The sequence below is a fragment of the Ruminococcus flavefaciens 007c genome (assembly GCF_000571935.1).
Lineage (GTDB): Bacteria > Bacillota > Clostridia > Oscillospirales > Ruminococcaceae > Ruminococcus > Ruminococcus flavefaciens_F.
Genome location: NZ_ATAX01000028.1, coordinates 465,508 through 523,178, shown reverse-complemented (window position 1 = coordinate 523,178; position 57,671 = coordinate 465,508). Strand labels below are relative to the sequence as shown.

The following is a 57,671-nucleotide window of genomic DNA, read 5'->3' as shown; positions in this document are numbered from 1 at the left end:
TATGGGTGATATACTGCCTGATACGTTCCTTCATGCCGAAAAAGACCGATTCATACCTTCTGGCGCTGGGGATACTGGCATTTTCATTCGTAGTGGAGTTCCTCCAGAAGATACACATAGTGGACATTCTCGGCATCAGCAACAAACTGCTGCGCATAATCATCGGAAACGGCTTTGCTGTGGAGGACTTATGGTGCTACGCCGCGGGAACTCTCGTGACCATGGCACAGATATGGATATTCCGCAGGATAAAAAGCCGCAGTACATCTTAGCATAAATCCTTCTTTCCGCATATAATGAAAAGGAGCTGCATAAACTCCGGCATACAGGCAATAATACTATCGTCAGCTGATCTTTATCATATATCGGGAGAAGAAATTATGTCAGTACGAAGAGGAGAGATATACTACGCCGACCTGAGTCCCGTTGTGGGCTCCGAACAGGGCGGGGTAAGGCCTGTACTTATTGTCCAGAACGATGTGGGGAACAAACACAGCCCCACGGTCATAGCAGCGGCTATAACCAGTCAGAGAGACAAGAACAGGCTACCTACCCATATCGAGGTACAGGCGGATAAATGCGGACTCGCAAAGGACAGCATCGTCCTGCTGGAACAGATCCGCACCATAGACAAACAGCGTCTCAGGGACAAGATGGGTGAGCTCGACCTTAATTCCATGAACAAGGTTGACACGGCTCTGTCCATAAGCTTCGGACTTGAGATATGACAGACAGAAAAGGGAAAGCCTTGCAGGAAGGCCTTCCCCTTTTTTTGCGTCCTCAGCCGAACAGGGCGCTGAGCAGAGGTGCTGCGGCGCTGAAGCCCAGTGCTGTCAGGAGCTGCGCTGTATCGGGAACTGCGGTGCCGAATACCGTTCTCAGCTGAGGTACCGTCACCGCCGCCGCAAGTACCGCCGCGGATATGAGGACGGCTCCCACCAGCTTCATATTGCCGAAGGGAGACATACGGAAAATGCTGCGGCGCTCGGAACGGCACTCGAAAACGTGTATCAGCTGTGAGGCAACAAGGGTTATGAGAGCAGCAGTGCGGCAAGACTCCTCGGGAGCTCCCGTGCGCATTACCGCCGTGAAGCTGGCAAGAGTGGAAATGCCTATGAGTATGCCTCGTATGACTATCCGCCACATAAGACCTCCCGCAAAAAAGCCCTCATCGGAACGTCTCGGCGGCGCGTTCATTATTTCCTTCTCGGGAGGCTCCATGCCAAGTGCTACTGCGGGAAGACCGTCGGTGACAAGGTTCACCAGCAATATCTGTACGGGCAGCAGAACTATGGGCATACCCATGACTATACCGAGGAACATGGTCAGCACCTCACCTATGTTGCAGGCCAGAAGATAGCGTACAAACTTCCTTATATTCGCATAAACGCACCGCCCCTGCTCCACGGCTCCCACCAGTGTGGCAAGGTCGTCGTCCAGAAGTATGACGTCCGCTGCCTGTTTTGTTACGTCGGTGCCCGTAATGCCCATAGCTACGCCTACATCGGCTTCCTTTACGGCAGGAGCGTCGTTTACTCCGTCGCCTGTCATGGTAACTATCTCACCGCGGCGCCTGAAGCTGCGTACTATGCGGAGCTTATGAACGGGCTCCACCCTTGCGAATACCGTATACTTATCTATGACTCGGTCAAGCTCCTCATCGGACATACGATCCAGCTCCGCCCCTGTCATAGCTCTGCCGCCTCTCAGCAGACCTGCTTTTTTTGCAACTGCCACGGCGGTATTCTTATGATCGCCTGTTATCATCACGGTCTTAACAGAGGCGGCCGCGCATTTGCGCACAGCAGTCTTTGCCTCCTCACGGGGAGGATCCGTCATGCCTGCAAAGCCCAGAAATATCAGATCGCCCCGTCCGGGCTCCAGGCTTTCCGCAGGACAGAACGCCAGCGCTAGGACTCTCAGTGCCCTTTCGGCCATTTCTGCCGACTTTTCCGAAAGCCTCCGCCTTATCGCAGGCGTCATGGGGGCTGTCTCGCCCTTTTCGTCCATATACCGCGAGCAGCGGGGCAGAATGACCTCCTCTGCGCCCTTGAGATACATGAGCTTTTCTCCGCCGCATACACAGTGTACCGCCATGAACCGCGTCTCGCTGTCAAAGGGATATTCCTCCGTAACGCGGCAGCTGCTGCGGAGAGACTCCTTCGTTATGCCTGCCTTGGCCGCAGCTATAAGAAGGGCTGCTTCCGTGGGATCTCCCGTGACCTGCCATTCCCGCTGTCCCCTGTGCTTCTCTCTTCCCCCGCTTATCTCCGCAGTAGAGCACAGCACTCCGCAGCGCATGGCCTCGGTGAGCAACTTTTCCGCAGAAGGTATAAGAGCTCTGCCGCCGCTGCCTGTGACAGCTCCTCCCATACGGTAGCCCGTGCCGCTGAAAGCATAGTCCTCACAGGCAGCGGAAAGCTCCGTGACCGTCATTTTATTCTCGGTTATGGTGCCTGTCTTGTCGGAGCATATCACCGAGGTACAGCCCAGAGTCTCAACGCTGTGGAGCCTGTTCACCAGCGCCCTCTGCTTCAGCATACGGCTTACAGCCAGTGCAAGGGCTATGGTCACCGTGGCGGGCAGCCCCTCGGGTATGGCAGCTATGGCTATGGTTATGCCCGTCATGAGCATATGGAACACCTTCTCACCACGCAGGACTCCTGCTGCGAACACTGCCAAGCACACCGCAAGACATATTACCGCTACGGCCTTTCCCAGCTCCGCCAGACGCTTTTGCAGGGGAGTCGCCTCTCTTTCCGTATCCGAGAGCATCTCCGATATCCTGCCCATCTGGGTGCGGACTCCCGTAGCTATGACCTTTCCGCGGCAGGTACCCTTTACCGCCGAGGCTCCGCAATAGACTATATTCGGCCTGTTCAGGGAATTGTCCGTATCATCTCCGGCTCCTGCGGTCTTGCCCACAGCCACCGACTCTCCCGTGAGTACCGACTCATCGGTGAAGAAGCCCGATGCGCTCAGCACCGCGCAGTCCGCGGGTATCCTGTCCCCTGCCTCCAGCTCTATGACGTCTCCCCTTACAAGACGGGCAGCATCTATCTCCGTGAGCCTGCCGTCACGCCAGCATTTCGCCGTGGGAGAGGTCATGGTCCTCAGCGCTTCGAGAGTATGCTCAGTGCGGTACTCCTGTATGAACCCCAGCACCGCATTCAGCAGCACTATTATGATTATGGTGACAGCGTCGGTGAACTCACCCAGCAGTACGGATATGACTGTGGCGCCCAGCAGTATCATCACCATAACGTCCCTGAACTGTCCCATGAATATCCTCAGCGGACCTGTCTTCCTGCCCTCGCTGAGAACATTTTCCCCCTCTGCCTCAAGCCTTTCTGCGGCTTCCTTTTCTGTAAGTCCCATATCTTCACCCTTTCACAGACTTTGTCCTTAAAGGATATGACGTGCAAGGGTAAGTTATGACAGCAATCCTCACTGCCGTATTGTCTTTTCTGCCGCAATGTGGTATAATATATCAGATTTTTAAAACAGGTCGTGATATTCTTTGTTTCTGAAAAACCTGATATTCAGCCTCAATGCCACCGTACCCGTGTTCCTGATGATGGTATTCGGCTGGTTCGTGCATAAAATAAAGCTCCTTGACGACAACGCCACGTCCCAGATAAACAGGTTCGTGTTCCGCACCATGCTGCCAGCACTGCTGTTCATGGATCTCTCCACCGCAGACTTCCGCTCGGTATGGGACGGGAAATTCGTACTCTTTTGTATGTGCGCCACCCTCATAAGCGTGGGCATCGCCGTGCTGTACTCCATGCTGTGCAGAGACAGGTCGGAAAGGGGCGAGGTCATACAGGCCGCCTACCGCAGCAGCGCCGCTGTTCTCGGTATAGCCTTCGTCAACAATATCTACGGTCATTCCACCATGGCCGCACTTATGATAGTGGGAACGGTACCGCTGTATAATATCATCGCCGTGACCACTCTTGCAGTTACCTCGCCACAGAAGGAAAAGGGCGGCAGCAGGGGCAGTCTGGCACTCAGCACCCTGAAGAGCATTGCCACAAACCCCATTATCCTCGGTATAATCATGGGTATAGGCTGGTCGCTGCTGAAGATACCTCAGCCCGTGATACTTTCAAAATCCGTATCCTATCTTGGAAATATGGCAACTCCTCTTTCCCTCATAGCTCTGGGAGCTTCATTCAGATTCGGCGACGCCAAAGGGAAGCTTCCCCTGACCATAGGAATAGCCTGCATAAAGCTGCTGCTTTTCTGCTCCATATTCCTGCCCATAGCCATAAAGCTGGGCTTCCGCGGCGAAAAACTCATAGCTATACTGGTCATGCTGGGAAGCGCCACTACGGGAAGCTGCTTCGTAATGGCGAAAAACCTCGGACACAAGGGCACAGTCACTGCCTTTGCAGTCATGCTCACCACACTTCTCAGCGCCTTTACCCTGACGGGCTGGCTCTTCGTGCTTAAGTCCATGGGCTATATATGAGCCGCGGGAGCTTGATTTTTTCCGCGGAATAGTGTATAATAATCAAAACTTTATTTAAGGAGTGACATATATGCCATTTTGTACCCAATGCGGCAGACCTCTCGCAGAAGGCGAGACCTGCGAATGCAGATCGGCCAATGCTCAGGCAGCTCCCGACGCAGCGCCTCAGCAGCCATATAATCCCCCGAACAGCTATCCTCCTCCGCAGGCTCCCTACGGCGGACAGCCCTATCCTGCCTACGGACAGATGCCTCCTCAGAAAAAGAGCAATGCCTGGATACTTGCCATAATCATACCCGCAATATGCGTTGTCCTGCTCCTCATGCTGGCCATATTACTTCCTGCTTCCATGGGCTATGTCAAAAGGTCAAATCAGGTCTCACATAATTCCTACGCAAACACGATGTGCAAGGCTGCCAATACAGCTATGGTTGAACTGGATGAACAGGGCGAAAAGCTCAAGGGACAGTATATAATAAGCTCGGACAGCGACAAAAACCTTGCCGTACCCTTCAATATCGGCAAATTCAATACCGCCATGGAAAAATACCTGACAGATAAGCCCGATTATGAATACTTCATGGTGATAAAGGACGGCACGGTCCAGTATATCGCCATATCCGAAAGCTGGGACAGCAAGAAGGATATAAAGGCCACCTGCCCCTCTGCAAGATCAGGTCCCAGATATTACGATCAATACGGATCGGGTGATGAAGCGAAAAGCACCGTCACCCTCACGGAGCTGTACAGATATGCTCTCAAAAAGGCCTACACATAACAAAATAATATCATAACACGGACGGAGCATTTCTGTCCGTGTTTTTTGCAAGCCATGTATATTTCAGCATTTCCGCCGCATAATATCTCCGAAAGGCAGGTATCATCATGGCAGAATTTCTATCAAAGGGAGTCTTCCGCATGAGTGCTCCAGTTTATATCAACGCTTACGCCTCAGTTGCAGGCGAAAAGGAAGGTCAGGGACCTCTCGGCTCCTGCTTCGACAGAGTGGTCACCGACAGCCACTTCGGCAGAGACACATGGGAACAGGCAGAAACTCAGCTCCAGCTGGACACCCTGTCCCTGGCTCTCGGAAAGGCGGGGCTCTCTGCTGAGGATATTGACCTTGCCTGCGCAGGGGACCTTGAGAACCAGTGCATAGCCTCGGCTTACTCCATGCGGGAAACAGGCTGCCCCTTCCTCGGACTTTACGGAGCCTGCTCCACTATGGCAGAGGGACTCATCACAGCTGCCCTTATGACAGAGGCAGGCATTGCAGAACATTCCCTCGCTCTTACCTCATCTCACTTCTCCGCTGCGGAAAGACAGTTCCGATTTCCCCTTTCCTACGGCGGCCAGCGTACTCCCACAGCTCAGTGGACCTGTACCGCCGCAGGAGCTGTTATACTCTCTCGCAGCAGCTGCGGCATAAGGGTGAAGGGAGGCTGCATAGGTACCGTCGCCGACCTGGGTATCACCGATATAAACAATATGGGCAGCGCTATGGCTCCTGCCGCTGCGGACACCATCCTCCGCTATCTCTCCGCTACGGGAACGGCTCCCGAGGATTACGACTTCATCGTCACGGGAGACCTGGGCATTGTGGGCAGCAGTCTCCTCAATGACATACTCCTGAAGCAGGGAACGGATATTTCCTCCGTACACCGCGACTGCGGCATGATGATATTCGACGGCAGCAGTCAGGACACCCACTGCGGCGGCTCGGGCTGCGGCTGCGGTGCAAGCGTGCTCTGCGGATACTTCCTCCCTGCACTTGAACGGGGAGACGCAGGGAATATCCTCTTTGCCGCCACGGGAGCTCTCATGTCTCCCCTCTCGGTACAGCAGGGCAGCTCAATACCCGCCATATCCCACCTCATACACCTCGGAAAGGACTGATACTATGTTCATGGATATACTCAAGGCCTTCATCATCGGCGGCGCTGTCTGTGCCGCAGGACAACTCCTCATCGACTTTACGGGACTTACTCCCGCAAGGATACTCACGGGCTTCGTTACGGCGGGAGTCCTGCTTTCAGCTGCGGGCATATACGGCCCCTTTGCGGACTTCGCAGGTGCAGGAGCTTCCGTTCCGCTGACAGGCTTCGGACACCTTCTCGCTCAGGGCATAAGAAAAGCCGTTGCAGCCGACGGCCTGCTGGGTATCTTCACAGGCGGCCTTACCGCAGCGGCAGGAGGCATAACCGCAGCTCTGCTATTCGGTCTTATTGCCTCACTCATATTCAGACAAAAGGACAGATCATAAATACAGAACCCGCGGGAAGCTTCACACTATTTTCACTAATTGTCCCCCTCTTTTATCTCGTGGTTTTGTACGTGTCAACGAATTTCAGAGATTATTTCTCCCTTTACTTGACTTTTCTTCCTTTTTGTACTATAATAATTTAGTCGCAGGTGACGCCTGCCTAATTATGGCGGCATAGCTCAGTTGGCTAGAGTACTCGGTTCATACCCGATTGGTCGTTGGTTCGAATCCTACTGCCGCTACCATTATGGCCCGTTGGTCAAGAGGTTAAGACATCGCCCTTTCACGGCGGAATCATGGGTTCAATTCCCGTACGGGTCACTTAACTAAAAATTCGCAAATGACGGTATATCGCCATTTGCGAATTTCTTTTTATCCGTAAAAATGCATTTTGTTCTTTGTTTGTTCTTTATTTCAAAAAAACGTCGTTTTCAGAGCCGGAGGTTATTCACCTCCCGGCTCCTTTTTATTGCCTGAAAAATCAAGTGCTGCACTGACTGCTTCTGAGACTTTCGCCTGTGCTTCTTCCAACATATGACAGTAGATATTACTTGTTGTAGAAACTGTCGAGTGTCCTAACGCTCCCGAAACAGTCACGATGTCCACGCCCTGGTTGACAAGAAGTGAAGCGAACAGATGTCGGAAACTGTGCAGACCATAAAACGGAAGATCGTGCTTCTCGCAGAATTCACCGAGCCAGAAGTAAGGCGTACCGTTTTGCATAGGCAGTCCGTTCCACTTGGTATAGAGTCTGTCGGTATCCACCCACTTGTCACCGCATTTGAGAGCCTGCATATCCTGCTCATCCTTGTACTCTCTGAGCATATCCATTATCTCCTGCGGAAACTTCAGCGTTCTTTGTGACTTCTTTGTCTTGGTGGTATCGGTGTACGTTCCCTTCTTGCATGTGTAGTTGCTTGTACGACGGACGCTGATGATGTTGTTCTCGAAGTCCACATCTTTCCACTCAAGTCCCAGCATCTCACCACGGCGGAAACCGCTGAATATCATCAGGTTGAAGAATGTGCGATACTTCAGAGGCTCATTGTTCAGCAGTGTGAGGAATTTCTGCACCTGTTCGGGCGTGTAGATCTTCTTCTCAGCCTGATAGTTCTTCGGCAACGTTACCTTTGAACACGGATTATCAGTCACTACGCCCATTTTTACGGCGTAGCTGAAAACATCGGACACAAAGCTCAGGTTATGCCTTATGGTCTTTGGTGCAAGAGGTTTTCCTGTACGTTCATTCGCTCCCTCTCTTGAAAGAGAATTGACGAATGCCTGTATCTGCCTCGGGGTTATCTTGTCCATTCTCATGTGACCCAGTGCAGGATATATCCTGCCCCTGAGCTGAAGCATACGCTCGTATGTAGTGTTTCTGAGATTCGGCTTTGCGTACTCCTCAAACCACTGCTCGGCAAACACCTCAAACTTTATCGCCTTGCTCTGATAGCCCTTGTTGCAGGCTTCCTCAAACATGACAGCCTGCCTGTTGACCTCTTTCTCGATCTGCTTCGTGGTCATACCATCTTCTGGCTTCCATGTCATGGACTGTATCATCTGTTTGCCTTTGCTGTTATAGCCACAGCTCACTCTTATGGAGTAGCTGTCGCCGCGTTTCTTAATAGTAGCCATAAAATTACCCTCCTCGGTAATATCACAGCGTACCTTTCCAATACCAATTGTAGCGCAACACATAGGCTTTGTCAAGGTACGCCGCACAAAGTGAGTTTTTCTGTATTTTTATATAATTTATTTGCCCAAAGGATATCTTCTATTTAAACACCAGTTCTATTTATAAAGAATCGATTTTTTATAGATTCCAAATTATTGTTTTTTATACTCAAATATGCTATAATGTGTAAAATGATTGCAGAATCAAGATTTTAAAAAAGGAGAAAAGGGCTATGGGTTTAAAAACAAAAGCTGCAGAGGCTGCATTGGAATTAGCAACTAATGAAAACGTGCTTGATAAAACTGTTGGTTTATTTGGAATGCTATTTCCTTATTTGGGAACGACCAAAAAGACTGTAGATACATATATGTCGGAAATACAGAATTCTGATTTATCCCCAGATGTAAAAGCTCGTTTGATGTTAAGTGCAAAGAGTGATTTGAAAAGATGGAAAAATCAAGAGTCTATTGCTGATATAGCATTTAAGTGTGCGAAAGAAGGTACTGATTTTTCTGAAAACTCAGGTGTTAATGAAGACTGGCTCGACCGATATATGGATTCAGCTAAATTTGTCAGTTCCGAAGATATGCAGTTGATATGGGGAAAAATACTTGCTAATGAATTTGAAGCCCCAGGATCAACTCCGCTAAACATGATAAGAATACTATCAGAAATTACTTCTGATTTAGCCAACGCTTTCAGAATTATTTGTAGTATGACGGTTAAAATCAAACCGTTAGATCCTAATGAAGAAATTGAAAACGACCAAGCAATGATTGTTCCTTATAATGGCAATAAGAATATTTTTGATAAAATAGGACTAAGTTTCGGAGCAATTAGCGAATTGGAAGCTTTAGGGCTCATCAAATTCGATGGAATTGTTGGATATGTAATTGATTGTCACGAAGGACTATACGAGATATGTATAAATAAGAATATTGATAAATTTCAAAGCAATGCTCCACAACTAAATGTAGGAAATGTAATGCTCACCAAAGCAGGAGAAACCTTGCAAAAAATCACAGAACCAATCGAAATAGAAGAATACTATCTCATGCTGGCAAAGTACTTGATGAATAAAGGTGTTGTATATATTTCAGAGAAACTTTTATTTAACGAAAACAACAATAACAATAGTGAAAACACAATCTTATAATTTCTTGAAGAGTTCAGAAACAGTTAAATATCTGAGCTCTTTATTCTTTCATTACATAATATGTTGAATCTTTTTAAGCTGATCAATGATGCTACGCATAGCAAGTTTCCCCGACCTGTCTGCATGGATAAACTCATCGCATAGGTACTCCGCATAATCAAGGTAATGCAGGCTGTAAACAAACCGCTCGTCCTGCACATCATCAGGTGACTTCGGTGCAAGCTCACGCCACTGACGCATTTGCCACAGGTAGTCGTGAAGTGTTTTCCACGCCTGTTTCTCCCACTGTTCATAGGCTCTCCGAGCTTCTATACGCTTATGATACTCGGACATCTCCGCAGTCGTAGGAGCTTCCCCCACGCTTATATGCAGACCATAATCATCGTTCAGCTTCCTTACTGCTTCGATAGGCTCGGCAATGCTGAACATCTTCTGCGTGAAGCCTATAACGTCCGCAGACTCACCGCAGCCGAAGCAGTAAATGTTATGGGGATAGACTTTAGCGGAGGGAGTTTTCTCCGCATGAAACGGACACAAACACATTCCAGACCTGTCTATTTGAAGTCCGTATCCCTCCGCAACTGTCCTCATATCGACTGCTTCCTTGACCTGTTCAAATACGGTCACTTCTGGAAATACGCCACAAGGTCAGCCTTGTTGACGAGTATCTTGCCACGCTTGCCCTCACCGGTACGTACCGACTTTATCTTCTCCTGTGCCACAAGCTGACGCACAGTGTGCTCAGAAAGCCCCTGAATGACCTCTGTACACTCCTTGATGGTGAGCATCTCCACAGGCTTCGGAACGCTCTCACGGTTTGTTACAGGTGCTTCTACACCGTCGTCGGTAAGCTGTATAAGCAGCTCAAGGATATCGTCCACGATTCTTTTCTTTTCAGTATTACTCATAATGTAACCCTCCACAATTATTCGTTTTCATTTTTCGGCAGTGCCCAAAACCACTGACCGTTGCGTTTGACTGACTTCACACCGAGTATCTTCTTTGCCTCATTCAGTGTGCGGCTCGATATACGGGAGTATTTCGCCTTTGCTGATATGACCTTCTGCGATACCTCTCCGTCTTTCAGCTCCTCCTGTAAAAGCTCCATAGCCTGCCTGCCCTTGGACATTGAACCAACACCGAGAAGTATCTCGTCGATGTTGCAGTCATACTCTCCCTTGAAATGAAAACCGCTGTCGGGATCAAGCTCAAAGGCAACAGTTTTCCCCTCGGGAGCGAGACTGCTTTTCGTATGGGCAACTACTCTGAAATTGGGATTCTCCTTATCCCTCGCCACAATAAGTACGCTTCTGGCGGCGGCTGTGATGTCGATAGAGCCAAGTCCACGATAGGTCGATTTCATACCCATAGCCTTGTTCATGTGACCGATAAGCACCACAGAACAGCCGTATTTCTCCGCTATGGACGCAAGGTGCGACATTACGGGACGTATCTCATTGGCACGGTGCATATCCACCTCAGACCCGATATACGCCTGCAAAGGGTCGAGTATGACCAGCTTCGCATGGGTATGTGCAATAGCTGCTTCGAGACGCTTGTCCGACATTGTGACGTTCCTCTCGCTCTCGTTTATCACGATGATACGGGAGCAGTCCGCACCTGCACTGAGCAGTCTCGGCTTTACTGTGTCCGAAAGTCCGTCCTCCGCTGTCTGATAGATGACGTTCATGGGTTCGCACTTCTCCTGCGACTGCGGAAGTATGCCCTGCGTAAGACGAGCGGCAATGTTCAGTATCAGCGTCGTCTTGCCCTCTCCCGGATCACCCTGGATGACGGTTATCTTCCCGAAGGGTATGTACGGATACCACAACCACTTCGTTTCCGTCGCCCGGATAGTGTCCATGTAGATCAGCTCACTGGTGATCTTCAGTTCTTTCAATGGCTTCACGCCCTTTCTTATTATTTGAAGGTCAATATGCACGCCTGCACAAGCTTCCTGCCCCTCTGATATTCATTACCAAAATATTAGCGGTATCGTAAAGTGTTCAAAAAAACTTTGTATAGCTTCACAATCTGAGAGCCGTATTTTTGTGAGGAATTATATAATGCTTTGCAACGTGATGTGTCATTGCATTCTGCCTTCACTTATATACCGAAGAAATGGCAGTTCGTAAAGTATGTTTTTCTGATTTCTTTTTTCACTCAAAAACGTGGTCTGACTTGTGGCAGATTCATACCCCTTCACTTATCAACCGACAAATTTGAGTTTTGGACATAGATTTCGAGAAAAGTTCACAAAATGTTTACAATTAAAGCTCTTTTAACTTGTTCTGCCATACTTTTTCTACCAACAGTATCCAGTAACTTGACTCAGCTTATAATGCCCTTCACTTATCTACCGAGAATTTTGAGCTTTTGGGGTTAAAATGGCGAAATGTTCATAAAAAGTTTACAATTAAGGCTGCTTCAACTTGTTATAACTTGCACTAACCTTCACTAAAGGGCTGAAAAGTCTTCAGATTCAATGCAAAACCATTGATTATCAGAAAACTATTTTTCAATTTTGTAAGACCGCACTGTTATCAACAGATACAGCAGTATAATTCAAACAAAAAAGCTCCTGCCCGGACACGGAACAGAAGCCTTTGAAGATTGCAAAGATATCAGACGTTTGCAATGTTGGATTCGGATTAGTAAGCAAGCTGAAACAGCGCATTATCGGTCATCGCACTTACTCATAAAGAGGAAGATTGCAAGGTTGCAAGTTTTTTTAATGTTTGCAACCTTGCAACCTTGAATTGAAACTCCCTGAATACGCAGGTTTGCACAGCAGATAAAATGCCACAATGCGCAGGTTTATGATGAACCGACTCGACAAAAGTGCTTTGCAGATGTATAATAATATCGAGTGAATATACTGATTGAAGATAGGAGGCAGATATGGACAAATATTATCCGTTTGAAATTAACAGTAAAAGAATATTACTGAGAATGAATATCAATGCTTTTTGGAAGCTTGGCGATGCATACTTTCAAATTCACGAAATGCCTGATAATTCCATAAAAGCCTATTGGCGGAAAGGCCTTCCCAACATAAAATTTGCTGAATGCGCAGGTACGATTGCACGTAAATATTTTGCAGAAAAACAGATGTCAATTCGTGAGTTGATTACTACTGATGAATATAAAAAAGAAATCGCTAAAATATCTCCCATAAATGAGATTGAATTCTTGGACAAAGAAGCAAATCAGATAATTGATTTCTGCAATATTGGTCTGCCTGATGATTATGACAAAATTAGCGGCAGAGACGGACACAGTTATGATATATGGATCAGAAACGGTAAGAGGATCAATTTATGGTGCTTTGTTCACGAAAATATCAGCTATGTTGCAGATGTTATAAATCTGCTTGTAAATAAAGCAGAACTTGATGAAGATATGTACAGTATAAGAGTACAGAAATAAAAATATAATGATAAAAGCAAAAGCTCTCGGAGTAAAAAATATTCCGAGAGCTTTTCTGTTACTTATAATGCTGAAAGTGATGATAATAATTTTCATAAGACTGCCGCACTAATTGCGCGATTACAGCGCACAAGGATTTTATAATATGATCATGGAGCAAATCGCAGGGCGTTTATGCTCCAAAAGAGAAAGAAAATACAGAGCCGAAAGGCTCAGATGTAAACACGCCACAAAGGGGAGTATTCAAGAGTAGCAAGCACGGCATCAGAGGGGGACAATAATTCTGATCCCCCTCTGATGCAACAACTTGTCAGAGGGCTTCTGCCCCTAAGACCCCGAACAAAAAATAAAGAGAGGAAATATGTAAAAATGAAAGAAGAAAAGAAGCGTACACACTGTATCAAGCTCAGAGTTTCAGAGGAAGAACTTGCTGCGTTCAAACGTAAGTTTCAGAACAGCGGAATGCAGACATTCGCAGGCTTTTTAAGAGCAATGGTTTTGGACGGTAACATCGTCCATTTTGACGAAAAGGAATTGTTTGAGATCAACCGCCTTGCTGCAAATATTTCAGCGAATATCACGCAGATCGCTTACTGTGCAAAACGTAACTGCTATGATTACGAAAAAGAGTTCTCTGAGATCAAAGAAAGCATGAATAAAATATGGGAGCCGCTCCGATTTTTCATTGGGTTAAATATGAAGGTGAAGCATTAAGTTTGTATGTGCGCCCTGTACCGGGCAATCTTTTAAAATTGCTGCGCATTTCACAAGAATTATTACAATCATTCCACATCGCTGGACTTCCGGAATTCAGGCGATTATAATGGAGTCACAAACACAGATCATTGAGGTGCTTTTATGTTTAAAGTTTCAGAGCTGGCAATGCCAAAAACACGCAGGGTAACTACTGTCTGCAACGGCAGAAAAGAAGTGTGGGAAGACCGTGAGAAAGCACAGGATTTTTTCCTCAGGCAGATGATGACTACCGAGGGCGAGGAACGTGACCGGGCAGAGTGTGTTTACATTCAGCTCATACACGGACTTGATGAGTGCAGTGACGAGGACTGAAAGGAGATAAATATGCTGAACAAAGTTATGATGACAGGCAGGCTCACTTCCGAGCCTGTCCTTACCACTGAGGACGATATGAGGTACTGCAAATTCGGCATTGCTGTCGAACAGCCGAAACGCAGGGGCATTGATACTGTCGGGACGGATAATTTCAACTGTATCGCCGTTGAAGACAATGCAAGAGCGGTGAACTATCTCTACTCCAAAGGGAAGCAGATCACTTTTGTAGGTTCTCTCAGAAAAGATGCAAATGATTCGGCAGTGATAGTTGTGGAGGAGTTGCACTTCTCGAACAAGTTTACCGTCAAGGCAGACGTTGAAACAGGGCAGATTTTCTGATGAATATCAATGTTACTGAGAAAGTATTCAAACTGTTCGAGCCGTTTTTATATAATTACAAAGGCATTCTGTTAAAATCAACAGGATGCCTTTCTTTATTTCATAATATACGCCAAAATAAGCAAAATATATTGAAAGTTGCAAGAAATTATGTTATAATATTACAAACAATTACTGCTCGTTTAACAAATTATCGGAGGTGTCCCCCTATGCTCAAACCCGGACTTTACGAACAAGTCATCAATAAAGACCTGTCCAATGAGCTTGACGAAAGTCAGCAGCTCATTGAGAAGCGAAATATCGACAAAGCCGAAGCTCCGCAGATACTCTCGGGATACCTCTCCGAGATAATCGAAAAGGGGCTTTCCTGCCTTTCAAGCGATGATATTGAGGGACAACTTGGACTTGCAAACAGGATAGTTTCGGCTGTTACCGAGCTTACAGGCGATGAGGAGTTCGACGGTATGAGCGTTGACGAGCGTGCAGAACAGCTTCTTGCTGTTGCCAATATGCAGAACAATGCTGACGCTATGAAACGCCGCATAACTATGACACGTCCCGAAACATCTCTTGCTTCAAGTTCCCTGTTCACAGGCGCAGGCCACGAACCTCAGATGATGACCGAGCTGAAAAAGGAGATAGTTTCCGCCGACAAGATTGATATGCTTGTGTCATTCATCAAGTGGAGCGGACTGGTGCTTATCATCGACGAATTGCAGGAGTTCACTGCCCGGGGCGGTCAGCTGCGTGTTATAACGACCTCCTACATGGGCGCTACCGATGTGAAAGCGGTGGAGGAGCTGAGCAAACTGCCCCATACAGAAATCAAGGTCTCCTACGACACCGAGCGTACAAGGCTTCATGCGAAGTCATATGTATTTTACCGTGACACTGGCTTCACGACTGCCTATGTGGGCTCCTCGAATATGTCCAATGCCGCCATGACAAGCGGTCTCGAATGGAATCTGAAAATAACAGCTCACGACCAGCCTCACACTATCCGCAAGATAAATGCGACCTTTGAAAATTACTGGAACAGCACCGATTTTTCGTTGTATTCTCCCGATGACAGGATGCATCTGATGCAGGCGCTGAAAGCCGAGAAGTATCATTCCACTGATGATAATTACAGCTTTGATATACGCCCATTCTCCTATCAGCAGGAGATACTGGACAAGCTGACTGCCGAGCGTGAGATACGTCATCACTGGAAGAACCTTGTTGTTGCCGCAACGGGTACGGGCAAAACAGTCATTTCCGCATTCGACTACAAGCGTTTCCGTCAGCAGAACGGACGTGCAAGACTTCTCTTTGTGGCGCACCGAAAAGAGATTCTCAGGCAGAGTATAAAATGCTTCCGCGGAGTGCTCCACGATGCGAATTTCGGTGACCTCTGCGTTGGCGGAATCGTGCCCGAAAGTCTTGAAAACCTGTTTATCTCCATTGAGTCTTTCAACTCTCAGGCTCTTGACAGGATAACCTCCCCCGACTACTACGACTTCATCATCGTGGACGAGTTCCACCACGCCGCTGCGCCTACATATCAGCGTCTGCTGGAATACTACAAACCGAAGATACTTCTCGGTCTGACGGCTACTCCCGAGCGTATGGACGGCAAGAGCATATTGCCCTATTTTGATGACCGTATCGCTGCGGAGATTCGTCTGCCCGAAGCTATAGACAGGAAGCTGCTGTGTCCTTTCCATTATTTCGGAGTGTCCGATGAGGTTGACCTTCACGATATAAAATGGTCTCGCGGAGGTTATGACAGGGCTGCGCTTTCCAATGTCTACACTGGCAACGATATACGTGTCATGCTTATCCTGAAAGAGCTTAACAAGTACGTTGCGGACATGGATAAGGTCAAGGGACTGGGCTTCTGTGTGTCGAAGGAGCACGCAGATTATATGGCTCAGCGTTTCAATCAGAACAATATCCCGTCCATCGCCCTGACCGCTGACAGCAAGAAAGATGAACGTGATTCGGCACAGCATAAGCTGGCGAATGGCGAGATAAAGTTCATTTTCACCGTTGACCTTTACAACGAGGGTGTGGATATCCCCGAGGTCAACACTGTGATGTTCCTGCGTCCTACCGAGAGTTTAACGGTGTTCCTGCAACAGCTTGGACGTGGTCTGCGTCTCAGCGACGGCAAGGACTGCCTGACGGTGCTGGATTTCATCGGTCAAGCACATATGAAGTATAATTTCGAGTCAAAGTTTGCGGCTCTTCTCGGAAACACTCAGTGCAGTGTCAGGGACGAGATAGAGAATGGCTTTCCCCTGCTGCCCAAGGGCTGTTATATCAAGCTGGAAAAGCAGGCGCAGAAGTACATTCTCGACAATATCAGACAGGCTGTGGGAAACAAGAGCGCTATTGTAAAGCGCCTTGCAAACTTCACAGAGGACAGCGGAAAGGCTCTTACTCTTGTCAATTTCCTTGGCTACTACGATCTTGATATCAGCGCGATTTACGGCACGAAAAACAGCTTTGCAAGGCTGTGTGTGCAGGCTGAGGTCAAGCCAAATTTCACCGAAGATATTGAGGAAGTTATCACTAAGGCACTGCCCCGACTTTCATACATCGACTCTCATCGCCTTATTGAACTTGTGATAGATTATCTGCCGAAGATAGGCAATTACAGCATCAATGATTTTGACGGTGTTCAGCAGAGAATGTGGCAGATGCTGCAGTTCACAATATGGCAGAAGTCCTACGAGGACTGCGGTTTCAGTGACCTGCTTGAGGGCTTCCGCAAGATAGCAAACTCGCCTGTGATGCTCAGTGAAATACTTGAGTTGATGTACTACAAATACGATAAGATAGACTTTATTGACGAGCCTGTGCAGGTGGACTATGACTGTCCGCTGGACGTGCATTGCAGTTATACGAGAGATCAGATACTTGTGGTGCTTGACTTCATGAAGCCTGATACCGTCCGTGAGGGCGTGAAGTATCTGGAGAATAAAAAGACCGACTTGCTGTTCGTAACACTCAACAAGTCGGACAAGGACTATTCGCCCACCACCATGTACAATGATTATTCCATCAACAGCGAGCTGTTCCACTGGCAGAGCCAGAGCACTACAACTCCCGAAAGCAAGACCGGTCAGCGCTACATACATCATCGTGACATGGGTACAAGCGTGATGATATTTGTTCGTGAGTATAAGAGTACAAAGCTGGGTGCTGCGCCGTATACCTTCCTCGGACTGGCGGACTATGTGAAATCTGAAGGCTCGAAGCCTATGAACGTGGTGTGGAAGCTGAGGAAGCCTATTCCTGCGAAGTATCTGAAGAAAACTAATCAGCTGACGGTGGGATGATATGAAGACTATAAAAGTTGTGGCGGCTGTGATATGCGATTCACTTCAAACAAAGACACGCATATTCGCAACCGCAAGAGGATACGGCGAATTCAAAGGTATGTGGGAATTCCCTGGCGGAAAGATAGAACCCGGCGAAACTCCACAGCAAGCGCTTGTGAGGGAGATTCGTGAGGAGCTCGATACCACAATCGGAGTCGGAGATCTTATTGAGACCATCGAGTATGATTATCCCGAGTTTCACCTATCCATGGACTGCTTCTGGTGTGAGGTCATAAAAGGTGACTTGGTTCTGCTTGAAGCTCAGGAGGCACGGTGGCTTACCAAAGATGAGCTTGATAGTGTGAAGTGGCTGCCGGCGGATTTGGAAATGGTGGAGAAGATAGGTAGGCTACTTAAATAAACATATTACAAAGAGGTAAATACAATGGATAAGATTATGAAACAGATCGAAAAAATACGAGAAATCAATAAACAACATAAACTTGTCATTTTTGTAGGTGCAGGTGTGTCACGCAATTCAGGTGTATGTTCGTGGTGGGAGTTAGTAAAGAAAATAGCTATAGAAACAAACTACAAAGACATATGTGAAAAATGCGAACTTAAACACCTAACATATACAGAAGGTGATGAGAACGCTATATCTTGTAAGTTTAATGACCGTTCATGTCAATACGAGTTCAATTTTTCAAATGATGAGTTTTTAAAAATACCTCAATATTTTTATGAAGAGAAAGGCGAAGAACAATATATCCAACTATTAAACGAAAAATTTGGAGGGAACTATACACCAAATATAATCGACGATTTAATTTTTGAAATTAAACCTGAACACATTATAACAACGAACTATGATCATTTACTTGAAGACACTAAGAATATAAATGTTTCAAAATATACCATTATAAAAAGTGATAAAGAATTGCTAACTAAGCCTGGAAAGCACTATATTATAAAAATGCACGGAGATAAGGACGATTTTGATAAGTGTAGAATTAATAATATAGTTCTCAAAGAAGATGATTATCTTAAGTATTCACACACACATGAAATAATTGAATCTTATATTAAATCACTTCTGTTTGATAAGACATTTATGTTTGTTGGCTATTCTCTAAGCGATAATAACTTAAAACTTATAATGAGCTATATAGATTATTATGCTAAGAGTCAAGGTATTAAGAATCGTAGCCCACATTATTTGATTACAAATAAAATTGACCATAAAGAACGTGATAATAAATATTGGAATAATAAAAATGTTGAAGTTGTGGATTTATCTACACTACCAAACTTTATGAAGGGAAAGACACCATGTGAGCTTAGTATATATGGTAAACCGCTATTTTCTTTTCTTACCTATATCAAAAATGATAATCTTCCGTTTTATGAAGATAAAAAAGAACAATTAAAATACACTCTATTGAAGAGCGTTAATTCTGTAGAGCCATTCAACCGCATCAGTTATACTACACTATTATCAATATGTGCTTTCTCACACGGTGTAGAATTGCAAAATGGATCATTAAATATTATTGATAAAACAGAATATAATAACTTATTGAGCATTCTTGAGCAAAATGATTTAGAGAGTGCAAAAATAAAAAACTGTTTTATTAAATCAGGCATATATTCAATTCATCATATAAGCGACCTTAAAAGTCATTTATTCTATCAGGTTGCATCAGATAAAGAAATAACCGATGAATTATTCAACTTATCAATGATATGGGCATATCCAGAGATTAATAAACGATTGTTTGTCATTGATAATGAATTGGAAAAAGCTTACTATAATTCCCTAATATATAAAACAGAAGACAATATATGCCTTGAAGTATTATCAAATATCGAATCAATTATAAACAAAAAGGATTTCAAATGCTTGACGCTTAGTGATAAGTATGAAATAGTGATACTAAAAATTAATCAAATTGCAATACGTACTTTGGATGAATACAATTATCGTGAATATCATATATTAAAAGAACTTGAAAAAGAACTAAAGAAGATTAATGATTCTGAGATAACAAAAAAAGAAGAAGAAAAAATCAAATCAAAACTTTTAGATGAATATAATAATAATTTGAACAAATTAAAAGCTGAACAATGGAATAAACTCAAAAGTTTTCTTGACATTGCTTCAAAAGAAAGCATTGCATTTGATTATATTAAAAAGATTTGTGGCGATAATGGAGAAGAAATAAACAAGTTAAGTAACCTTCTTCTAAAACATGAAGAATACTATATGCGTAAATCCACAATGACAAAATATGGTGGAACAATCTATGGAGATTTATTCAAACTTCAGGCTATTGTATATGATTATTATTTTTTCTACAAGAAGAACTATCTGATGCTTGATTGGTTTAATAATGTTTCAAAAATGTGTGAACCTTACATAAAGGCCATTCTTTGCACATATTATCCGGATGAATATCAATTTTCAAATCCTGCTTTAGGAAGAACACAGGTAAAACCATATCCATTAAATCTAACAGATATTAATCTGATAATACGTCATGTAAAGTACAAAGATTTTATTTCGTGGATATCGTATTACAAAGTATTTAGCTTATCATTAATTGATGGATTAGATATCACCGAGATATTTGAAAACTTCTGCATATCAATAAGATCCTATTGGCTTACAGAATATGCGGAGCATATCAATTTGTTTGGAAAGTTGCTATCAATGATTGAGTTTAGCAAAGATGAGAGGCATAAAATATTATTAGCATTCCTAAAACTTGTAACGCCTGATGATAAAATAAGCATAGTAATGCTTCGGACTTGCCTTAAAGCATTATGGCTTTTTGTAGACAAACATTATGATGATGACGATCCTTCTTACCATCAATTGCTGGATCTACTTATAAATGAGTATTTGTTAACGGATCCTCTTAATATGAGAAATGATTACATCAATCTAATACACACAGTTTCGCCTAAAGCAGATAAAAAAATATATGATAAATGTTGTGCTATAATTGCCAACTGTGATTCAGAACGTAAAAAAGCATATTATCCGTATGTTTTTAAGGATATTCTTTTAAAACATGATTCGACCAAATGGACTAAATGGATAATTGACAATCTTGAGAATAATTGGACAGAAGAAGTATTTGATTATCTTGAAAAAAAGATTATTCCTTATGATGAAGTTGTTTCAAAGTATTTTGAAGAAAAACTTAAAAATATAAAAGAAGCTCCTGGCGTAAAAACATTTCCTGACATTAAATCAGAGCTTATTAATTCAATAGTTATTCTTCATATACTCGGAATTATACCTGATTTAGATGATATGAGTTATCTAAATCAATATTGCAAAGAAAATGCTTATCTTGATTTTTTGTTGAACCCAGAATCGTTTGATTATAGTAAAATTAATACTGCTGATTATATGTGGTGTAATTTTATAGCAAACGATAAATACAGAGAAAAAATAATAAAGCACAAGTCTGAGTTTTGGAATAAAGAAGACGAAAAAAGAATAGAGTTAGGCTTTGGTGGTTCTTTTGAGAACCAAATAGCTTACAAATATTTATTCAATTGATATCTTAATGAATTTGAATTTAGATATCAATTTATACTATATTGCCATTGAATAAATAGCAGTTTAAGGAGAATAAAATGTTAGACCAATCTAAATCCCTTATTGAAAAGCATGTAAAAACCCATACAGAAAGATCTGCACAAGATGTAGCAGCAGTCTCCACTTTAGAATTTTTCTTTCGTTCAAACGGGCGTATTAACACATTGTTCGCCTCTGGTGATAAATGGCCTAATACCGATGGGACATTTGAATATGTTGTCGATCCTGATGTATCAAGACGACCAAAGCAAAATTTCTTTGTACAGATAAAAGGATCACATTCATACAAAGAGGATAATGGAAGAATCAAATATCAGCTACAAAGTCTTGGTTTTCCTGCAACAACGGCTATGGATGTCACCTTTGATCCCGGAATACTATTTGTTGTACTTGATCCTGACGAAAGAGGCTCTGAGCGTGTTTTCTGGAAATATATGTCCGTAGACTATATAAATTCTATTGATTTTTCCAAAGATAGTACGACTGTTGTTTTTGAATCTACAGAAGAAATCTTTAACACCGATGAAAGTATTATTGAGTTTTGTAAAAACCTTGATCGTATAATCGAACATCATTCATTTGTTAATAAGCTCAGCTCAACTCAACTTAATCTTGAAGATATCAAAAGAATAGTAATGGCTTGTGATAAGTCTATCGTTAGAAGTATTGATACAATAGAAAGATTTCGCGTAACCAGAGATGAAGTATCTCAAGATATTCTACCAAGATTAAATGACCTATGCAAATCAGCATTGTTACAAAACTCTTATAATCTTGGATGCACAAAGCCAAATCTTCAATTGGCATATGAACAAGCTCAACTCGATTTGAGAACTAAATATCTTGCTAACTTCTTAAGATGTTTAAAGTATATTGATTACCGTATTCCAGAAGAAGGCCAATCTGAACGATTGATGCTAAAATACTATAACTTCATGTGGCAGATAAGAAAATATTTTTGGGAAAACAATAGAATTTCTATATTAAATAACCTTGAAAAATTCCCTCTAAATACCGATCAACTTGATGACGAGTATTATAAGATAGTTGCAGATGCTATTGAATCTACAGATTTATCTCCCCATTCTATGGAAAACACACGATTCTATGTTCAAAAGAAAACTCCTTTTTATATTGGTGCAGAGCGTTATTATGAAATCACTTTACAATTAGCAAATAAATATGCTTCAAAATTCAACAGAATAACAGTATATTCAAAACAAAACATATCAACAGGATATTCAATAAATATTGGCTACACTGATACACCAATACAATTATGGGGAATTGCTTCAAACATAAAAATCATCACAAACTGGCGAGTATCCATTGCACCTACTTGTTTGAATAAATTGGGAAGAATATTAAATATAGGTTTAAAACTTAATAAAAACTATGGAGAATATTCTGAACTAATGAACTTTTTAACAAATACTGGTATGACATTACTGGACCTAATTGATTTAAAAGAAATAAACTTTAATGAAGTGGTAAATAGTATTTATGAAAAATCAAATACATGTTATTTCAAAACAGTGATTGAAAATTTAAGGATGTGTTTCTCTTGCAAGTGTGAAACATTTGGAAAAAACACCATACGATTTCTATTGATTAATATGCGAGAAGATCGTATAACAGATGTTCTACCAAATCAATTTAATCCTCCGATGCCAAGAACTACACTTTATATTGCCAAAAAATGTTTTCCTTTTGAGAAAAATCCTTTTCTCGCAAATTATGTTGGAAGTAAAACAAGTGATGGTAACTTAACCAAAATATTGAGTGCGGCCGGAGCAGAACAATTAAAAACACTATCACCATATCTAAACATAAAGAATAGAATTAAAAATACTGGTGAAATATACTTTGAAGCAAGTGAGATAGCATCTGATGCTGAGATAATAGCTTATAATGAATATTTGGATGATTGGGAAACTCGTAAAGGTTTTAATGTACTGCACGAAAACGAATATGTAACCATTGCTTCATATGAAAATACAACATTACATATACTGAAAAAACTTTTAGAACTTTCAAAAAGTGGAATTAAAGGACAAAAAGAGTTAAATGCCAAATTCATTAAGGATAATAAACCTATATTCGATAATGTTGATATATCTAAGCAGAACGCAATAAAATATGCTTTTGTTAATTCCAAAATACTTCTTATATATGGAACTGCCGGAACAGGTAAAACAACTCTCATTAACTACATTTCAAATCTTTTACCAAAGTCTAAGAAGCTTTTCCTTTCAAAAACACATACTGCAATCCAACACCTTAAAAGGCGTATTGAAAATCCTGGAAGCAACGCTGATTTTATAAGTTTTGACAGCTTTACAAAAAAAGTTGAGCTACCGGATTATGACATAATATTTGTTGATGAGTGTAGTATAATTGACAACCTTAAAATGCAAGAATTTGTAAATAAAATAAGTGAAGATTCTTTAATTGTATTAGCAGGGGATATAAATCAAATCGAGTCAATAGATTTTGGTAACTGGTTTTATTATGCTAAGGACATAATAACCGCACAAGGAGCTAAAGTCGAATTACTTGATACTTGGCGAACTAAAGAAGAAAATTTACTAAGCTTATGGGAAGAAGTTAGGAATAATGATGTTAGAATCACTGAAAAGCTTGTCATTGATGGACCTTTTTCAAAGGAAATAGGAGCAGACATTTTTAAATCCGATGAAACAGATGATGTAGTTTTGTGCCTGAATTATGACGGTAAATTTGGTTTGAATAATATAAATAATTATTTTCAAAATGCAAATCCCAACGGTAAAGCTATAACATGGAAAGAATGGAGATTTAAGAAGGGAGATAGAATCCTTTTTAATGATAACTCTCGTTTCACATATCTTTATAATAATCTTAAAGGAATCATCGTTGATATTGAAAAAACAGATGATCAAATAGCATTTACTATAGATGCTGAAACAATAATCACTGAACAGCAATGTAAATCAGACCAAATCGAATATATTGAAACCATAGGTGAAAAGACTCGTATCAAATTTGTTGTATATGCTTTCGACGAAGACGAAATTGACAACGAGGAAGACGCAAAGAAAACAATTATTCCTTTCCAGTTGGCATATGCCGTTTCAATACATAAAGCACAAGGCTTAGAATATGATTCTGTAAAAGTTGTTATTCCGAGTGTTAATTCTGAAAAAATAACCAAAGGTGTTTTTTATACAGCAATAACTCGTACTAAAAGAAAATTAACAATTTATTGGAGTTCAGAGACAATGCAAAAAATAATATCTGGCTTTTCGTCTGAGCATAATGGGTTTAAAAGCTTGGAAATAATAAAGAAGAAAATAGATAAACAGGAGAATATATGAGCTTTATTTATGCTGAAAAAACAGAGATCAAATCCGATGATGAAGTTTTCAATCTCACTCAAATCTACAGTGATACAAAAACTGCACTGATTGGTGCCTATAAATCAAATTGGAGCAATGAAGCGTACAAACTTATAAGTAAATATGGTTTCACGAAGTGTATTAATATCAGTCCAAAACTATCTTTATCATTTGCTGGTAATGATACAGGTTATGCACATGATTTTTTAAGGTGGATATACAATGAATCTGAATTTGACATTGAAACTGCAATAAACAAGGCATATGAAATACACATGTCAACTGATAAAGATAATATTGAATTCATTTTATGTTACGCTGATGATAATAATGAAACTCATATTTATTGTATCAAGGAAAAACAAATACATCGTGATGTATCATCTGCATGGATAGGTTCTTATGCTGCTTTTCACAAATTGCAAGAACTAAGAATGAAAGACGATTTTTCAGCACAAAACACTCTTAGTCTTTTTACTCGTGCTGTTGAAGAATGTAAAGATAATACTGTAGGTGGATTTATAATTTGCGACAGATTCGATAATATCAAAAAGCAGTTTGTTTTCCAAGAACGATTAGAAGCATATGCTTATAGAGCGCAATCAGTACACTACGGCGAAGAAATAGTCTTTTCGAGGCCAGCAGAAACAGGAGATTGTACGCTTCATTTTTACGAAGATCCATATGATGTCATAATTGAGTTTTATCAGAATAATACTATACTATTATATACAAGTAGGTATCGATATTCTGATAAAGATACTAATAATAAAAATACTAATCATTTTCTTTTACCAATGATTATAGACGCAGAAACTAACCTGGTATTACCTGTATAATAATCAAACTGTATACTATATGCAAAAAAGCTCCGCCTGACAATACATCAGACGGAGCTTTCTCATTGGTGGTCGCACTGAGACTTGAACTCAGACATCGTAATGCTCCGATTACTCACAGTTTAGCAAACTGCTGCCTTACCAGTTAGGCTTATGCGACCATTGGTGACGGATGTGGGATTTGAACCCGACATTTAGAGGTTGAGAGCCTCTTGTCCTGTCCGATTAGACGAATCCGCCGTATGTCTCCGCTCAAAAACTGGCGGAGATTATTATTGGTGGGAAAGGTAGGAATTGAACCTACGATGTTTACCGCAAGGGTGGCGGATTTACAGTCCGCTGCAATCGCCGCTATGCATACTTGCCCTTAATTGAAAATGTCGTGTTTTTCGACACTTATATGCGCGGAGATGTTTCACGCTCCGCCAAAAGTGAAATGCGAAACCGCGCGCGCCTGCTCGGCGCTGGGGTGATCGAAGAGAATCGAACTCTCATTTTCAGAGCCACAATCTGACGTCCTTCCATTAGACGACGACCACCATATAATAATTATTATCTTCCGTAAGCGAAAGCAGAGTAACGCTTACATACAAAGTAAACTTGTGGTGACGGATAGGGGGATCGAACCCACTATTTAGAGATTGAAAGCCTCTTGTCCTGACCTGTTAGACGAATCCGCCATATATAGTCACTCAGACACGAGTGACGATTATTATTTTATCTATCGGCACATCAAACATATCCGCAAGTATAATCAGGTTGTCGATAGTGGGAACAGCATCACCACGCATCCACTTGAAGATAGCCTGCGGTGTATTGAAACCGCATCTTGCCTGCACATCGGATATTTTAAAGCCTTTAGACTTGATGATATTTTTTATATTATTACCCGTTGCCTTTACATCGATTACCGGCATCGTGAGCAACTCCTTTCCTTGTATTATGAAAACAAAAGCACCGCCTGCTTGCATACAGACGGTGTTTATCATTTGTATGGATCACAACACAAAGAAAGTGCTCTCCGAAATGACTATCCACTATGTTCTGTACGCAGCACAATAAGAGCTTCTTCACTCTCGTGGTAGAAACTTTCCTCATAGTGTTCACTGTACAGATAAACCATAGTAAACTGTTTCATTTCGGTTAACTCCTTTCGTAATTATTCTTGATACAGTGGCCGTCCAGCGACCGTTTCTGTTCTTGCTTTACCTGTATTATAGCATAGCTTTTTGGAAAAAGCAAGTAAACTACAGGTATATTTTGAACTGGCGCAAAATTTGCGAGAGTTCAGTTGTTGCATTATTTGCAACAGCTGAAAAATGAACCATTGCAAAAAACGCAACTATTCCTGCTAAAACGAGTTGTCGCATATTTTGCGATAACTGCAACAGCTCCCATCCACACGGACAGGAGCTGTTATTTTTGCGGTATACGCTGTTATGTAAGCTTTCCTAACAGGCTTTTCACGCCCTGAATGATATCAGCATATTGGATCTTTTCCGCATAAGGATACTTCTTCTGATATGCGTCCCATAGCTTATGCAGAGTGTCATCACTGTTGATGTTGGATATTATTGCCGGAGCGTTCTGTATCAGATTCACTGTGCCACGCTTCTGACAGGTCGCATCGAAGGCTTTTTTGAATACCGTATCGTCAATCTTGTTCTCATACAAAGAAAGAAGAATATAGATGTCATAGAAATCTCTCATACGGGTATTGAGTACGCTTCTTGCAAGGATAGTCTGGAGCTTTTCTGCAAGTATCGTTTCGAGATTATATGACCATAGCTTTATCGAACGGTCATCAAACATCAGCTTATAATCATACTCTATTGCCCGCGGAGTAACCGCATCACCTGTTGAGATATCTATCTTCATTGGCGTGATGAGCCTGTCCATTACCGCATTCAATGTGACTCTGATACCCGGATATTCCATCTCGTCCATAATGTCAGAAATATCCTTAATCTCAAACCTCACTCCGTCTCCGAGATCAACAGCGGTTATATTCTCTATGATGCTCCTTGAATCAGCAGCTGAAAGGTTCTTATTTCTAATGCTTGTATCTATGTCCATTGTAGAGCGGAGTGCCACACCTACCATAGCAGTGACCAGCATTCCACCTTTTATTACGAAGTTGTCCTTGTATTCAGAGTTTGCGACACGCTCAAGGAAACGCTCCATCATATATATTCGCATCAGCACTCTGGCGTCTGCGTTTTTCACTTTTGCAAGATTCTTGATCCTGCCTTTTACTTGTTCGGGCGTTAATTGCATATTATAGTAACACCTCCATATATTTACGAACAACGTTCTGTATCCTGAACAATTTTGAATACTCAAATAGCTTGTTCAGGTCTTTATCTTTTCTTGCTGCATAGGCTTTCAATGCAGGCAAGAATTCCTGTATATCTATCGTGCTTCTGCTTCGTACAAGATCGCATATAGTCCTCTCAAGATCGTACATCGGTATCTCATTACCGCAGTTATCCTTGACGAAGACTTTTCCGACATCGAGCAATTCTTTCTTCACGGTGTATACCTTGCATCTTCCGTCTGCAGTCAGCCTGTGAGCATTATAACCGCTGTACACAGTAAGCGTATGAACTAACGGCTCTCTGTCCGTCAGACCGTAGAAATACAACGCTTCGTTATGCGAGAAAACGGCGTTGGGACATCTCTTATGAAGCACATACAGCTCATCTACCCATTCGTCTTGTGGAATATAGATACCGTGCTCGACCTGTTCCAGGTCGTTCTCACGCACATATTTATAAAACTTATATTTTGAAATTCCATTTTTTGCCGCAATTTCAGGCGTTATATAACCATACTCTTTTATAAGTTCTGCCATGTCCTTCATAATCATCACCAACTTTCGTGCTTATATTATAAACGAAATAAGCACGAAAGTCAAGTGCTTTTCAGGTTTATACAAAATGAAAATTTTTCCATATGCACAAAACCCGGAAACAACATTTACTTTTTGTAAAGCGTCAATTTTGTTCTTTATTTGTTCTTTATCAAACATGGCTGATTTCGATTTTGCACCGCAGGAAAGGCACGCTGAGACAAAATCTTGTTCTTTATTTGTTCTTTATTGGTGCAAAAAAGTAGGAAAAAACGGAAAAATCCAATTTTTCTGAATTGCTCTGAAACACCGTAATTTCGGCGTTTTCTCAATATTGCGACAAGCTTTGAAAACTCGCTGGGGACTTTCAATTCCCGTACGGGTCACTTCTTCAAAGTCTCGGAAGCAGCGTAAATACGTTATTTCCGAGTTTTTCTTTTATACTGAAAATGGGGTTTGTCCGCTACTTGTCCGCTATCAAAATCAATATCCTTCCATTCCAAGCGTGACGAGATACCTGTGGGCGAGTGCGTTTATTTCGACGAGGCATTCGAGCGCCTTACCAGATTGCAGGAGCTTGAGCTTGCGGAGATAGACGTAAATATGTTCAAGGCTATAAACAATCAGCTTATAAACGACGGCTGTGGACTGTTCAGAGGCCGGCAGATCCTGCCTTTCGAGCATTTGTCACGTTTCCAGAATGATCTTATTGACTGAAAATGCTACAAGAATCGGCGGCAAATAATAACCTTCACGGATGCTTGACAAATATGACCTGATTTGTTATAATATACCAAGTGAGCAACGGCGCTGAGAGATCAGTGCCGTTTTGTCGTTTAAGGTGGAATGTACACCTATTCAGAATTATTTAAAAAGGAGCAACCGATATGGATAAAACGCCGTTTCTTACCAAAGAGCAAGCCGAGAAGATAACTAAGGAATTTCCGACGCCGTTTCATATTTACGATGAAAAAGGTATCCGAGAAAATGCACGTCTTGTGAAAAAGGCTTTTGCATGGAACAAGGGATTCAGGGAGTATTTTGCAGTTAAAGCGACTCCTAATCCGTTTATACTGAAAATACTGCAGGAGGAAGACTGCGGTGTTGACTGTTCTTCGCTCACCGAGCTTCAGCTGGCAGAAGCCTGCGGTTTTTCAGGAAGCGATATAATGTTTTCATCGAATGTTACACCTGCGGAGGATTACAAGTTTGCATACAAGCTGGGCGCATACATAAATCTTGATGACATTACGCATATCGAGTATCTTGAAAAACTGACAGGTATTCCCGAAACTATATGCTGCCGTTTCAACGCCGGAGGAAACTTCACTATATCCACATTTGTTATGGACAAGCCGCAGGATGCAAAATATGGCTTTACCCGCAAGCAGATGTTTGAGGGCTTCCGTATGCTTATGGAGAAGGGGGCAAAGCATTTTGGCATACACGCTTTTCTTGCATCGAATACTGTAACCAATGACTATTATCCCACACTTGCCAAGCAGATGTTCCAGCTTGCGGCTGATCTCAGGAAAGAAACAGGTGCCGATATCACATTCATCAATCTTTCAGGCGGTGTAGGAGTAGCGTATAAACCTGATCAGACTCCTAATGACATTCTTGCGATCGGTGAGGGAGTACGCAGGGTATATGAAGATATACTTGTTCCGGCAGGACTTGGAGATGTTGCCATATTCACCGAAATGGGCAGATTCATGCTTGCTCCTTACGGTGCACTGATAACAAGGGTACTGCACAAGAAGCATATCTACAAGGAATATGTCGGCTGTGACGCCTGTGCCGCAAATCTTATGCGACCTGCAATGTACGGTGCATACCACCATATCACTGTTCTCGGAAAAGAGGATCAGCCATGCACCTATATGTGTGATGTTACAGGCGGTCTGTGCGAAAACAATGATAAGTTTGCCATTGACAGAATGCTGCCTCCTACTGATATCGGAGACCTGATATATATTCACGATACCGGCGCACATGGTTTTTCTATGGGTTACAATTATAACGGTAAACTGCGTTCTGCTGAACTGCTCCTCTGCGAGGACGACAGTGTGAAGATGATACGCCGTGCAGAAACAGCGGCAGATTATTTTGCAACATTTGACTTCTGCGGTATCATGGACAAGTATCTGAAATAATTCACAGCTTTAAGAACAGACTCAAAAAAAGTGCAGCAGTAAAACTGCTGCGCTTTTTGCTTATCGGATGTAATATCGCCGATACCATGAGTATATCATGAGATTTAATTGAAAAAGCTCTCCGGATATGGTATAATTATGAAAACAACCGGAAAGGAGCCGCGGCTGACTATGATAATACTGATAACAGGTGCTTCACACACAGGGAAGACTCTTCTCGCGCAGAAACTGCTCAAAAAATACAAGTACCCTTACCTGTCTGTCGACCACCTGAAAATGGGACTGATAAGAAGCGGTCAGACCGAGCTGACTCCTTATGACGACGATAAACTGACGGCGTACCTCTGGGATATTCTGAAAGAAATGATAAAGACCGCCATTGAGAACGAGCAGAACCTCATTGTCGAGGGCTGTTATATCCCCTTCAATTGGAAGGAAAGCTTTGACGCCGACTACCTGCCGCAGATAAAATACATCTGTCTCATTATGAGCGAAAGCTACATAAACAGCCATTTCAGCGACATTATGAACTTCGGGAACGTTATTGAAAAGAGGCTCTCCAACGACCTCAGTATTGAGGAGCTAATACAGGACAATCAGAAATATCTCCGCTGCTGTCTCAGGTACGGACTTGATCATTTCCTGATAGATGATGAGTATGATCTTGAAAAATGTTTCATTTAAAGGAGAAATATATTATGGAAAACATCATTCAAAGAGTACTTGATGATTTTGAGGACATTAACAAGATATCTTCAATTTTAAAATGTGATTATGAATTCGATCCACCTGCTTCATCTGAGGAGATATCGAATTGGGAAAAAGAAAATAACATTAGAATTCCTGATATGTATAAAAGTTGGCTTATGCTGACAAAATATGCACGTATCATGGACGGACAAATTGAACTGTTTTTCCCCGAAATAAGTTCTTCTGATAAAGAAGATGTTTATATCGGAAGCATTGGGTGTGGTAGTGACAATTTGTATTTCTCAAAAAATACAGGAGTATTTTACACAATCGGCGATGAAAAAGAAGAATATGAAGACTTTGTTGACTTTCTGGCTCATGTTTATATCAGATTAGAGGCTGAAGCTGAAGACGAATTTGGCGACAATTGGACCGATATTTATAATGATAAATTTGGAGATGAGTAAAACCAACTATATTACCACTAACACTGCTTATTGAGTACATCGGCTACGGAGCGTTTCAGCAAGCTTGTATCCCATAACTGCACTGCCGTTACATGGACTATGGCGACTAACTTTGAACCTAAAGAGCCTATAAAGCTCTGCTGAGAATAAAAATATCGGGAACGGCCTGTGAAGCTGTTCCCGATTTTATTTTACAAAAGCATAAAAAAAAGAAGAAGAAAAAGAAACACTGATAATATAAGCAGCATTATAAACGCGCTCAAGCATCCGGAGGACCGATTAACGCTCGGTCTCTGCTGTATAGTCTGCGGCGGCGGATAAACTGCTCTTGGTGATTGTTGAGGTATGTTTATAGTCGGAGGCTTGGGCTTATTAGAGGGTACTGTTTTTTCAAATGTTCTTAGTCCTCCGAGAGGATCGGTTGAAGAAAACAACCTGTTATAGAAATCCTTGAGCCACTCGTAATCACTCTCTGAGCATATATCACTGTCATAGCTTACTTCATGAGCAAGCTGATTCCTTATCCAGCGTATATGTTTAAGGTTATCGTAATCACTTTTCCAGCCTTTGATATTGGCGGTTCCCCTGTAAAAACAGGATTCCATTGAACGTATGTATTCCGAAACGCCCTCGGAAGAAGAATAAGCATCTTTGATAAAACGGTCTGTGCGTTTATACAGGTCCATAAAATCAACATTCAGATCACGCATTTTTCTTCCCCCTTTTACAGATTCATTCAGTTACTGTGGCTGCTTCCATGACTGCTTTATTACTTTTATTATATCACATTCATAGATAAATTACAATGTATTTGTATTTTTACTATCGCATATTGACCGCAGCGCGCAGATGTGTTATGATAAAACACGAACTGTCAGAACCCTGCCCTGACCAAAATAAAACCCTTGAAAAAAATTCTATGAAAAATTTTCAAAAAAGTGTTACAACCTGAAAATACAGTGTGTTTATATAAGTGAAGGACAGATCTGAACCTCAAAAACAAAGGAGGATGCGTATGACTGATAATGAGATACTGAGTCTGATGCGGGAAACACCGCCGCAGGGACAACGCGCACTTTTTGATAAATATTACAGCTATGTATATTCTATAGTGAACAGGATAATAAACGGAACAGGCAGTCCTGATGATGCGGAGGAATGTGTCATAGACGTGTTTGCATCGGTGATGATGAAGCTTGTCCCCGATGATGACTGCTCATTGAAGTCGTACATCGGCACTGTTGCGCGGAATGCCGCAATAAACATGAGACGCTCACTGTCAGCCAAAACGGGCAGGAACGTATCCGCAGACGATGAGAATATGGCAGAGATAGCAGATGAAGAGGATATCGAAGGAAATTCCGATAAATCCGAAACATCCGAACTGCTGCTGAAAAAGGTCTCCGAGCTCGGGCCTCCCGATTCAATAATAATTATTCAGAAATACTACTACGATAAAAGCTCAAAGGAAATAGCCGAAATGGTAGGACTTAACGCGGCAGCAGTAAGGATGCGCTGCGGAAGAGCAATGAAGCGGCTGAAAAAGCTCCTTGAAGCTGACGGTATCACTCTGTAAAGGAGAGTAAAATATGAATAATAAGGATATAATAAGAACTCTCCGCAATGCGGACAAAACTTCTGTCGAGAAGCTAATGGCGGAGGAATCAAAGAAAAATGAAATATTCGCAAAGGCACAGCATAAAGCAAATATCGATACATCCGAGTACACAGACAGTGTAAGCGGAGTTGAAAAGTACGAGAGGAGAATAAGTATGACAAGAATAGCAAGCATAGCTGCAGCAGCAGTACTCTTAATAGGTTCAATAAGCGGCGGAGCATATATGATGAGAAAAAACAACAATGATCCGGTGACTCCCGGACAGGTTGAACCGGCTACAACAACCGAGCCGACTACAACAGCCGGGCTGACTACCGGAACTGCATCAACAGTCAGCACAACAGCAGACACAACAACAAGTAATACTTCAACAGAGACAACTACCGCTGAAAATACCGCACAGCAGATCAGCGTTACAAAGGAAGACCTCATCGAAAAGGCTATGGATGATAATTCCGTGAAGTATTTTGATCAGTTCTCGGCAGATTATTCTATCCTCATAAACGAACGCCGTGAATTCCATACAGAGCCCGAGACTCATACAGGTAAAATATATCTTGATGAGGTGGGAATGACAGCTGCCGGAACAGAAGAGCGTTTTGTAAACGATAAGCTTATAAGCAGGTCGCTCTTTGCAGTAAAGGATGGCCAGGCGATCAACGGCGATGAATACTGTGCAGAAACAGATTATGTAAACGGCGGTTATAAATCCCTTGAAACTCCGCTCAGAAACTATTATACTCAACCTTTCACGGATAAAGTCATCATCAACAGAATGCCGACTGGCAGAAATATTGCGATAAACGTAAACGCTCCCGAAAACTGGGAAATAACAGGAGAAAGAACAGAAAGCGGCAGAAAGATAGTATCGATAAGCGGTTTTGAAAAAGGCAACAACAATTATGAAGGCGTTTACCGTGAATACACCTACACCGCCGAAATCGACGCTGCAACAGGTATTACGATCTCTTACGATGTTTTCGACAGCGAAGGAAACACGTCCTATTCATATAAGATGACAAACTATAAGTTCGATGACGATGCCGTAGAATTCAAATCAGCTTCGGACATCATCAGCGAAATTGAAAACGGCGGATTTACAAAGTTAGGAGACTGATGGGAGGTAAAGGCTTTTCTTACGGCTCAATCATCTGATAGGCACGATGCCTGTCCGTCTGCCATTATGAAAACGGACTTTACACATTGCAGCAGCATTATACACCGAAAAGATGGGAGCAGCTTGAAAACAAGCTGCTCCCATCAGAGTTTTATCACATTTTATGTTTTGCAGGATCATTCTTCGGATTGACAATTCACCCGCCATGATATATAATTATTATAAATTTATACAGCTATATGCTGTAGCAACTACTACATGATACAGGAAATACATCCATGAAATTTATAGTAAAGAAGATAATACAGTTTTACATGAGGGACTTCACCGCACTGTGCAGTCTCGATAATCCCCGATTCGCAGCAGAACTTGCAAGACTGAAAAAGAAGCTCCCCGGGACCTCTGCTCCTCCAAAAAGGATAAGAAGGGCTATGGACACAGAAAAGCACAGGGTAAAGGGCGGAGTTTACTTCACAGCCCGCGACAAGGTACACAGGAGCAATAAAAAGGTGCTTTTCCTCCACGGAGGCGGCTTTTTCCTTGAAGCCCTGCCCCTGCACTGGAAGCTCTGCCAGCGCCTTGCAAGAGATACAGGCTGTGAGATAATATTCCCACAGTATCCCATGGTGCCCGAAAGCAATGCCATCGAAGCACATAAAATGCTCATGGAGGTGTACAGGAAGCTAATAAAGACGAGCCGTCCCGAGGATATTACCGTCATAGGCGATTCAGCAGGCGGTACTCTTGCATTGTCCCTGTCCATGCTGGCAAGGGACAGCGGGCTCCCACTTGCCAATGAGATAGTACTTATCTCGCCGGGCTTCAGGACTGACGGAATGAACGAAAAGGAGCGCAGGAGAGCGGAGTACATAAAAGAGCATGACAGTATCTTAGGCCGCTTCCCCATAGATAAGATAAGCGAATTATGGCTCAGAGGACTGGACAGCGGTGACGCCAGAGCAAATGTCATCAGGACAGAGCTGAAGGGCTTCCCGCATATAACCATGTTTTCAGGAACGCATGATATACTGAATATACCTGCAAGACGCTTTGTCTCACGTATGAAAAAAGAGGGACACCCTTTCTCCTATTATGAGAAAAAGGGCGGAGCTCACGACTATGCTTTATTAAAGAGATACCGCAGGGAATACGAGGTAATGGTATCAAGAATAAAGGGCAGCGGATTCTGAGCCTAAAGCTCCCGTAAAGCTCTGCTGACAACAGAAAAACAGCTCCCGTAAATTAACTTACGGGAGCTGTTTTACATTACAGCCATTTTTTCTTTTTGAAGAAGATAAGACTGAAAACAACTATCAGCACGCTTATGGCAATGACCAGCGGATAAGCCCATTTATACTCCAGTTCGGGCATATATTTAAAGTTCATACCGTACCAGCCCGCAATAAGAGTCAGAGGCATGAATATGGAAGTTATCACCGTGAGCAGAGCCATTATGCGGTTCTGCTTTATATCCAGCTGAGACTGATAAAGGTCGCGTATCTGTATGGAGAAATCGCGCAGGGAGGTAGTAAGATCGTGGAGTCTGGAAACTCGCTGGCTGAACAGGTGGAAGTATCTCGTATTGTCCTTGCTGAAAAAATTGTTCTCGTTCTCCTCAAGTTCCTGACTGAGGTCAAGAAGCTGCTCATAGTGGACACGCAGGTCACGGAGATCACTCCTGATACGGCTGATACGCTGGGAAGGATCTTTTTCCTCCCCGTCAAGTATATTGGACTCTATGGTATCCAGCTCCTTGTCAACACGCTCGAGGAACATCTGGTCGTGAGCCACTATCTGCTCAAGAAAGTCGAATATAAAGCGTTCAAGACTTGGCATTGCCCATTTCTTGGTGCTTATGATATTGCTTATGGTCTTGTTCACAAAGCCGCTGTCGTCAATGAAAACAATGCCCTTTTCATCGAGAGCAAAGGCGAAACCGGTGGCAGGAGCCGAAATATTCTCTCTGTCGGGTACAGAAAACGTTCCTGTCAGCGAATCATAGTTCACCTCAGCCTTGGTCGAATGGATAATTGAAAGGTCTATGTCCATTTCTATTCCCATATCGAACTTGTCCCTGTTTTCCAGCCATTCCACCGAATTGAGGACTGCAACGTATTTTTCTTTTTTTCTTTTGAAGTCAAGCTTTTCTGCTTTTTCAAGCGTTTTTCTTATATAATAATACATGGTTTAAGCTCCTGTTATTCAAGATAGCTTATTATACCACTATTTCGGATATAATGCAATACGGATTGAAAAACTGCCTGAAATATGGTATAATCATAAGAAATCCAACGACAGAGGTGAAAGAATGAAAAATCCATGGGAAGAGATAAGTCTTGATGACTATGAAAAACATATGGGTCTGGACTCCGTAAGGCAGCTTCAGACCATGAACCTGATAATAAAGAAACAGCTCGAAGCTTATCCTGCCGATACCGCCATGATACTCGGCATAGCAGGCGGCAACGGCCTCGAACACGTCTCAGCAGACAAATACCGCACTGTCTACGGCGTTGACATCAACGAGGACTATCTCCGCGCGGTCTCGGAGCGATACAGCGGACTTTCGGGAGTGCTCAGATGCCTGCGTGCAGACCTGATAAATGAGGCAGAAAAGCTTCCTCGGGCGCAGCTGGTGATAGCAGACCTGCTTATCGAGTACATAGGATGCGCCGCCTTTGTAAACGTACTTCTGCACACCTCTCCCGAGTATGTATCCTGCGTGATACAGATAAATACCGACGATGAGAACTGGGTATCGGATTCGCCGTATATCCACGCCTTTGACGGCCTTGACAGTGTTCATCATCAGATGGAAGAAAAAGAGCTGACAGCCGCCCTGACCAAAGCAGGATATTCCCTTATATTACGAGAGTCTTATCCCCTTCCCAACGGCAAGGCTCTGACAAGACTGGATTACCGCAGAACAAAGCAGCCCCGTGGCTGATACAGCAAAAAATCCCGAAAGAAGACCTGTTCTCCTTTCGGGATAATATTTTAAAAACCGTCCTTCCAGCGTCGGATATTTTCCTTTTTAAAACTGAAGGAGCCGATGACGAAGGAATCCTTTTCAAGCTGCTCGGCCGTATACCACGGAGTGATCTTCTGACCCTCTGTCCTTGATATTATATGGAAACAGACCGAGGGGATAAAGCTCTGACCGATAAGGTAGCATTTCTCGCCGTCCTCGTTCACCGCCTCATCGACTATCATAACAACATGGGTGTCGTTGCAGATAATATCCCCTGTCCTGAGCTCGGCGGCGGGTATCACTTCCGATTCCTTCTGCAATGAAAGGGTGCCTGCATAGCGCATTACCTCCTTCAGGTAATTCCTGTACTGCTGTTCGCTGTCATCGGGAAGAGCCGCAGGTATCTCACATGAAAAACCTGCCAGCACCAGCATTCTCCTGCCCTTTTTCCAGCGTTCATAACTGCATTCATCTCCGTTTGAGAACAGGAATGATATCCTGTCAGTCTGTCCTGTCTCGTAAAAATAATCGCTGTAAAGTCTTATGACGCTGTCTGCGCACTGCTGATAGCCTTCATCTCCGAGGCTTATGTCAAATACAGCGGCGGCATCGGTGAAATCAATGGTGCTACCGTCATACACAGGGAGCTGTATATCATCGGGAAGAAGCGGATATTTCCTGAGATATTCGCCGAAGCTTCCCTCCTCTGCCGCAGCACGGGTATAGCCCTCGGGGGGAAGTATCCTCGTTTCCAGAGTCATGCCATGAGGATCCAGTGACTCCACCTGAAAATGTCTGTTTGCCTGGACCACAGAAAGTTCGGCAGCCTTCCATCTGGGATTGGTCCTGATATAAACAGCAGCAAGCAGCGCCGCAATAAGGATCAGCCATAAAACCGCACGAAGGCCGCGTCTTTTCCCCTTCGGCTTTTCAGCGATACTGTTGTTCTTTCCCATAGGCACCTCCATATCTGCGGGAATAGTTTTCATACGTTTTTTTAATTTTAGCACACAGCAGCCCTCTCTGTCAACACAAAAGGCTGATCCCGCCCTTTTCTGTATTGATAATACCTTCGGATTATGGTATAATATCCGTATACAACCAGAAAAGGAGTGATGTTATGAATCAGCATACAAGTTTCGATCTTCCCATATGTCTGGCAGTGGAGGAGGACGCTTTCTTCCACTCAGACGAGATAATCAAAAGGTATATCCCCGACATCATCGGTCAGAAGACTCTGGTCATCTCGGAGGAGTTCCTCATAGGGATATACAGGGAAAAGATAACGGATATAAGCCATGATTTCGGCAATGCGGAGATACTTGCAATGAAGGACGCCAGCTTCGACGAGGCCGTTGCCATTGCAAAGAAGGTCTGTGTTGAGGACATAAAGGTCATCATCGGCATAGGCGGCGGCAGAGTCCTTGATACGGCAAAATATGCCGCTCACATAAGCAAGGCGGTATATATCTGTATGCCCACATCTCTCAGCAACGACTCCCTCGCGTCGCCCTTCTCGGTGCTCGAGACCTACGGAAAGACGCGCAAGACCATCGAATGTAATATCCCCACAGCCATAATCGTGGACACGAATATGATAATCAACGCTCCCGAGACTCAGACTCTTTCGGGTATCGGCGACACCATTGCCAAGCACACTGCCCTCTACGACTGGAAGCTTGCCGCTTCAAAGGGCAGCGCAAGGATAGACGACTTCGCCTACGCCCTCAGCAGAATGAGCTATGATTCGGTATACCACTGCGACGAGAAGAACATGAAGAGCCGCGTATTCATAAGGATACTTTCAAGGGCTCTGGTCATGGGCGGCCTTGCTATGGAAATAGCAGGCTCCTCCCGTCCGTGCAGCGGCAGCGAGCATCTTTTTGCCCATGCCATAGAGGAATACTACACTGATGTAAAGATCTCCCACGGTATTGCGGTGGCACTGGGAAGTATAGGCGCCTGCATCTTCCAGAAGCAGGATCCGACAAGCATGATAGAGTTCTTCTCTGCCCACGGCCTTGATATAAACCCTCAGTCCTACGGCATTACCGAGGATATGTTCGCGGATATATGGAAGAAGGCGCGCACCGTCAGAGCAGGCAGAGTGACCATACTCGACGATATAAAGCACGACAGAGCACAGCTCAATGAAATATACAGCAGAATGGTGGAAGGAAAATGAAAAAAGGCCTGATATTCGATATGGACGGTACTCTCTGGGACTCCTCGGAAAACGTAGCCGCTTCATGGACAGAAAAGATAAGGGAGCTGGACTGCGGACTCCCTTATATAACCCGGAAGGATATTATGAACGTCATGGGGCTTACCATGGACAGGATAGCGGATATACTCTTCAGCAGTATCCCTGCGGAAAAGCGCATGGAGGTCCTTGATCTCTGCTGCAAGAACGAGAACCTCTACCTTGCAAAACACGGAGGCGTACTCTATCCCGACCTTGAAAAGACCTTCATACGCCTAAAAAAGGACTATCATCTTTACATCGTCAGTAACTGTCAGAGCGGATATATCGAGACATTCCTTGAGCATTACGGCTTCGGGAAATACTTCGACGATATAGAGTGTTACGGCAACAACCTCATGGAAAAGGGCGAGAACATCGCTCTGGTAGTAAAGAGGAACAATCTTGACAAGGCATGGTATGTAGGCGATATACAGGGAGACCACGACTCCGCCGTAAAGGCAGGCATCGGCTTTATACACGCAGCCTACGGCTTCGGAAAGATAAAGCAGACCGTCCCGGAGCTGAAAAAATTCAGCGATCTCCCGCAGCTCATGAAAAAACTGTCTCAGGATACGGACAAGCAGGTATAACACCCGTTATATTTGACAGACATTGCATATACAGAAAAAAGCCCCTTTTAAAGGGGCTTTTATGATATAATAAGAACATCTTTATAAGGAATACTGCATAAAGCAGTCTGCTGTCAAAGGATCATTCCTCGTCCTCCTGCCTGTTCTTGCTGATATCTTCCTTGAGGATACCCTCTGTATCCTCTGTCTTTACAAGAACATCGTTGATCTCACCTACCAGTGAGATAATGTCATTGATGGACTTATTGATAGTCTCGGAGCTCTCATTGGTGATACTCACGTTGTCATCAAGAGCACTGAAAGCGTCGATAGTGGTCTCAAGGATAGAAGTGAGCTGTGAAACGCTGTCGGCGTCCATAGTCGAGTTATCATTGCAGAAGCTTACAACATTTTCAAGAAGATCCTTTACAACAGCGGCTCTTTCGCTGGTGGCAGTAGTAGAGTCGCCTATGGTCTTCATATTCTCGTTGATATTCGCAACGTTTTCCTTCAGCTTATCCGAAAGCTCAAGACATTCTGCGGTTATCTCCTCAAACTTCTCGTTCTGTCTGTTGAGAGCCGAGTGTCTTGCAAGGAGTATGGATTTAGCATGTACGATACAATTATCGGGAGTATTGAGACCTCTGTATATAGCAATCGCCATATCGCGGCAGGTGTCGTATCCGCAGGCATGACAGTCGTACTTGCGGTCGTCCTCTGTATGCATACCCATTTTCTTGAATATGGGGTCAAGCTGCATATTGCTCGGTATAGGTGTAGGCATTGAGGGCTTGTAGTTTCTGAGGAAGTCGGCCACACGGAGCTCGTCATCGAACTTCTTGAAGAGCCTGTCGTCGCCTCGTCCCATGATACCTGTGGACTTGCGGCGTCCCTTTGCCTCGTTCTCGATAGCTCTCATAGTAGCCATCACATCGAAAACAGTCTGCTTTGTACCCGAAGCAGGACCGATATTGCAGCCGAACTCACAGGAAAGCACGTCAAATACCTTAGGATGCTTTGATTCGGGCATCCTGCCGTACATATTCATCTCGTTGAACACCTTATGTACGCCCTCGGAATTGGTGATATTTATATCGGGGTCATGGAACCAGAGATTATCCCTGAGTCCGCCGGGACGTGAATAGATCGCGCCGAGCTGTCCCTGCGGCTCGTCGAACTTGTACTCATAGTCCTCTGAGGTATCTATGGGTATGGTTATATCGTTTCTGTCGAAGTACTCAAGGAGCTTCTTGATAGTAACGTTATACTCAAAGAGCCCTGTATCCTTTGCCTCATTCTTTGCTCCGATGCAAGGAGTGATATAGGCAATGGGGTTGTTCCTTCTCAGATACTTCTTTATATATATAGCACTGCACGCAGCAGGGCTGTGTATAGGCGAGAGGTTCTGGAGGAGCTTGGGCTGGTAAATCTCCACATACTTTACTATGGCAGGACACTGCTGGGAAATGATATTTCCGATCTTATCCTGATCAAGGGTCCTGATATGCGCCCATGTGCATATATCAGCACCGAAAGAGGCATCAAATATAGTACAGCCCTGCTTCTTGAACCAGTCCAGCACGCCCTTCCACTTTGTGGGGAGGACAGCCTTCAATGCAGGTGAAGCCATAATTATGATCTTTTCCTTGATTATATCGGAGATACAGTCGTCTGTATCGTCTATAAAGTCTCTTGCGCCGTGGTTGCACTTCTTTACACATTCGCCGCAGGCAATACACTTGTCATGATTTACCATAGTGATAAATCTGCCGTCCTCCAGCTGCTTGGTCATATTTGCCTCGGGCGCAGGACATTCTCTTACGCAGGCATTGCAGCCCACACACTTTTCAGGTTTAACAATTATAAGTTCACTCATACTAAAAAAACTCCTTACTGCAATTCAGAAAGTAATACTCTGTTATTTTTTCCCTATTGAGTTTGCCTTTGCCGCAAGAGCTGCCAGGTCTATTTTTCCGCCTTTTTTCGCTTCGCCTGCCGGCTTGGCATCGTTGTCCTGCTGTCCGTTTGCAGTGGAATCTGCTTCTTTTTCGTCAACTGTATCCTTATCGGAGTCTTCCTTTTTACTCCCGATGGACTCTGCCATCTGCTTGAGTTTGTCAAGCTCCTCCTGTTTCTTGCGTCTTTCCTCTTCGATGCGTGAATCCTCGCGCATTTTCTCAGAGAGGCTTACGGGCTTTTCGGGAATATCGGGATCGAAATGCTTTGCAGTCTTGAACTGCGGTACACCGCCGCTCTTCAGGGTATTTTCGGTATCATCCAGAAGCTCTCTTGCCTTGGAAAGTCTTTCGATACCCTCATCACGGAGAGTCTCGAAGGCCTGAGCCATAAATTCAGCCTGTTTTTTCAGTTCTGCTATATCTTCAATAGCTGCTGCTCTGAGGTTATTTGAAGCTACCTCCATCTGCTCGTTCTTGTTCTTTGCTTCGGCGATGATCTCGGCAGCCTGACTTTCCGCTTCAAATATTATCTGCTCGGCCTCGGTATTCGCGTCCGAAACAATCTTCTCGGCCAGTCTCTTCGACTGGAACTCTATATCCGCAGCCTTTGCCTTTGCGGTACCCTCCAGCATAGCGGAGGACTTCTGTGCCTCTATGAATACATTGCTGAGAGCCATTGCCTCGTCCTGAGCCATAAGAGCTGCGCACTTGGACTCTGTTGACTTGAGCTTATCCCTGAGCTCCATGAGCTCTTTGCGGCAGTCCTTGAGCTCCTGCTCATAGTTACGGTTCTCGTCATCGGTAGCCTTGAGCTTGAGGTTAAGGGTATTATTCTGCACCTGTACCTGTGTAAGTTTAGCGCGTTCCTCTGATAGCACGGATTCCATAGCCTTCTCCTGATCCGAGCCTTTCCTGTATGCTTCAAGAAGGAGCTTTGTCTCTCTAAGTTCATTCCTGAGGTCGTGTACCTGTGTATTCAGATACTCAATTCTTCTGATAACGGTTTCCTTTTCATATCCGCCAAAAGTGACCGTTTTGATAAATCTTGGCTCAGCCATAACTATATCCTCCTTGTATCACCCGACCATATGGTGAACTGTATCCAGACAGAAGCACGCGCACTTATCGAGTATGATATAAAAATATTATACACCATATCGGCGATATAGTCAATAAAAAAACTGCACAAAAAAGAGGGCGGTTTTATGTAAACCGCCCAAAGCTGTATTTTTGATATTCACCAGTCGTTTTCACTGTTGGCAATGAGCTCCCTGACCTCCTCGTTATTGTACAGTCCCAGGTCAAAGAGGCGATCCGCCTGTTTTTTGGTGATCCTGCCGCTCTCTGTGAACACGAACTGTCCGTGATGGCGCTGTGTACCGTCCCACGAATCTATGACCTGAAGCCAGCCGTTCCTGTCGAGAGTCCTTTCCGGGAAGCGGGAATCAGGGTAAAAAGTTTTTGCTATCATCTTCGCACATTTATTATGGTTAGTGAAGGCACAGGAGTAGGTATCTCCCTCGGGAGAGATCCATCCCAGCTTGAAATCCGGATCATTGCGCTTGTACATCTCCTCCAAGGAAAGGGGCATTTCCTTGTCCGACTCGATTATCCTGAGAAAATTCGGCTCGTCCTCCCTGAAGCGTGAATAGCCTCCTCTGCCGTCGAATACAACAGGCAGCTGCTCCTCGGTAATAATGTCCTCAAAGCCCGTATTTTCCAGAGCTTCCACGCAATCGGCATACATATAGCAATAGTTTCCCGTAGGAGAACTGTACACCGCATATTTCTTCACCTTGAACACCCGCCTTTCACTATTCAGTAGGTATATTCTATCACTTTTCATACTATCTGTCAATATAAAATCTATATGTTTCCTTTATACCCGTGCCCTCAGCTTAAAAGTGACATTTCTGCTGGTGCAAAAAAACGGCTGCCTTTTCGGGCAGCCGTTCCGCTTAAAGCTTACATATTCATTACTGTATTGATCATGTTACCGCCGTTCATCTTAACGCTTCTCAGAGCTGTATCGAGTTTAACAAGCAGTGAGTTTACGTTGAGACAGTCGCCGGGGAGGTAATGGTAAACAGCGCCTGAGCAAGGAAGCTGTACAGCAAGGTTCAGCACCTCGTAAGGACTACTCATTACACGCTGGATATTCTGAGCGATACCCATTGCCTGGCTCTCGGAAACATTTGAATTGAAGACGAAGCAGAACTCGTTACCTGTGATATTGTAGATCTCGGCAACGTCGCTGAATTCTTCCTTGAGCTTCTCTGCTACGGCTGCAAGATACTCGTCACCGAAATCATAGCCGTATGTATCGTTGATGCTTCTGAAGTTATCCATATCGAAAACAGCGATATTGAATCTGCCTGTTTCCAGTCTGTCGCTTATATCTCCGTCGAGAGCGTAACGGTTCTTCATACCTGTAAGCACGTTTGTAACGGCAAGGTCTGTAGCCTTCTGACGTGTAGCCTTGAGCTTTGCGTCTACCTCTGCGAGGTTCTTCTCTCGCTCCTCGAGCTCGAGTCTTGCCTTCTTTGCTCTTCTTGCAAAGAGCCAGATAGCAATCTCACCGAGGATAGCAACGACCATCATAGCTGTCATGAGGGCGAATGCCTTCTTGGTATTCGCAGCCATGATTCTCTGGGTATCCTTTGTAACGGTATCAATAGTAGCTGTACACATCTCGGAAGCTGTTACCTGAAGAGGATAGATATCCTGCTTCATGATCATGCCCATCTGACTGTAGTCTCCGCTTTCAACATTCTTTGTACCGAGTGAATCAAGCTGACTCTTATAAGCTGTGATGATAGACTTTGTATAGTTGTAACGGTTCATAACCTCGTCGGAAAGACCGCCGATAGCTTCGAACTGATGCTGAGCCGCAATGATGTTTCCGTATCTGCGCTCTGTATCCATCATGATATAGGGCATATCCTTGGCATCTTTAAGACCTGCGGCAATACCGATACAGTCTGTATTGATAGCTGTAAGCTCACCGTTCATTCTGTTGAGTGAGTTCATAGCCATAGATGTCTGTCTTGAAACAGTCTGATTGCCCCAATAAATACTCTCAACGAGGAAGGTATTGATAACATATACTATTGCGAGCAGGATACCTGCAAAGATATATGCACCGGAGCCCTTGGATTTTTTATTCTTTGCCATTATTTACCCACCTCCGTATTTCCGTCTTCATCGTTCTTTCCTCTGGGGTAGATAAGGAGCTGTATAAAGTCGGTATTAAGGTTAGTCTGGTCAACATAGACCGTACCTGTATCGAGGATACTCGGAACATTATCGCCCTGAAGAGATCTTTTTGCGTATCTTACGCCAACGTAACCCATCATGTAGGGGTTCTGAACAACGGTACCGTCAAGTACGCCTGTTCTTATGTAGCCAAGCTCCTCTTCGTCGGAGTTGAAGCCTATTACCACTATATCATCCTCGAGGCCAAGCTCACTGATAGCATCGCATATACCAAGGGTGGTATTGGTGTTTGTTCCGAATATTACCGAGATCTCGTTTGCCGAATTTGTAAGGATCTTCATTGCCTCTTCCTCGGCAGCGTCACGCTTAGCGCAGGGAGTACCCTTGATGATGCCCTTCTTGTAGGCCTCTATCTTCTCCTGCTTTGCAGCAGCGAGCTTTTCGGGATTCTGATCATTCTCAACCATAACGTCGGGAGCGATAGCGCTTGAAGCCAGATTTGTGAATGAATCCACAAATCCCGATATACGATCCTCGGCTGTTGAAGCTGTATGACCAATAATAGCAATATTCTTCAGCTTTGTGAGGTTTTCGTCATTTTTCTTAAGAATTTCGACCGCGTGTCTTGCTGCAACCGAACCGCCCTCAGTATCTGATGAACGGATAAGGCTGATAACACCCGGGTAATCAGCTCTTGAGTTTATGTTTATGATCTTGATGCCGTTTTTTTCTGCCTGCTCAAATGCACTGTTGAGCTCTGTTTTTCCGTTGGGGGCAATAACAATAGCAGCCGCGTGTTCTTTTATAGCGTGCTGTATCGCTGCTTCCTGCGATACATAGTCGTTATCTCCGTCAGCTACCGAGTAGAGCAGCTCAAATCCGAGCTCGTTGCAGGCGTCCTCAGCGCCCATCTGAACATCAGACCAGAAGCTGAGTTTCTGCTTTGTGATAACTGCTATCTTGGATTTTTCTTCCTTTTGCTTGCCGCATCCGCCCGATAACAGCATAGCCGCCGTCAGCGTACAAGCCGTGACCGCTTTGAAAAAGCCCTTTCTTTTTTCTTTGTTCATTGATACTGAACCTCCTTTAATCAATTTAGCCCGAACTGCCGCTGGATATCTGCTGTGATTCCTTTTCCCTGAATAATGCTGCTGGACATCTTAGCTTGCGGCAACACCCCTGTCAGGCTATATATTGATATCCATACTTAATTCTATCACATTTCTTTACGAATTTCAACACTATTTTGTAAATACATCATTCACTTACTGTACAAAAAAATCAAAATTTTTATATGCAATTTAATCAATTTTATACCTAAAGTTGTTTTTGACAATATATTTACGGTTATGAAAAAGCCCCTTGCGGCAAATAATATTTTGTCCCGATATTACGCACTGTAAAAGGTTTTTCAATATTGCACAAACAAGCGGGGGTATTTTTGTAAAAGATAATTCAAATTTTGGTTTGTCCCCTCATTTCGCTTGACATTGATATTGAAAAGTGTTATACTATTCGTGATAACAATATAAATAACGCATATGTCATTATTGCGCTGCTATATTATTACGTCAGGAGGAGAGATCATGCAATGCGAGAAATGCAACGCGCCACTTGACCCGAAGCTTACTGCCTGCCCCGAATGCGGTGCACCCGTCCCGCAGAATATAGAAGGCTTTGAGAATACAATGGAATTCCAGAAAGAGCTTCGCTCCATAGTCGTTAATTACGGTGCCCGTGCCGTTATGAATAAGGACAGATTCATCGGACTTCTGAGCGATCATATCCCTGATTACGACAAGGAACGCCGTTTACTTATAAATATGTACAGAATGGGTGTCCTCAAGATCCTTCTCGAGGACAAGAACCGCGAGATAGCTGTCATGAAAGCCAAAAGCTTTATGCTTGGAGACCTTTTCCTTGCGGAAAATGCTTCCGAATTCGTAGTAGCCTGCTATACCTACCTCTTGGGCTGGCCCTATGAATCACATCTCAAGGTACTTCCCGAAAATGAGGACGGCAGTGAAAAGAAGGCCGAAGAAACAAGAAAAAGACCCGTCGATATCAACGAATCAGTATTTACTCCGCGTAACGCCTTCAGATACAGGCTCAGCGGAAATATCACCATTCCCGACGGATATACAAAGCTCGAGGCATTCTGCTTCGATAAATTCGGCTCACTCAGAACCATCAAGCTTCCGTCTACCCTGCTCGCGATCGGAGAATACGCTTTCTCCTCGTGCAAGCGCCTGAGAGGTCTTGAGCTTCCCGAAGGTCTCAAGATAATCAAGCAGGGCGCATTCAGCCAGTGTGCAAACCTCGTCGTGGTAAAGATCCCCGACGGAGTTCTCGAAATAGAAGACAGTACATTTTCATTCTGCACCAGCCTGGAGGTAATAGAGATACCGCCAAGCGTCAGCAGTATAGGTGCAGAAGCCTTCTCGGGCTGTGAAAAGCTCAGGAAGCTCTACCTTCCCGAAAGCATCAAGTTCATCGACGCCAACGCTTTCTCCTACTGTCCCAATCTTACTATCTACTGCATTGAAAATTCATACGTTCATAAATACTGTTTAGCCACTGGAATAAGGTTCATCCTCGTGACCTCGGCTGAAGAATATGAGCTTGACTAACAAAGGAAAGGATGAGATCATATGATAGAGCTTGAAATAGGTCAGGAGGTCGAGATGGAATTCGGCGGCAAAGCCAAAGTCCTCAGCGTCATCGGCAGCGGCGGTCAGGGTATAGTTTACCTGGTACGCTTCAACGGCCAGAAATGGGCACTGAAATGGTACGACATAAACAAGATGGCAAAGCCATCCGCTTTCCGCAAGAACCTCCAGAACAACATAAATGACGGTCCCCCGAGCAATAAGTTCCTCTGGCCCAAGTACCTCACAAAGGAAGCAGAGGACGGTACCTTCGGATATATCATGGAGCTCAAGCCGGAAGGCTTCGATTCCTTCGTGGATATCCTCAATACCTATAAGCTCGAGATAGATCCGCTGTCGGGACGTGCAGTAAAACGCCCCGTAAAATTCAATACCCTCAGCGCTATGGTCACCTGCGTTATAAATATAGTAAACGCTTTCAGACAGCTCCACCGTGCTGGTAAGAGCTATCAGGACCTTAACGACGGAGGCTTCTTCATCAACGTAAATACAGGTGCCGTTCTCGTCTGCGACTGCGATAACATCGCTCCGGACGGAAGCAACTTCGGTATCGGCGGTAAGCCCGGATATATGGCTCCCGAGATCGTAAGAGGCATCGCTCAGCCTAATGTACAGACAGATAAGTACTCACTCGCCGTGGTACTCTTCAAGCTCCTCTTCAGAGGAGATCCTATGGAAGGCGAAAAGGTCGTAAGAGACGTTTGCCTCACAGAATCCTCTGAGCTCAAGCACTACGGCCAGAACGCAGTCTTTGTATATGACCCGAACGACGACTCTAACCGTCCCGTAAGAGGTATCCACGACAATATCATCAAGTTCTGGAGAATATACCCCGATTATATCAAGGACGCCTTCATCCGCTCGTTCACCACAGGCATCACGGATCCTACAAAGCGTATCATAGAGAACGAATGGCAGAAGCTCTTCATACGCCTCAGATCAGAGATCATACAGTGCGGCTGCGGCAGAACAAACTTCAGTTCGATGTTCATCCATCAGAACGAAAAGACCTTCAAGTGCCCTAAATGCGGTATGGAATTCGTAACCATCGGATTCAGCAACCGCGATTACCGAACACCTCTTTACCTTGGCTGTAAGTTCTATACCTGCGAGATCATCCCCGAATCAGACGATTTCACAGCCGTTGCAGGCGAGCTGGTAGAGAATAAGCTCAAGCCTGGCGTACTCGGTATAAAGAATTGTTCAGACAGACAATGGAAGGCAAAAATGCCTGACGGAGTATTCTACGACATCGCCCCGGGAAAGGGCTTCCCCGTATGGCAGGGGCTCGAGATCGATTTCGGCGAAGTAAAAGCACAGATCTAACCTGCTAAAAAGCAGTACTACTGAAAGGATGTATGTAAATTATGAGCAATGAACATTTTACAGAACCGGAAGTGAACGAAAACCAGAACGTTTCTCCTCTGGACGATTTTGATAATGCAGAAACAGTTTCTGCACCTTCGGTATCCGACGATAGCATTCTTGACTTCGATGACGATCCCCTCAGCGCCACAAGCGTTTCCAAAAAGAGCCTTGTAATATTCTTCCTGATAGATACCTCGGGAAGTATGAAGGGAAAGAAAATGGGCGAGCTCAATACGGTTATGGAAGAGCTTATCCCCGAGATACGCCGCGTAGGCGAGGCAGATACAGAAGTCAAGGTAGCAGTTCTCACATTCTCTACCGAGGTAAGATGGATGTACTCCACACCTATCCCGATAGAGGACTTTGAGTGGGCAAGACTCCGCGCAAGCGGCGTTACCAGCATGGGCGCAGCTTTCAAGGAGCTCAACCACAGAATGTCAAGAAACAGCTTCCTCAGCTCACCGTCTCTCTCCTTCGCTCCCGTTATTTTCCTTATGACCGACGGTTATCCCTCGGACGACTATAAGGAGGGACTCAAGGAGCTCCAGACAAACAGCTGGTACAAGTTCGGCCTCAAGGCTGCCCTGGGTATCGGCCAGGAGGCTAACGATAATATCCTTGCAGAGTTCACAGGCTCAAAGGATACCGTCGTTCACGCTTATTCGGGCGGACAGCTCGCACAGATGATAAAGATAATCGCTGTTACTTCTTCACAGATCGGAAGCAAGAGTATGACTCTCTCCGACGATACCACCCACGAGCTCGGTGAGGAAGATGTATTCGCAGCTAAGCAGAAGCTTCTCGGTCAGCAGATCCAGGAGCTGGTAAATACCCAGACCGACGGAGATGACGTCCCCTTCGATACAGGCTGGTAATTCCCTAATATTTCGCAAGGAGGACTGAAAAAATATGTTCAACGGCTTCAGCCATTCAGTCATGGGCGCAAGCCATGAAAAGACCAATCTGGTTTGTCAGGACAGCTCTTCATATAAGATAGGCGACCATTATGCGATCGCCGTAGTTGCCGACGGCCACGGTAGTAAAAAGCACTTCAGAAGTCATCTTGGCTCAAAATTTGCCGTGGAAGCGACAATTGAAGCTATCGACAGGTTTTATGACGACCGCGAAGCACTGGAGGAAAACCTTCCAGCCAACCATAAGCTTATAATCAAGAATATCGAAAAGCAGATAATCTCAAACTGGAATATGAAGGTCGAAAAGCATCTGGCTGAAAATCCCGTTACCAATGAGGAGAAAAGCAATTTCGCCCCCGAAGAATTTGAGGCTATCCCACCGGAGTCGTATTACGGCTCTACTCTCGTTGCCGCAGTTTCCGGAGATAATTATACCTTCGGCGTGCAGATAGGCGACGGAAGCCTCGTTGCACTTTTCGAGGACGGCAAGGCTGTAATGCCTATGGAATACAACGAATCCGCCCCCGCTAATGTTACCGCTTCGGTATGCAATTCAAATGCAGCAGGTATGTTCAGCAGCTTCTACGCTCCGAACAGAAAGCTCATAGCTCTGTATTGCTCCACCGACGGACTCTATACCTCATTCGGAAGCGAGCATGACTTTCTCGACTATCATACCATTATCACAAGCCAGCTTGTGAATATCGAGACCTTCAAGGAGATCATTATGAATAATCTCACAAAGAGATCGCACTTCGGTACAGAGGACGATATTTCTCTCTCCTGTATCTACAGCGAAAATCTCCTTGCAGACAGGATAGACCTTATAAATAAAAGAGTCACAGAGAATAAAAAGGCTGCGGCAGATAGAAAAGCAGCCATGCTTCAGAAAAAAATATGATCCCTAAAACGCATAGGCAGCGTTTAATAAATTAAGAAAAGTGGTGTTTGTTATGGAAATAGGTTCTCTCTACAACACAGCCAAAAATTTCGCAGAAACCCTTAAGCAGGCAAGACCTGAGCTCGTAAGCTATGACGCTTGCCTTTGCTTGATCGTCGCTGATTCAGGCGATATTTATTCGGGCGTTTCAACTGTCTCAATAAATGAGGGCACCGTTGAGGACGTTCCCGCGGAAAAAGTCGCAGTTATGTCTGCTATCACCGCAAAGCACGTTATCGCAAAACAGATGATCGTTATCTCTCTTGACGATTACGGCTATTTCAAACCCGATGATGAGGCTATTGCACTGCTGGCCAACTCAAGCGTTGACAACAGCAGCTGTCAGATAGTTCTCTCTCCCGAAGAGGTAGTTTCAGCAGCAAGTCTTGCTCCCGCAGCTCCCGATTTCCTCAGCGGATATGACGAGGTTCCCGAGCAGCTGGGCGCTCCCGCTGAATATGCAGAAGGCTTTGACGTAGATAATTCAAATCCCTTCAATGCTGAACAGGGCAAGGACGAGACTCTCAACTCACTCTATGAGCATCCCGAAGAGGCTCAGCAGATGGGTGCAAGCGGCTTCCCGAACATCTACCCTCAGCAGCAGCAGGGCTATCCTCAGCAGGGCTTCCCGCAGCAGCAAGGTTATCCTCAGCAGCAGGGCTTCCCACAGCAGGGTTACCCCCAGCAGCAGGGCTATCCTCAGCAGGGCGGCTTCCCGCAGCAGCAGGGCTATCCCCAGCAGGGCTTCCCGCAGCAGGGTTATCCTCAGCAGCAGGGCTTCCCACAGCAGGGTTACCCCCAGCAGCAGGGCTATCCTCAGCAGGGCTTCCCGCAGCCTGCTCCTTACGGCGGCGGAACACATAACTCGATGTACCAGCAGAATATGAACGCTGCTCCTTACAGACAAGGCTATACAGGTCACTCAGTTCACGGCGGCGGCATGAACTCAATGTATCAGCAGCCTCAGAGCGTAAGCGTTACCCTTACTTCCAAGCCTAACGGCGAGAGCGCATTCAAGAAGCGCCTCAACAGCTTCCTCGGCGATGATGATTCTTCTGCAGCAGCAACAGAGGCAGCAGACGAAATGTCAAAGGAGGATATGCTCAAACAGGCAAAGGACAGAAAAAAGGTCGCTAAAGCTAACCTGAACTTCAAGAAGAAGATGTAAAATACGAGGGGGCATATGTGACTGATATCACTGTTCCCCTAATTTCCGAAGGGTATTATCCTGTTCGGAAAAGGCTTCTTACAGCCTGTTTTATATCTGAGAGCAAAGATGTGATTTTTGGTATTGCATTTTCTTTGCTTTTGTGCTATAATATTTTTATATGATTATAGTCGGTTTTAACATTTAAGTTATTGACCTGTTTTATATTCTCAGATACACAGTTAATATTACGTGTTTAAGGAAAGGGATAGCCATGAATTACTTGCTCAATATTGATGAAGCGATAGACCGAAAGTTCCTTGTGACCAAGCCCATGAAAGGGCAGGCTGATGTAGGCACCATAATCCACGTTATGGACGCCGAGCAGCAGGGACAGGCTGTCATAGTCTATTATCGCGTTACAAGATATAACGAGAAATTCCACGATTATCAGGATTATACCGCAAAATTTGAAAATCTTTCTGCGTTCTGCAAATGGGCACAGCCGGATAATTTCATTGCGCGTAATTATGAATGCTTCAGTCTGAAGGACATTCAGCACTATATCAAGATCAAGAACAGAAACTTTACTTCCTTCTGTCTCCCGATCATTATTATTGCAGCTCTTATTATATGGGCAGTTGCACTTATAGTGATAAAGGGCGTTCCGGGAATAATAGTCGGCGCAGTTCTTACAGTTCTTGTTGCTTTTGTAGCACTTTATCTGCTCAAGGCACAGAAGAAAAAGGAAAAAATGCGTCTGTACCGAAAAGTCAGCGCTGGTTGGGGCGTTGTATTCCAATAATTACCCCTGCATACTGAACAGCTTCATCGTTGTCCCGATTTGATCAATTTCCCTTAAAAACGATTCATCAATAATAAAAGTCCCGAAGTATCAAAGCTTCGGGGCTTATTCATTTTACTCAGCAGCGGTGAGGCCTTTACATTCTGTAACGGTTATCATGATTCAGTGATATCCACGGCAGCAGCCCCAAAAAAGAAAAAGCTCCGTGGACAACGGAGCTAACGGAAGGAATATAAAAGACCGAAGTTGTGCGCCTTCAGTCTTTTATTTATTGGTTATGCTGTCCCTTGATTCAGGGAAGGGGTCAAGGGCTCAGCGTTTGCGGATGTCAGTAAACCTGTATAGGCTTTCTTGCCGACAATTCAAGATGCTTGTATATTTCCAGCCAGATATTCTTGCTGGGCTCAGCTTTTCTGAGACGCTCTCTGCGGACAGGATCGAAAAAGCTTCCGAATTCTGTCAGTTCATTGAGGAAATTATCGTTATATTTATTGAGCATTACATCAAGATTGTTTTTCCACTCGGTATAACGCTTTATGTCAAATTTTTCCTTTTCGTACAGATGGAATACGGCCACATTGGGATTATATACGATCTGAACGCCGTTTTTCATCATACGGTAGCCGAACTCCCAGTCCTCGATCTCCTGTCCGCGGTAATTCTCGTCAATACCGCCGAAGCGTCTTACACATTCCATAGGCACCGACAGATTTGAGGTCTGAGTGAATATCATTTTATACTTTACCTTAGTGAAGTCATACCGGTAAGGTTCCATCATTTTAAGGCGAATATCCTTGATGTAGTAATAGCTCTTATGCTTTTCGAGGCCGTACTGCTCGGGTGCTGTGAGCCAGTAGCGGATACCGTTCCTGAGAAGCTCGCGGTTCTCGAAGAATACCTGATCGTTGTCCTCGAATACCTGCTTTGTAAGTCCGAACTGCATTACATTGCAGCCAAACCTCTCGTAGGTCTCATAATGTCCCGCAACGAAGTCCCTGGGAGCTATCTCGTCGCCGTTAAGGAATATTGCCAGATCTCCCACAGCCTTTCTGAGACCAAGGTTCTTGGCCTGTGCAACGTTGCCCCTCTGTATCAGGAAACAGCGTACTCTTGTCCTCTGGGATCTTTCTGCCACATACTCGGGAAATCCGTCCTTATCGCCGTAGTTGATAAAAATGAGCTCGTACTCACTGGACGGGAAGCTTTGATTTTCAAGTGACTGATACAATCTTACTACGCTTTCATAAGCGTGTGAATATGATATGATTATGCTGCATTTCATGTTATTTCTCCCATTAATTATTTATTTCCGCGGTTTCCCCAAACCGCATGATAAGATAAAGAATCCCCTGCTATGAAAGCAGTTGCATAACTGTTATGATTATACCCTATAAAGGCCATTAAATGCAATAAAAATGCGCCAAATGTAATTTTTGAGCGTGAAATGCACACTTTTGTTCATTTATTATTCATTTTTGTGCTAAAACCTTTCCGGAAATGATTGACAAAAAGTGTTTTTTATAGTATAATAAGTCCGTTATATGTTTTGAGACAGTTGCCAGTTCTGCGTCGATTAGTCAGATTTTTAAACAACTGTAAGTTATATGTCGGGGGGATTAATAAAGGTGAAGATCGCTATATGCGATGATGAGAATAAATTTTTAACTAAAATTAAAGAAGACCTCTCATCTTTGCAATCATATGAAAATGAATTCAGCTTTGATGAATTCAAGACAGGGCGTGAGCTCCTTGCGGATTTTTCCGAAGGAAAGTACGCCCTTGTTATACTCGATATCGAGATGCCCGGGCTGAACGGGCTGGAAACTGCGGAATTCCTGCGAAAAATAGACGACAAGGTGATAATCATATTCCTTACGGGATATGAGAAATTCGCCTGCCAGGGCTACGCGGTAAGAGCTTTCAGGTATATCCTGAAAAATCAGCCCCACTCCATCTACATGAAACAGCTGGACGACGCTATCCGTGAATATTACAGAAATACAAGATATATCATAGCTTCCGACGGAAGCAAGGAGGAAAAGCTGCCCACTGAGGATATTCTCTACATCGAGGTCTTTTCACACAAGCTGATGATCCACGCCAAAAACGGCAATTACGTGACCAAGGGGACTCTCACGGATATGGAGGAACAGCTCTCGGATCTGCTCTTCATGCGTCTTGACAAGAGTAATCTCGTAAATATCGCCAATATAGACTATATCAGGAAGAACGAGGTCATACTTACAAACGGTGATACGCTCTTCGCAAGCAGAAACCACATCAAAAATATCAAACAATGCTTTATGGATTACAGCCGAAGCAGATGGAGCTGATCATGACTTCAGAAAATATCATCGAGACCATTAATTGTATATTCGAAGCCTGTATCGTTATTTTCTACCTGTATCAGATAATGAAACAGAATTACCGGTACTCGGCAAAAACACTGCTTATCCCGGCATCTCTCATTTTCGGGATAATAGAGATAATAACCATTACCCACGCCAATCCGTGGCTGAAGCTGCTGGTAATGTTCGCAGCTATGATGATAACCTCGCTTATCATGTTTGAATGTAAGCTGCGAAGTATCATATTCTACTGCCTGATGTTCATAGTCGTCATACTCGCCTCGGAGATACTCCCCATGGGCGCCATTACTCTTATGAACCTCGGCACTCCCGAGACCACGCTGAATTCGGGCATGGGACGCTATATAGGCATGGCCTGCTCAAAGCTGTTCTGCTTCTGGTTCGCCATATATATCGCGGAATACCTCAAGCCCAAGCAGAGAGAGCTGCCCTTCAGGAACTGGCTGCTCATAATCTTCGTGCCGCTGCTCAGCCTTATAATACTCAACGGTATATTCATCTCTCACGAGACCTCGCCGAGAAGAACTATCGTATATCTTCTCTCGGTTTCGGGCATATTCCTGCTGAATATATTCGTTTTCGACTTCTTCGACACCTACTCCAACACCATAAAGCTCCAGCTCATGGAGCAGAGACTCTTGTCCGAGGAGGAGAATTACAGGCTCATCGAGGATAAATACACCGAGATACGCCAGCTCAAGCACGACATCAGTAACCAGCTGGCTGCCGCAAAGCGTATGTTCAGACAGGGGTCGGGTCCCGAGGCTGTCGTACACCTTGACAGACTTTACTCTAAGGTCTCGGAGGCAAGCGGCGTTTGCTATACCGGTATTTCCGCAGTTGACGCTATCGTTAACATGAAATGGAACCAGTCTCTCGAAAAGAAGATCCCCTTTTCATGCAAGGTAGTGGTAACAGATAAAATGGATACGGACGAGCTGCTGCTCTGCCGTATAATCGCCAATCTGCTGGATAACGCCATAGAGGGCGCTCAGCGCGTCTCAAAAGGCGAAAAATACGTATATATCTCAATAATCCAGAATAATCACAAGCTGAGGATATGCGTTATGAACTCATCCGAGAAGGTAGATGCAGACCACCTTACCACCCAGAAAAAGGGCTACGGTCACGGTATCGGCGTCAACAGCGTCCGCGAGGCCGTAAAGAAGCTGGACGGCATACTCTCCTTCAAGTGGGAGAACAATATCTTCACCGCAGATATTATGATAGCATATTAATTATAGCGCCCATAGGCAGTTATATTAATAAAAAGTGAACAAAAGCACGCATTTCACGCTAAAAAATTACATTTCACGCAAACTTATTGATTTTTAACAGATAACAGGTTATTATGTTATATGGTGCCTGTTCCGTCTGTAAACAGGCTTCGTCTGCGGTATAGGCCGCAGGTACTCCGCTTAAATGGGATTCGTCCCCTGCGGAGACTCCTTGTTTACTGCGACGTAATCGGAAAAACACCCCCCATATAACCGAAAAGGAGTCTCCGTGATAAGTAAATTATCGAAGAAAACTGCGGTTTTCTTCTCAAAATATAATATTATAAGCTCCGAAGACATAGATGCATATGCCTATGGATTTGAACTACTGATCTCCACTGCGGTCAATTTCGCAGCGGCGATTTTTATTGCCATAATCACAGGTGAATTCCTCTCATCCGCACTTTGTCTCGCAGCTTTCCTCTCTCTCAGGGTCAATGCAGGAGGCTATCACGCCGAAACACATATTGGCTGTGTAGCTATACTTGTTACCATACTGCTTTTATTTACAGCTGCCGTGAAGTTCCTGCCTGATCGTATCAAAGCATTATCCGTACCATTTATATTAATATTTTCAGCTGCAGTCATAATTCTATTTGCACCTGTACAGCATCCGAATCATCCTCTTTCTGAAAACTCGTCAAAAAGACTGAGAAAAAAATCTCTTTACTTACTTGTCGCATGGAATATATTCTGTATTGCTTTTTATTTCTTTATGCCTGAAATTTCTTTCTTCGCAGCTTCGGGAACACTGATCTCAGCGGGAGCGCTGATATC

52 protein-coding genes and 7 tRNA genes (2 of these 59 only partly in view) are annotated in these 57,671 nt (G+C 44.0%); 37 read left to right on the top strand and 22 right to left on the bottom strand.

The genetic code is table 11. From position 1 onward, the window contains the following. Positions 1 to 272, top strand: partial view of a DUF2809 domain-containing protein gene (locus RF007C_RS13265; protein WP_037300494.1) — the 3' portion only. The gene continues 118 nt to the left of window position 1, outside the view; only the last 272 of its 390 coding nucleotides appear in the window; its start codon lies beyond the left edge, outside the window; the stop codon is at positions 270 to 272. A 108-nt stretch (positions 273 to 380) separates the two neighbouring features. Next, on the top strand, positions 381 to 728 hold the full coding sequence (locus RF007C_RS13260) for a type II toxin-antitoxin system PemK/MazF family toxin (protein ID WP_019679621.1): 348 nt from the start codon (positions 381 to 383) through the stop codon (positions 726 to 728). 52 nt (positions 729 to 780) lie between these two features. On the opposite strand, the gene RF007C_RS13255 is transcribed toward RF007C_RS13260, so the two are convergent. Beyond that, positions 781 to 3,378: a cation-translocating P-type ATPase gene (locus RF007C_RS13255; RefSeq protein ID WP_037300492.1), complete on the bottom strand. Its 2,598-nt coding sequence runs from the start codon at positions 3,376 to 3,378 to the stop codon at positions 781 to 783. A 142-nt stretch (positions 3,379 to 3,520) separates the two neighbouring features. On the opposite strand from RF007C_RS13255, the gene RF007C_RS13250 reads away from it, so the two are divergent. The 6 genes from RF007C_RS13250 to RF007C_RS13225 all read left to right on the top strand — a co-directional run bounded on the left by RF007C_RS13250 (position 3,521) and on the right by RF007C_RS13225 (position 7,061). After that, a complete protein-coding gene (locus RF007C_RS13250) occupies positions 3,521 to 4,477 on the top strand; it encodes an AEC family transporter (protein WP_343203239.1) in 957 nt (318 codons plus the stop codon). 70 nt (positions 4,478 to 4,547) lie between these two features. Further along, positions 4,548 to 5,255 (top strand): hypothetical protein, encoded by a 708-nt coding sequence (locus RF007C_RS13245; protein ID WP_037300489.1) that lies wholly within the window; start codon positions 4,548 to 4,550, stop codon positions 5,253 to 5,255. 107 nt (positions 5,256 to 5,362) lie between these two features. Continuing rightward, on the top strand, positions 5,363 to 6,373 hold the full coding sequence (locus RF007C_RS13240) for a stage V sporulation protein AD (RefSeq protein WP_037300486.1): 1,011 nt from the start codon (positions 5,363 to 5,365) through the stop codon (positions 6,371 to 6,373). A gap of 10 nt (positions 6,374 to 6,383) precedes the next feature. Then, complete coding sequence (locus RF007C_RS13235) at positions 6,384 to 6,740, top strand: SpoVA/SpoVAEb family sporulation membrane protein (protein ID WP_026052939.1); 357 nt, start codon at positions 6,384 to 6,386, stop codon at positions 6,738 to 6,740. 168 nt (positions 6,741 to 6,908) lie between these two features. Next, positions 6,909 to 6,985: transfer RNA gene (locus tag RF007C_RS13230), tRNA-Met, on the top strand. Between the two features lie 4 nt (positions 6,986 to 6,989). Next, positions 6,990 to 7,061 (top strand) — tRNA-Glu (locus tag RF007C_RS13225). Positions 7,062 to 7,184: 123 nt separating this feature from the next. Here RF007C_RS13225 and RF007C_RS13220 read toward each other — a convergent pair. Then, the gene (locus RF007C_RS13220; protein WP_037300476.1) at positions 7,185 to 8,375 is read right to left on the bottom strand and encodes a tyrosine-type recombinase/integrase; all 1,191 of its coding nucleotides are present in this window, start codon (positions 8,373 to 8,375) and stop codon (positions 7,185 to 7,187) included. Between the two features lie 272 nt (positions 8,376 to 8,647). On the opposite strand from RF007C_RS13220, the gene RF007C_RS13215 reads away from it, so the two are divergent. Continuing rightward, positions 8,648 to 9,571, top strand: a complete 924-nt coding sequence (locus tag RF007C_RS13215) for a DUF2806 domain-containing protein (RefSeq protein WP_037300467.1) — start codon at positions 8,648 to 8,650, stop codon at positions 9,569 to 9,571. Between the two features lie 51 nt (positions 9,572 to 9,622). On the opposite strand, the gene RF007C_RS13210 is transcribed toward RF007C_RS13215, so the two are convergent. From RF007C_RS13210 to RF007C_RS13200, 3 genes are read right to left on the bottom strand one after another with little or no spacing between them, the layout of a single operon-like run. Further along, the gene (locus RF007C_RS13210; protein WP_275450844.1) at positions 9,623 to 10,198 is read right to left on the bottom strand and encodes a CHC2 zinc finger domain-containing protein; all 576 of its coding nucleotides are present in this window, start codon (positions 10,196 to 10,198) and stop codon (positions 9,623 to 9,625) included. Beyond that, entirely contained in the window at positions 10,195 to 10,479 is a 285-nt protein-coding gene (locus RF007C_RS13205; protein ID WP_037300464.1) for a helix-turn-helix domain-containing protein, read from the bottom strand. Before RF007C_RS13205 ends, RF007C_RS13210 begins: the two co-directional genes overlap by 4 nt. A 17-nt stretch (positions 10,480 to 10,496) precedes the next feature. Next, a complete protein-coding gene (locus RF007C_RS13200; RefSeq protein WP_037300664.1) occupies positions 10,497 to 11,471 on the bottom strand; it encodes an ATP-binding protein in 975 nt (324 codons plus the stop codon). Between the two features lie 1,001 nt (positions 11,472 to 12,472). On the opposite strand from RF007C_RS13200, the gene RF007C_RS13195 reads away from it, so the two are divergent. The 9 genes from RF007C_RS13195 (at position 12,473) to RF007C_RS13155 (ending at position 25,547) form a co-directional block, all read left to right on the top strand. Beyond that, positions 12,473 to 13,000 (top strand): hypothetical protein, encoded by a 528-nt coding sequence (locus tag RF007C_RS13195; RefSeq protein WP_037300461.1) that lies wholly within the window; start codon positions 12,473 to 12,475, stop codon positions 12,998 to 13,000. 369 nt (positions 13,001 to 13,369) lie between these two features. Next, a complete protein-coding gene (locus RF007C_RS13190; protein WP_037300459.1) occupies positions 13,370 to 13,714 on the top strand; it encodes a plasmid mobilization protein in 345 nt (114 codons plus the stop codon). Positions 13,715 to 13,858: 144 nt separating this feature from the next. After that, positions 13,859 to 14,068 (top strand): hypothetical protein, encoded by a 210-nt coding sequence (locus tag RF007C_RS13185; RefSeq protein WP_037300457.1) that lies wholly within the window; start codon positions 13,859 to 13,861, stop codon positions 14,066 to 14,068. A gap of 12 nt (positions 14,069 to 14,080) precedes the next feature. Continuing rightward, entirely contained in the window at positions 14,081 to 14,410 is a 330-nt protein-coding gene (locus tag RF007C_RS13180; RefSeq protein WP_037300454.1) for a single-stranded DNA-binding protein, read from the top strand. Between the two features lie 209 nt (positions 14,411 to 14,619). Next, positions 14,620 to 17,736 (top strand): DUF3427 domain-containing protein, encoded by a 3,117-nt coding sequence (locus tag RF007C_RS13175; RefSeq protein ID WP_037300452.1) that lies wholly within the window; start codon positions 14,620 to 14,622, stop codon positions 17,734 to 17,736. Position 17,737: 1 nt separating this feature from the next. Beyond that, entirely contained in the window at positions 17,738 to 18,139 is a 402-nt protein-coding gene (locus RF007C_RS13170; protein ID WP_037300449.1) for a (deoxy)nucleoside triphosphate pyrophosphohydrolase, read from the top strand. A gap of 24 nt (positions 18,140 to 18,163) precedes the next feature. After that, positions 18,164 to 21,292 carry an SIR2 family protein gene (locus tag RF007C_RS13165; protein ID WP_037300446.1) on the top strand — a complete coding sequence of 1,043 codons (3,129 nt, stop codon included), beginning with the start codon at positions 18,164 to 18,166 and terminating at the stop codon, positions 21,290 to 21,292. 77 nt (positions 21,293 to 21,369) lie between these two features. After that, on the top strand, positions 21,370 to 24,687 hold the full coding sequence (locus tag RF007C_RS13160; protein WP_037300443.1) for an ATP-dependent DNA helicase: 3,318 nt from the start codon (positions 21,370 to 21,372) through the stop codon (positions 24,685 to 24,687). After that, on the top strand, positions 24,684 to 25,547 hold the full coding sequence (locus tag RF007C_RS13155) for a hypothetical protein (protein WP_037300440.1): 864 nt from the start codon (positions 24,684 to 24,686) through the stop codon (positions 25,545 to 25,547). Before RF007C_RS13160 ends, RF007C_RS13155 begins: the two co-directional genes overlap by 4 nt. Positions 25,548 to 25,613: 66 nt before the next feature. On the opposite strand, the gene RF007C_RS13150 is transcribed toward RF007C_RS13155, so the two are convergent. The 8 genes from RF007C_RS13150 to RF007C_RS13115 all read right to left on the bottom strand — a co-directional run bounded on the left by RF007C_RS13150 (position 25,614) and on the right by RF007C_RS13115 (position 28,410). After that, positions 25,614 to 25,708 (bottom strand) — tRNA-Ser (locus tag RF007C_RS13150). Between the two features lie 2 nt (positions 25,709 to 25,710). Beyond that, positions 25,711 to 25,787: transfer RNA gene (locus RF007C_RS13145), tRNA-Glu, on the bottom strand. Positions 25,788 to 25,823: 36 nt separating this feature from the next. Continuing rightward, positions 25,824 to 25,914, bottom strand: a tRNA-Tyr gene (locus RF007C_RS13140). 98 nt (positions 25,915 to 26,012) lie between these two features. Then, positions 26,013 to 26,086 (bottom strand) — tRNA-His (locus tag RF007C_RS13135). Between the two features lie 64 nt (positions 26,087 to 26,150). Then, positions 26,151 to 26,227, bottom strand: a tRNA-Glu gene (locus RF007C_RS13130). Between the two features lie 12 nt (positions 26,228 to 26,239). Then, complete coding sequence (locus RF007C_RS13125; protein WP_037300438.1) at positions 26,240 to 26,464, bottom strand: helix-turn-helix domain-containing protein; 225 nt, start codon at positions 26,462 to 26,464, stop codon at positions 26,240 to 26,242. A gap of 520 nt (positions 26,465 to 26,984) precedes the next feature. Continuing rightward, positions 26,985 to 27,824, bottom strand: coding sequence for a nucleotidyl transferase AbiEii/AbiGii toxin family protein (locus tag RF007C_RS13120; protein ID WP_037300435.1), 840 nt, complete (start codon positions 27,822 to 27,824; stop codon positions 26,985 to 26,987). Between the two features lies 1 nt (position 27,825). Then, the gene (locus tag RF007C_RS13115) at positions 27,826 to 28,410 is read right to left on the bottom strand and encodes a type IV toxin-antitoxin system AbiEi family antitoxin domain-containing protein (protein ID WP_051456667.1); all 585 of its coding nucleotides are present in this window, start codon (positions 28,408 to 28,410) and stop codon (positions 27,826 to 27,828) included. 444 nt (positions 28,411 to 28,854) lie between these two features. Here RF007C_RS13115 and RF007C_RS13110 point away from each other — a divergent pair, with 444 nt between their 5' ends. The 4 genes from RF007C_RS13110 (at position 28,855) to RF007C_RS13095 (ending at position 31,711) form a co-directional block, all read left to right on the top strand. Next, entirely contained in the window at positions 28,855 to 29,115 is a 261-nt protein-coding gene (locus RF007C_RS13110) for a hypothetical protein (RefSeq protein WP_430344450.1), read from the top strand. 170 nt (positions 29,116 to 29,285) lie between these two features. After that, positions 29,286 to 30,554, top strand: coding sequence for a diaminopimelate decarboxylase (locus RF007C_RS13105; protein WP_037300430.1), 1,269 nt, complete (start codon positions 29,286 to 29,288; stop codon positions 30,552 to 30,554). A gap of 171 nt (positions 30,555 to 30,725) precedes the next feature. After that, positions 30,726 to 31,238 (top strand): AAA family ATPase, encoded by a 513-nt coding sequence (locus RF007C_RS13100; RefSeq protein WP_037300660.1) that lies wholly within the window; start codon positions 30,726 to 30,728, stop codon positions 31,236 to 31,238. A gap of 14 nt (positions 31,239 to 31,252) precedes the next feature. After that, entirely contained in the window at positions 31,253 to 31,711 is a 459-nt protein-coding gene (locus RF007C_RS13095; RefSeq protein ID WP_037300427.1) for a hypothetical protein, read from the top strand. A 191-nt stretch (positions 31,712 to 31,902) separates the two neighbouring features. On the opposite strand, the gene RF007C_RS13090 is transcribed toward RF007C_RS13095, so the two are convergent. Continuing rightward, positions 31,903 to 32,421: a DUF6548 family protein gene (locus tag RF007C_RS13090; RefSeq protein ID WP_019679700.1), complete on the bottom strand. Its 519-nt coding sequence runs from the start codon at positions 32,419 to 32,421 to the stop codon at positions 31,903 to 31,905. Positions 32,422 to 32,726: 305 nt separating this feature from the next. Between RF007C_RS13090 and RF007C_RS13085 the strand changes: the two genes are divergently transcribed. The 3 genes from RF007C_RS13085 (at position 32,727) to RF007C_RS13075 (ending at position 35,636) form a co-directional block, all read left to right on the top strand. Beyond that, the gene (locus tag RF007C_RS13085) at positions 32,727 to 33,287 is read left to right on the top strand and encodes an RNA polymerase sigma factor (protein WP_037300423.1); all 561 of its coding nucleotides are present in this window, start codon (positions 32,727 to 32,729) and stop codon (positions 33,285 to 33,287) included. A 13-nt stretch (positions 33,288 to 33,300) separates the two neighbouring features. Then, on the top strand, positions 33,301 to 34,446 hold the full coding sequence (locus RF007C_RS13080) for a hypothetical protein (RefSeq protein ID WP_019679701.1): 1,146 nt from the start codon (positions 33,301 to 33,303) through the stop codon (positions 34,444 to 34,446). A gap of 278 nt (positions 34,447 to 34,724) precedes the next feature. Further along, on the top strand, positions 34,725 to 35,636 hold the full coding sequence (locus RF007C_RS13075) for an alpha/beta hydrolase fold domain-containing protein (protein ID WP_037300420.1): 912 nt from the start codon (positions 34,725 to 34,727) through the stop codon (positions 35,634 to 35,636). 76 nt (positions 35,637 to 35,712) lie between these two features. On the opposite strand, the gene RF007C_RS13070 is transcribed toward RF007C_RS13075, so the two are convergent. Next, a complete protein-coding gene (locus RF007C_RS13070; RefSeq protein ID WP_037300416.1) occupies positions 35,713 to 36,630 on the bottom strand; it encodes a magnesium transporter CorA family protein in 918 nt (305 codons plus the stop codon). A 124-nt stretch (positions 36,631 to 36,754) separates the two neighbouring features. Between RF007C_RS13070 and RF007C_RS13065 the strand changes: the two genes are divergently transcribed. Further along, positions 36,755 to 37,393, top strand: a complete 639-nt coding sequence (locus RF007C_RS13065) for a class I SAM-dependent methyltransferase (protein ID WP_037300412.1) — start codon at positions 36,755 to 36,757, stop codon at positions 37,391 to 37,393. Positions 37,394 to 37,443: 50 nt separating this feature from the next. Here RF007C_RS13065 and RF007C_RS13060 read toward each other — a convergent pair whose 3' ends face one another. Next, positions 37,444 to 38,373: a DUF4846 domain-containing protein gene (locus tag RF007C_RS13060; RefSeq protein ID WP_037300410.1), complete on the bottom strand. Its 930-nt coding sequence runs from the start codon at positions 38,371 to 38,373 to the stop codon at positions 37,444 to 37,446. Positions 38,374 to 38,537: 164 nt separating this feature from the next. Here RF007C_RS13060 and RF007C_RS13055 point away from each other — a divergent pair, with 164 nt between their 5' ends. After that, positions 38,538 to 39,602, top strand: a complete 1,065-nt coding sequence (locus RF007C_RS13055; RefSeq protein WP_037300409.1) for an iron-containing alcohol dehydrogenase family protein — start codon at positions 38,538 to 38,540, stop codon at positions 39,600 to 39,602. Beyond that, the gene (locus tag RF007C_RS13050) at positions 39,599 to 40,252 is read left to right on the top strand and encodes an HAD family hydrolase (RefSeq protein WP_037300408.1); all 654 of its coding nucleotides are present in this window, start codon (positions 39,599 to 39,601) and stop codon (positions 40,250 to 40,252) included. Before RF007C_RS13055 ends, RF007C_RS13050 begins: the two co-directional genes overlap by 4 nt. A gap of 121 nt (positions 40,253 to 40,373) precedes the next feature. On the opposite strand, the gene RF007C_RS13045 is transcribed toward RF007C_RS13050, so the two are convergent. The 5 genes from RF007C_RS13045 to RF007C_RS13025 all read right to left on the bottom strand — a co-directional run bounded on the left by RF007C_RS13045 (position 40,374) and on the right by RF007C_RS13025 (position 46,475). Further along, positions 40,374 to 42,107 carry a [Fe-Fe] hydrogenase large subunit C-terminal domain-containing protein gene (locus RF007C_RS13045; RefSeq protein ID WP_051456666.1) on the bottom strand — a complete coding sequence of 578 codons (1,734 nt, stop codon included), beginning with the start codon at positions 42,105 to 42,107 and terminating at the stop codon, positions 40,374 to 40,376. A 42-nt stretch (positions 42,108 to 42,149) separates the two neighbouring features. After that, positions 42,150 to 43,247 carry a hypothetical protein gene (locus tag RF007C_RS13040; protein ID WP_037300405.1) on the bottom strand — a complete coding sequence of 366 codons (1,098 nt, stop codon included), beginning with the start codon at positions 43,245 to 43,247 and terminating at the stop codon, positions 42,150 to 42,152. Between the two features lie 179 nt (positions 43,248 to 43,426). Next, positions 43,427 to 43,984 (bottom strand): hypothetical protein, encoded by a 558-nt coding sequence (locus tag RF007C_RS13035; protein WP_037300403.1) that lies wholly within the window; start codon positions 43,982 to 43,984, stop codon positions 43,427 to 43,429. A gap of 170 nt (positions 43,985 to 44,154) precedes the next feature. Beyond that, positions 44,155 to 45,363 (bottom strand): GGDEF domain-containing protein, encoded by a 1,209-nt coding sequence (locus tag RF007C_RS13030; RefSeq protein ID WP_019679712.1) that lies wholly within the window; start codon positions 45,361 to 45,363, stop codon positions 44,155 to 44,157. After that, entirely contained in the window at positions 45,363 to 46,475 is a 1,113-nt protein-coding gene (locus RF007C_RS13025; protein WP_037300391.1) for a substrate-binding domain-containing protein, read from the bottom strand. The genes RF007C_RS13030 and RF007C_RS13025 overlap by 1 nt, the downstream gene beginning before the upstream one ends. Positions 46,476 to 46,991: 516 nt before the next feature. Here RF007C_RS13025 and RF007C_RS13020 point away from each other — a divergent pair. The 6 genes from RF007C_RS13020 (at position 46,992) to RF007C_RS12995 (ending at position 53,248) form a co-directional block, all read left to right on the top strand. Then, the gene (locus RF007C_RS13020) at positions 46,992 to 48,035 is read left to right on the top strand and encodes a leucine-rich repeat domain-containing protein (RefSeq protein WP_037300389.1); all 1,044 of its coding nucleotides are present in this window, start codon (positions 46,992 to 46,994) and stop codon (positions 48,033 to 48,035) included. Positions 48,036 to 48,056: 21 nt separating this feature from the next. Then, the gene (locus RF007C_RS13015) at positions 48,057 to 49,400 is read left to right on the top strand and encodes a serine/threonine protein kinase (RefSeq protein ID WP_019679715.1); all 1,344 of its coding nucleotides are present in this window, start codon (positions 48,057 to 48,059) and stop codon (positions 49,398 to 49,400) included. A 41-nt stretch (positions 49,401 to 49,441) separates the two neighbouring features. Beyond that, positions 49,442 to 50,317 carry a vWA domain-containing protein gene (locus RF007C_RS13010; RefSeq protein WP_019679716.1) on the top strand — a complete coding sequence of 292 codons (876 nt, stop codon included), beginning with the start codon at positions 49,442 to 49,444 and terminating at the stop codon, positions 50,315 to 50,317. Positions 50,318 to 50,351: 34 nt separating this feature from the next. After that, entirely contained in the window at positions 50,352 to 51,257 is a 906-nt protein-coding gene (locus RF007C_RS13005; protein ID WP_037300387.1) for a PP2C family serine/threonine-protein phosphatase, read from the top strand. A 52-nt stretch (positions 51,258 to 51,309) separates the two neighbouring features. Further along, positions 51,310 to 52,464 carry a hypothetical protein gene (locus RF007C_RS17785; protein ID WP_051456665.1) on the top strand — a complete coding sequence of 385 codons (1,155 nt, stop codon included), beginning with the start codon at positions 51,310 to 51,312 and terminating at the stop codon, positions 52,462 to 52,464. A gap of 253 nt (positions 52,465 to 52,717) precedes the next feature. Continuing rightward, on the top strand, positions 52,718 to 53,248 hold the full coding sequence (locus RF007C_RS12995; protein WP_019679718.1) for a hypothetical protein: 531 nt from the start codon (positions 52,718 to 52,720) through the stop codon (positions 53,246 to 53,248). Positions 53,249 to 53,576: 328 nt separating this feature from the next. On the opposite strand, the gene RF007C_RS12990 is transcribed toward RF007C_RS12995, so the two are convergent. Further along, positions 53,577 to 54,530, bottom strand: coding sequence for a glycosyltransferase family 2 protein (locus RF007C_RS12990; protein WP_037300385.1), 954 nt, complete (start codon positions 54,528 to 54,530; stop codon positions 53,577 to 53,579). A gap of 343 nt (positions 54,531 to 54,873) precedes the next feature. Here RF007C_RS12990 and RF007C_RS12985 point away from each other — a divergent pair, with 343 nt between their 5' ends. The 3 genes from RF007C_RS12985 to RF007C_RS12975 all read left to right on the top strand — a co-directional run. After that, entirely contained in the window at positions 54,874 to 55,581 is a 708-nt protein-coding gene (locus tag RF007C_RS12985) for a LytR/AlgR family response regulator transcription factor (RefSeq protein WP_019679720.1), read from the top strand. Positions 55,582 to 55,583: 2 nt separating this feature from the next. Beyond that, positions 55,584 to 56,855, top strand: coding sequence for a sensor histidine kinase (locus RF007C_RS12980; protein ID WP_037300383.1), 1,272 nt, complete (start codon positions 55,584 to 55,586; stop codon positions 56,853 to 56,855). A 268-nt stretch (positions 56,856 to 57,123) separates the two neighbouring features. Continuing rightward, on the top strand, positions 57,124 to 57,671 hold the 5' portion of the coding sequence (locus RF007C_RS12975; protein ID WP_037300381.1) for an accessory gene regulator ArgB-like protein. It continues 37 nt past the right edge of the window; the window shows 548 of its 585 coding nt (coding positions 1-548); the start codon lies at positions 57,124 to 57,126; its stop codon lies beyond the right edge, outside the window.

Bases quoted from the DNA above. Each gene is read 5' to 3' on its own strand.
- RF007C_RS13015 (WP_019679715.1), top strand. From the start codon at position 48,057: ATGATAGAGCTTGAAATAGGTCAGGAGGTCGAGATGGAATTCGGCGGC.
- RF007C_RS13165 (WP_037300446.1), top strand. From the start codon at position 18,164: ATGGATAAGATTATGAAACAGATCGAAAAAATACGAGAAATCAATAAA.
- RF007C_RS13120 (WP_037300435.1), bottom strand. From the start codon at position 27,824: ATGCAATTAACGCCCGAACAAGTAAAAGGCAGGATCAAGAATCTTGCA.
- RF007C_RS13125 (WP_037300438.1), bottom strand. From the start codon at position 26,464: ATGCCGGTAATCGATGTAAAGGCAACGGGTAATAATATAAAAAATATC.
- RF007C_RS13065 (WP_037300412.1), top strand. From the start codon at position 36,755: ATGAAAAATCCATGGGAAGAGATAAGTCTTGATGACTATGAAAAACAT.
- RF007C_RS13170 (WP_037300449.1), top strand. From the start codon at position 17,738: ATGAAGACTATAAAAGTTGTGGCGGCTGTGATATGCGATTCACTTCAA.
- RF007C_RS13205 (WP_037300464.1), bottom strand. From the start codon at position 10,479: ATGAGTAATACTGAAAAGAAAAGAATCGTGGACGATATCCTTGAGCTG.
- RF007C_RS13090 (WP_019679700.1), bottom strand. From the start codon at position 32,421: ATGCGTGATCTGAATGTTGATTTTATGGACCTGTATAAACGCACAGAC.
- RF007C_RS13075 (WP_037300420.1), top strand. From the start codon at position 34,725: ATGAAATTTATAGTAAAGAAGATAATACAGTTTTACATGAGGGACTTC.
- RF007C_RS13255 (WP_037300492.1), bottom strand. From the start codon at position 3,378: ATGGGACTTACAGAAAAGGAAGCCGCAGAAAGGCTTGAGGCAGAGGGG.
- RF007C_RS12995 (WP_019679718.1), top strand. From the start codon at position 52,718: ATGAATTACTTGCTCAATATTGATGAAGCGATAGACCGAAAGTTCCTT.
- RF007C_RS13095 (WP_037300427.1), top strand. From the start codon at position 31,253: ATGGAAAACATCATTCAAAGAGTACTTGATGATTTTGAGGACATTAAC.
- RF007C_RS13175 (WP_037300452.1), top strand. From the start codon at position 14,620: ATGCTCAAACCCGGACTTTACGAACAAGTCATCAATAAAGACCTGTCC.
- RF007C_RS12980 (WP_037300383.1), top strand. From the start codon at position 55,584: ATGACTTCAGAAAATATCATCGAGACCATTAATTGTATATTCGAAGCC.
- RF007C_RS13155 (WP_037300440.1), top strand. From the start codon at position 24,684: ATGAGCTTTATTTATGCTGAAAAAACAGAGATCAAATCCGATGATGAA.
- RF007C_RS13160 (WP_037300443.1), top strand. From the start codon at position 21,370: ATGTTAGACCAATCTAAATCCCTTATTGAAAAGCATGTAAAAACCCAT.
- RF007C_RS13195 (WP_037300461.1), top strand. From the start codon at position 12,473: ATGGACAAATATTATCCGTTTGAAATTAACAGTAAAAGAATATTACTG.
- RF007C_RS12990 (WP_037300385.1), bottom strand. From the start codon at position 54,530: ATGAAATGCAGCATAATCATATCATATTCACACGCTTATGAAAGCGTA.
- RF007C_RS13010 (WP_019679716.1), top strand. From the start codon at position 49,442: ATGAGCAATGAACATTTTACAGAACCGGAAGTGAACGAAAACCAGAAC.
- RF007C_RS13055 (WP_037300409.1), top strand. From the start codon at position 38,538: ATGAATCAGCATACAAGTTTCGATCTTCCCATATGTCTGGCAGTGGAG.
- RF007C_RS13180 (WP_037300454.1), top strand. From the start codon at position 14,081: ATGCTGAACAAAGTTATGATGACAGGCAGGCTCACTTCCGAGCCTGTC.
- RF007C_RS17785 (WP_051456665.1), top strand. From the start codon at position 51,310: ATGGAAATAGGTTCTCTCTACAACACAGCCAAAAATTTCGCAGAAACC.
- RF007C_RS13005 (WP_037300387.1), top strand. From the start codon at position 50,352: ATGTTCAACGGCTTCAGCCATTCAGTCATGGGCGCAAGCCATGAAAAG.
- RF007C_RS13245 (WP_037300489.1), top strand. From the start codon at position 4,548: ATGCCATTTTGTACCCAATGCGGCAGACCTCTCGCAGAAGGCGAGACC.
- RF007C_RS13105 (WP_037300430.1), top strand. From the start codon at position 29,286: ATGGATAAAACGCCGTTTCTTACCAAAGAGCAAGCCGAGAAGATAACT.
- RF007C_RS13115 (WP_051456667.1), bottom strand. From the start codon at position 28,410: ATGAAGGACATGGCAGAACTTATAAAAGAGTATGGTTATATAACGCCT.
- RF007C_RS13190 (WP_037300459.1), top strand. From the start codon at position 13,370: ATGAAAGAAGAAAAGAAGCGTACACACTGTATCAAGCTCAGAGTTTCA.
- RF007C_RS13220 (WP_037300476.1), bottom strand. From the start codon at position 8,375: ATGGCTACTATTAAGAAACGCGGCGACAGCTACTCCATAAGAGTGAGC.
- RF007C_RS13025 (WP_037300391.1), bottom strand. From the start codon at position 46,475: ATGAACAAAGAAAAAAGAAAGGGCTTTTTCAAAGCGGTCACGGCTTGT.
- RF007C_RS13240 (WP_037300486.1), top strand. From the start codon at position 5,363: ATGGCAGAATTTCTATCAAAGGGAGTCTTCCGCATGAGTGCTCCAGTT.
- RF007C_RS13060 (WP_037300410.1), bottom strand. From the start codon at position 38,373: ATGGGAAAGAACAACAGTATCGCTGAAAAGCCGAAGGGGAAAAGACGC.
- RF007C_RS13215 (WP_037300467.1), top strand. From the start codon at position 8,648: ATGGGTTTAAAAACAAAAGCTGCAGAGGCTGCATTGGAATTAGCAACT.
- RF007C_RS13235 (WP_026052939.1), top strand. From the start codon at position 6,384: ATGGATATACTCAAGGCCTTCATCATCGGCGGCGCTGTCTGTGCCGCA.
- RF007C_RS13260 (WP_019679621.1), top strand. From the start codon at position 381: ATGTCAGTACGAAGAGGAGAGATATACTACGCCGACCTGAGTCCCGTT.
- RF007C_RS13045 (WP_051456666.1), bottom strand. From the start codon at position 42,107: ATGAGTGAACTTATAATTGTTAAACCTGAAAAGTGTGTGGGCTGCAAT.
- RF007C_RS13080 (WP_019679701.1), top strand. From the start codon at position 33,301: ATGAATAATAAGGATATAATAAGAACTCTCCGCAATGCGGACAAAACT.
- RF007C_RS13185 (WP_037300457.1), top strand. From the start codon at position 13,859: ATGTTTAAAGTTTCAGAGCTGGCAATGCCAAAAACACGCAGGGTAACT.
- RF007C_RS13085 (WP_037300423.1), top strand. From the start codon at position 32,727: ATGACTGATAATGAGATACTGAGTCTGATGCGGGAAACACCGCCGCAG.
- RF007C_RS13030 (WP_019679712.1), bottom strand. From the start codon at position 45,363: ATGGCAAAGAATAAAAAATCCAAGGGCTCCGGTGCATATATCTTTGCA.
- RF007C_RS13040 (WP_037300405.1), bottom strand. From the start codon at position 43,247: ATGGCTGAGCCAAGATTTATCAAAACGGTCACTTTTGGCGGATATGAA.
- RF007C_RS13050 (WP_037300408.1), top strand. From the start codon at position 39,599: ATGAAAAAAGGCCTGATATTCGATATGGACGGTACTCTCTGGGACTCC.
- RF007C_RS13070 (WP_037300416.1), bottom strand. From the start codon at position 36,630: ATGTATTATTATATAAGAAAAACGCTTGAAAAAGCAGAAAAGCTTGAC.
- RF007C_RS13100 (WP_037300660.1), top strand. From the start codon at position 30,726: ATGATAATACTGATAACAGGTGCTTCACACACAGGGAAGACTCTTCTC.
- RF007C_RS13020 (WP_037300389.1), top strand. From the start codon at position 46,992: ATGCAATGCGAGAAATGCAACGCGCCACTTGACCCGAAGCTTACTGCC.